Below are 57,671 nucleotides of genomic sequence, written 5' to 3'. Positions count from 1 at the left end.
GGTGTAACTATTAAGTTTACTGAATACTTCATGCAGCGAATAAAACGTATCGTGACGCACATGTCCTGGTATTTTTGTCGATGCCGAATAACCTTCCACCTGATCATCAACTGCACGATTGTTAAAACGCGCCGTGCGGCGGTTATATAAACGCACGGGGAAATCAGGGGAGGAGACAGGATATATCGTGCGGGTTTGCTCACCCAGCACATACCAGTAACGCGGCAAACGCCATGCCTGGTCAGCACCTGGCTCATCACCTGCTTTTAGCTGCAAAATAAAGTTTACCGTCTGTTCATCAAGGATTTCATCGCTATCCATACAGAGCACCCAGTCATGCGCAGCCAGGCTGGTTGCGTGATTCATCTGCGCGCCATGCATCGCATAGGGATGATAATGAACATGAAGATCATATTCCCGACAAATATCCAGCGTCTCGTCTGTACTACCGGAATCCAGAACCACAAAATCATCCGCGATTTTAAGCAGTGGCGGGAGAACGTCCCGTAATAAGCGAGCGGAATTGCAGGTTAACAGACACACCGAAAGTTTGAACATAATTAGCCGCACTGAAAAGGTTAAACGGATCGTCAACGAACTCTACTTTCTAATGTAGAACACTGTTACGGAAATTGTGCCTTTAGTGCGATGTAAGGTTGAAAACAGGAAAAGGATAAGAGAAAGACGCCCGCAGGCGTCTTTATTTTTAGTTCCAGCTAAGGATTACCTTACCTGACTGACCAGAACGCATAGCATCAAAACCTTTCTGGAAGTCATCAATGCCGAAACGGTGGGTGATAATAGGCGACAAATCCAGTCCGGACTGGATTAATGCCGCCATTTTGTACCAGGTTTCAAACATTTCACGGCCATAGATACCTTTAATAAAGAGGCCCTTGAAGATCACTTTATTCCAGTCGATAGCCATATCAGACGGCGGAATGCCCAGCATCGCAATACGACCGCCGTGGTTCATGGTATCAAGCATGGTACGGAAGGCTGGCGGCGCGCCGGACATTTCCAGACCGACATCAAAACCTTCGGTCATTCCCAGCTCTGCCATCACATCGGAGAGGTTCTCTTTCGCTACGTTGACCGCACGGGTAACACCCATTTTACGCGCCAGATCCAGACGGTATTCATTCACGTCAGTGATAACCACATGGCGCGCGCCAACGTGTTTTGCCACCGCTGCCGCCATAATACCAATCGGGCCAGCGCCGGAAACCAGCACATCTTCCCCAACCAGGTCGAAGGAGAGCGCGGTGTGGACCGCGTTGCCGAACGGATCGAAAATAGAGGCCAGGTCGTCGGAAATGTTGTCCGGGATTTTGAAAGCGTTAAAGGCAGGAATAACCAGGTATTCTGCAAAACAACCCGGACGATTGACGCCAACACCCACGGTGTTGCGGCATAAGTGCGTGCGGCCAGCACGGCAGTTACGGCAATGGCCGCAGGTAATGTGGCCTTCACCGGAAACGCGGTCGCCGATGTTAAAGCCTTTCACTTCCTGGCCGATGCCAACCACTTCACCCACGTACTCGTGCCCAACCACCATCGGTACCGGGATCGTTTTTTGCGACCATTCGTCCCAGTTATAGATATGCACATCGGTCCCGCAAATAGCCGTTTTGCGAATTTTAATCAGCAGGTCGTTATGTCCGACTTCCGGGGCCGGAACATCGTTCATCCAGATGCCTTCTTCCGCTTTCAGCTTAGATAGCGCTTTCATCTTACGTCCTCAGGCGATGACGCCCAGTTGTTTACCGATGCGGGTAAAGGCAGCCACCGCACGTTCGATTTGCTCAGGGGTATGAGCAGCAGACATTTGGGTACGAATACGCGCCTGGCCTTTTGGCACAACCGGGAAGAAGAAGCCCGTCACGTAAATCCCCTCTTTTTGCAGCTCGCGGGCAAAGTTCTGCGCCACTACCGCATCACCGAGCATTACCGGAATGATGGCGTGATCGGCGCCCGCCAGGGTAAAGCCTGCGGCACTCATCTTTTCACGGAACAGACGCGCGTTAGACCACAGACGGTCACGCAGCTCGCTTCCCGCTTCAACCATCTCCAGCACCTTAATGGAGGCAGCGACGATCGCCGGGGCCAGAGAGTTGGAGAACAGATACGGGCGTGAGCGCTGACGCAGCCACTCAACGACCTCTTTACGCGCAGCGGTATAACCGCCAGACGCGCCGCCGAGCGCTTTACCCAGCGTACCGGTGATAATGTCCACACGGCCCATGACGTCGCAGTACTCGTGCGAGCCACGACCGTTATCGCCGACAAACCCCACCGCGTGGGAGTCATCAACCATTACCAGCGCATCGTACTTATCTGCCAGGTCGCAGACACCTTTCAGGTTGGCAATCACGCCGTCCATCGAGAAGACGCCGTCGGTGGCAATCAGCACATGGCGGGCACCGGCTTCGCGGGCCTCTTTCAGACGCGCTTCCAGCTCCTGCATATCGTTGTTAGCGTAGCGGAAACGCTTCGCTTTACACAGACGAACGCCGTCGATGATCGAGGCATGGTTCAGGGCATCAGAGATAATGGCGTCTTCTGCGCCCAGCAGGGTTTCGAACAGACCGCCATTGGCATCGAAGCAGGAGGAATAGAGGATCGCATCTTCCATACCGAGGAACTCAGCGAGTTTCTTTTCAAGCTCTTTGTGGCTGTCCTGCGTACCGCAAATAAAACGTACTGAGGCCATGCCGAAGCCGTGGCTGTCCATCCCCGCTTTCGCGGCGGCAATCAATTCAGGATGGTTGGCCAGACCGAGGTAGTTGTTGGCGCAGAAGTTAATGACGTGGCTTCCATTCGCCACGGTGATATCAGCTTGCTGGGCCGACGTGATAATGCGTTCTTCTTTAAACAACCCTTCCGCACGTGCGGTCTCCAGGTCGCTCGTTAACTGCTTGTAAAAATCCCCACGCATCGCAATTCTCCAGACTGGGCAAATTTCGGCACATATTACCCAAAGCTATACGTTGATACGAGATGACGCATCACCTGTTGCGCATTTTGTAGCATAAATCACGTGTAAGATTATGGCCTGTCCGTGAATGGCTGTCGGGCTGGCAATGAGATGGTATGATAAGAATCATTAGTGTCTGAGATAGTCTCGGAGCTCCACAATTCAAAGGTCATAGTTATGATTATCGTTACCGGCGGCGCGGGTTTTATCGGCAGCAATATCGTTAAAGCCCTGAATGATAAAGGCATCACCGACATTCTGGTGGTGGACAATCTGAAAGACGGCACCAAGTTTGTGAACCTGGTGGATCTGGATATTGCCGACTACATGGACAAAGAAGACTTCCTTATCCAGATTATGGCGGGTGAAGAATTCGGCGATATCGAGGCTATTTTCCACGAAGGCGCCTGCTCCTCTACCACTGAGTGGGACGGTAAGTACATGATGGATAATAACTATCAGTACTCCAAAGAGGTTCTGCACTACTGTCTGGAACGTGAAATTCCGTTCCTGTACGCCTCTTCTGCGGCGACCTACGGCGGGCGCACCAGCGACTTTATCGAATCACGTGAATATGAAAAACCGCTGAATGTCTACGGTTACTCTAAATTCCTGTTCGATGAGTATGTGCGCCAGATCCTGACGGAAGCCAACTCTCCGGTTGTCGGTTTCCGCTATTTCAACGTTTATGGGCCGCGCGAAGGGCACAAAGGCAGCATGGCGAGCGTAGCGTTCCACCTCAACACCCAGTTGAATAATGGCGAAAGCCCGAAACTGTTTGAAGGCAGCGACAGCTTCAAACGCGACTTCGTCTATGTAGGCGACGTGGCTGCCGTCAACCTGTGGTTCTGGGAAAATGGCGTATCCGGTATTTTCAACCTCGGGACCGGCCGTGCGGAATCTTTCCAGGCCGTGGCCGATGCCACGCTGGCGTTCCACAAAAAAGGCAGCATCGAATACATTCCGTTCCCGGATAAACTGAAAGGCCGCTATCAGGCATTCACCCAGGCTGACTTAACCAACCTGCGTGCCGCGGGCTATGACAAGCCATTCAAAACCGTTGCCGAAGGCGTAACGGAATATATGGCCTGGCTGAACCGCGATAACGGCACCCATTCATAAAATCATTAAAGCGGTATCAAGACGGCAACTGAGTGAGTCCCCAGGAGCATAGAATAACGATGTGACTGGGGTGAACAAAGGCAGCCAACGCAGAGACAGCTTGAAGGATGAAGTGAATGAAAATATTGGTGATCGGCCCGTCCTGGGTGGGCGACATGATGATGTCGCAAAGTCTCTATCGCACGCTCAAAGCGCGCTACCCCCAGGCGATTATCGACGTGATGGCACCCGCATGGTGCCGTCCGCTGTTATCGCGGATGCCGGAAGTCAACGAGGCGATTCCGATGCCGCTGGGCCACGGCGCGCTGGAACTTGGCGAGCGCCGTAAGCTGGGTCACAGCCTGCGGGAAAAACGCTATGACCGGGCATACGTCCTGCCAAACTCCTTTAAATCGGCGCTGGTGCCGTTCTTTGCCAACGTGCCTCACCGTACCGGCTGGCGCGGCGAAATGCGCTACGGCTTACTGAACGATGTGCGTGTTTTGGACAAGCAGGCCTGGCCGCTAATGGTCGAACGCTATGTTGCATTGGCCTACGATAAAGGCGTGATGGCATCGGCGAAAGATTTGCCGCAACCGCTGTTGTGGCCGCAGTTACAGGTGACTGAAAGCGAAAAAGGCCAGACCTGTGCTGCCTTTAGCCTCTCAGCAGAACGTCCGCTGATCGGTTTTTGCCCCGGCGCTGAGTTTGGTCCGGCCAAGCGCTGGCCACACTATCACTATGCGGAACTGGCAAAACAGCTAATTGATGAAGGCTTCCAAATTGTGCTGTTTGGTTCGGCGAAAGATCATGAAGCAGGCAATCAGATTCTCGCGACGCTAAGCGTTGAACAGCAGGCCTGGTGCCGTAATCTGGCCGGAGAAACCCAACTGGAACAGGCGGTCATTCTGCTCGCGTCCTGTAAAGCGGTCGTCAGCAATGACTCTGGCCTGATGCATGTTGCCGCAGCACTCAATCGCCCGCTGGTCGCACTTTATGGGCCAAGCAGCCCGGATTTCACGCCACCGCTGTCGCACAAAGCGCGGGTGATTCGCCTGATTACCGGCTACCACAAAGTACGCAAAGGCGATGCCGCCGAAGGCTATCATCAGAGCCTGATCGACATTACCCCGCAGCAGGTATTGAGCGAGCTAAACACGCTGTTGCTGAATGAAGAAGGATAACGCATGCGGGTTCTTATCGTTAAAACCTCTTCAATGGGTGATGTACTGCATACCCTGCCTGCGTTAACTGACGCGGTGCGGGCCATTCCAGGTATTCGCTTTGACTGGGTGGTAGAAGAAAACTTTGCGCAAATCCCGTCGTGGCATGATGCGGTCGACAGGGTTATTCCCGTGGCGATTCGCCGCTGGCGTAAAGCGTGGTTTTCTGCGCCTGTAAAAGCAGAGCGTCGCGCATTTCGTCACGCCGTGCAGGCCGAATATTACGACGTTATCATCGATGCTCAAGGGCTGGTAAAAAGCGCCGCGCTGGTGACACGCCTGGCCCACGGCATCAAACATGGGATGGACTGGCAAACCGCGCGTGAACCGCTGGCGAGCCTGTTCTATAACCGCCGTCACCACATTGCAAAGCAGCAGCATGCGGTGGAACGCACCCGTGAACTGTTCGCCAAAAGCCTGGGATACGACAAACCGCAAACTCAGGGTGATTACGCCATTGCCCGCCATTTTCCCAATAGCAGCGGCCTGAAAGCGCCGTATGCTGTCTTTTTACATGCCACAACGCGTGATGATAAACACTGGCCTGAGAGCCACTGGCGCGAGCTGATTGGCCTGCTGGCTAACAGCGGTCTGCGTATTAAGCTCCCCTGGGGCGCGCCGCATGAAGAGGCACGAGCAAAACGCCTTGCCGAGGGCTATGATTTCGTTGATGTCCTGCCACGCATGAGCCTGGAGAATGTCGCTCAGGTACTGGCCGGGGCAAAGTTTGTGGTTTCCGTCGATACCGGTCTGAGTCATTTAACGGCGGCACTGGATCGCCCGAATTTGACGCTATACGGGCCAACAGACCCAGGGTTGATCGGCGGTTACGGTAAAAACCAGCGCGAGATGACTAGCGCAACACGAAGTATGGACACAATCACGGCAGATCGTATTTTTGAAATTCTAAAAAACGATCACTATATCGACTCCCTTTAGAAAAATACGCATGCTTATTCCTCTTTTATCACCACCTGCATCTGTGCATAAGATTGTCGTGGTCTGCTGGCCCGGTATCACATCAGACATCACAGTAAATCCTGCACCTAAGGAATATTGCTCAAATCCAGGAATACATAATGAAACCGCATAAGCAGAAAAAATTTGCGACCCTACGCGCATGGAACCGGAAACGTAACTATTTCATGAAAGCATTGCGCATGCGAATGGCGAAATGGATATGGGATGAACCGGTCAGAAGACCCTTTGATTTGCGGGCGATCAGTAAAGTACTGCTTCTGCGCAACGACGGTAAGATTGGCGATATGATTGTCTCAACATCGCTGATCAGAGAACTTAAGACCAACGGCTATACGGTTGATATTCTGGCAACGCGCAGTAATGTTGTGGTGATTGAGCACAATCCGCACATCCGAAAAATACACTTCGATGATAACCCAAACATCACGACTGAACTGGCGGCTGAGGATTACGATCTGGTGATCGATATGGGTGATAAGATATCGCCCGCCAGTTTCCATTTTTTAAAGAAAATTAAAGCGAAAAACGTTCTCGGTTTTAATAAAGAACAATATAACCTCTACAATAAAACCATCGCCTTTCTGGGTTATCAGGAACATATCACTCATCGCTATGCCTTGCTCATGGATGAGCTAAATTTTAGCCACTCCAGTACAGCTTACGAACTGTTCTATCCGGATGCTATCAATACCGAAACAACGGCTTTCCTACAAACCTTGCCTAATGCAAAAAATATTATCGTTAACCCTTTTGCTGCCGATGCTAAAAGAGAAATGTCTGTCACACAGGTGCGGCAACTTTTTTCTGAACTACGTCAAAAACACCCTGATTATAATATAGTCTACTTTGATCCTAATAAGCGATTTGATATCGAGTTACCCGATGGGGTTTACAAAAATCCACACCCGACTTTATACAGCGCAATGGCTCTGATTGCCCATGCTGATCTGATCATATCGCCGGATACCGCTATCGTACATATTGCTGCGACCTATAATAAACCGCTTGTTGCATTATATGGTAACGAGATGCATGGTAAATATCATAACAATGATATTTGGGGTCCGGGATATGATGCAGCCGTTCAGATCATGACTAAGGACAAATATCACCCCATTTCAACCATTAAAGTCAGTGACATTATCGATGCCGTTGGACATATGCTTCATAAGCATACGACGAATAGTCATGCATAATTAAGGGGGGATGGTTCCCCCTCATACTATCGTTGCTTGTTAAAAGAAATAGCGCATAACGTTAGCGAAATCAGGAAAAGCATAGCCGTCTGAGCATTAATCAATACGGAATCCGCCAGACCGCAGACAAACATAACGGATAGTGGGAGCGCCGCTGACGTAAATACTCTTTTGGTTATCGCAACTCGCAGATAGGAAAGATAAATCAAAGCAAAAAATAGCAACCCCAAAACACCCTGCAAGGTTAATATTTCAAGGAATTCATTGTGCATGTTGTATCTGACATTGGTATATCCCTCCAGATTACCTGGATGGTGTTCCTTAATATATGACTGCGCAAATGTCGTCCTTTGATATGGCGTACTGAAAAGAAAATGATGGCTGGCAAAGTGAATGCCACTGTCCCAAATTGCTACCCTTGCCCCCAACGATGTTGAGCTATTTGTTTGATAATCTTCAATATTTTTTATCCCTTCGGCCCAGCGCTGGTTTGTAACACCAATAATGAAGAGAGCTAAAACAAAGCTAGCAATAATAATTGTCCGACCCTTTACATACCTTTTTAAATCGCCATTCATTAAGAGATACAGTACTGTCACGACAATAAATGCCAGAACGGAAATCCGGGTTTCACAAAGTATTAATAACGCGAAAATGATCGCGGCATAAAACAGGTCAAAGAGATGCTCTAAGGCTTGTGATGTTTTCCTCGATAGCGCTAAATAAGAAGCATAAGCCATCAGAATCATATACGATGAACTGCTTGCTGCATCCGCTGTTAATTTTATCCGCTCATGAGTCACATAAAAATATTCGTAGCAGCCAACACCGGCAGTTATAACAATAGCCACAAAAAGAATGACTTTACAAATTGTAATGGTTTTTGCTGTAATGAACTTAGATAAAACCAATGCAGCACCGATCATAAACGCTGACAAAATAAAGCGTTTACCACTGAGATCATAATTCCTTAGATTATTAAGGTCATACTCACTAAAATTTGAGGTATCTGACTTAGAATAAACAAACCAGCAATATCGAATGACACCAGTTATCAGTAAGGCCAAAATCAAGGGAAATACTGGCGTAACGACTGCAAACAGTTCACGGCGTTTAAAATACGCATAGCAAACAATGAAAAAAGAGACATAACCTAACGTATAAAATATTTTTTGAGAAAAACCAATAGTAAAAAGGGTAGTAGATAATGACAGTACCAGCATGATAAAAAACAGATTAGTACTTAATTCTGGGTAATTCTTTCTTATTGATACATTCTTCATAATGTACCTTGCTTACGTTGCTGCAATATATTTTTGAAATTCGTCATATAGGCATCTTCATAAAAATCATGGATACTGTCTTTCACAATCTCCTGATCCGGCAGTGTTTTACAAAAATCAGGCGCATCAAGGATACTCACTAACTCATCGACATTGTACGTCTCATAGAGTTGCCCATTGATGCCGTCTTTAATGATATCCGAAGGACCACTGACACAATCAGAAGATACACAATAAATACCACGAGCAATGGCCTCTAACAGAACCAGTGGCAATCCTTCCATTGAGGAGGTCAGCACCAGGCAGGTAACCTCTTTAATATTTTTCTCAATGTAATCCCAACTGTTGTCCTGCCAGCCATGCCAGGTAATGTGCTGTGCAATTCCCAGGCTGTCGGCATAGGCCAGGCATCGAGCATAATCCTCACCGTCCCCCAGAATATCGAGAGACCAGGTGGTTGTTAATTTGCTCGCAGCATCAAGCAGGTCTTTAAGATTCTTTTGCCCGGTGAAATGGATGCGGCCGAGGTATAACATCTTCAAACTCTCGGGCCGCTTAATCACAGTCGCCACCTTTCTGACGGGGTTAAATACCACGTCGATAGACTCTGGCGCCGCCCCTAATGCGACCAGTTGATTTGCAATGTCCCTACTGATGGCGAAATGGTGGTCAGCACGCATCAGGTAACGAGGCCGATATCTGCCATTGGGCGGCAAATGCATCCAGGTGGATAAAACTGTCTTTACACGAGAAAGCGTAATTGCGCGCCTGGCAATGAGACATGGAATGGTGTTCATCGCAATGACATGATCTGGTTTATGTTTCGCAATAAATAACGCCAGCATGACAGCATGCATCAAGCGTGTAATTTTTGGGTTACGAGTGATCCTTTTGCTTTGTCCCCAAACAATACCTTCACGCCAGGACGAAGCGGAAAATTCGCAATCGCTATCAAGAAGAAAAAGACCTGCCGAATACTCAGGATCGGCATTTAATTGCAATATGACCTGCCGAGTAACATTTTCCATACCTCCTCTTCCTGCCAGCATTTCAGCGATAAAGAGGATTTTTTTCTTTTCGATCATGAGTATTCTTCTGAGTAATTACTATCATCATAAACATGGTGACTTAACGTAAATCAGTCAAATCCCATGAGTGTCCCACAACGCGGCAGTGGGGCATAAGTCTTATATTTTTGATGTTTTCTGCTGATAATAGTCCGCCAGAGTCATTCCCTGAACGCGCGGCTGCAGCCATGTAAAGAAGGACTCAAGGTCATCGTACAGACGCTCAATATCCTGTTCATTCTTAAACGTCGGGCTCCCGCCCGGCATATATTCAGACGAGTGCAGCATGTACTCAACGTAGTCGTTGCCCTGCGCCAGCGTCTGCTCCACAACCCGCTGCATCGTCTCAACATTGCCGCCCATCGGGCGTAGCCAATGGACAGAAGGCGAACGCAATTTACCGCGCAGTTTGTCGTAGCCCTGTTTGATACTGTTCATCAGCGCCGAGTGCTTGAACTGAATGCTCATTGGCACCTCAAGCAGCGGCGAATTGCCGGGCTTACTGATGTCGTTTTCATCAAGAAAATAGGCCTGCAACGGGAACTGGCGATAATCCGTGCCCCCGGTTCCCTGGGGTGCCCCTTTCGCGGTTTTCCAGTTCACTTTTGGTGTGACGGAACAGTCCACCTCGTAGCCATATTCGATCAGCAGACGCGCATAACGTTCATCAAAGGCCCAGCGACCGGCACGATGGCTGCGCATTTTGGTCTGGAAGGTGTCCTGCAGGAGTTTGGTCATAAAATCGACCTTTTCCCGCATCAGTGCGTCGGAATATTCAATGAGGTAGGGTTTGTAGCGCCAGTCGTTATCGGTCAGCGGCGTCTCTGGCGGGCTATTCCAGGCATGTAAATGCATGCCGATTTCTGCCGTCCCCCGGGCAATCACGTCCTGGCCAAACTCAATAAAAAACGGGTCGATGGCCATTTCGTAGTTAGTCAGATAGACCGGTTTAAAACCATACTTTTCGCACACAGCCTGAAAACGCGGCAAATATTTCGCATTTTCCGTAGTGATACTGTCATTTTTTTGCCAGAGGTTGTCACCCTCTGTATCGATCGTGATAAGAAATGCCGGTTTCTGCACGTCTTTGTCCTCAGGCTTAGTTATCCGGTCATGGTAGAGCAATACAACGCTTCTCTCAATGCATCTGATAACCTAGAATCAGAGGCTTGTGATCGGATTAAGAAGACCGTATGACGCCCGAAACCCGCCCTTTCGACAGCAAAATGCCTGCGCGCATTTTAGTGATAAAGCTACGCCATCATGGCGATATGCTGCTGATTACACCCGTGATTCAGACACTTCGCCAGCGCTATCCTGACGCTAAAATCGACGTTTTGCTGTATGAAGAGACACGGGATATGCTCGCCGCCAACACCGATATCCATCACATTTACGGCATTGACCGAAAATGGAAAAAACAGGGGCAGCGGCACCTGATCGCGATGGAATGGGGGCTTCTGCGCACTTTACGCAAGCAACATTACGGCCTGGTACTGAACCTGGCCGACCAATGGCGCAGCGCTATCGTCACCCGCTTTACCGGCGCCCCACAGCGCATCGGCTTTGATTTCCCGAAACGCCGTCACCCCATTTGGCGTTTTTGCCATACCGTTCTGGCTTCTACGCAGGCTCATAACAGCCTGCATACGGTCCAGCAAAATCTCTCCATTCTGGCGCCGCTGGGCATAGAGGTACAAAATGCCCCGGCCAAAATGGGCTATAGCGAGGCGGACTGGCAGACCTGCAAAGCATTGTTACCAGAAGGGTTAACCGGGGACTATATCGTCGTGCAACCCACCTCACGCTGGTTCTTTAAATGCTGGCGAGAGGATCGGATGAGTGCGGTGATTAACGCGCTCTCGGCTGACGGATACACCGTTGTGCTCACCTCTGGCCCGGACGCCAAAGAAAAACAGATGGTCGATACCATTATCGCAGGCTGCCCGGATGCACGCCTGGTCTCGCTGGCCGGTAAACTGACGCTGCGCCAGCTCGGTGCGCTGATTGACCACGCCCGCCTGTTTATTGGCGTCGATTCCGTACCGATGCACATGGCCGCCGCGCTGAATACGCCGCTGGTTGCCTTGTTTGGCCCCTCTAAACTGACCTTCTGGCGTCCCTGGCAGGCTCAGGGCGAAGTCATTTGGGCTGGCGATTACGGCCCGCTTCCCGATCCGGATGCGATTGATACCCGCACTGATGAACGCTACCTGGATTTAATTCCTGAGGAAGAGGTTATCGCCGCGGCAAGAAGGGTTTTAGCATGAGTAAATTTCGCCTGGCGCTGGTCAGACAGAAATACCGCCCTGATGGCGGCGCGGAACGTTTTGTCTCCCGCGCGCTGGAAGCGCTCGATAGTAGCAATCTCGAACTGAATGTCATCACCCGCGAGTGGCAGGGGCCGGTAAAACCGGACTGGCACATTCATATCTGTAACCCCAGAAAATGGGGACGCATCAGCCGCGAACGCGGGTTCGCCAACGCCGCCAGAGCGCTTTGGGAAAGCAAACAGTTCGATCTTGTGCAAAGCCATGAGCGCATCCCAGGGTGCGACCTGTATCGCGCTGGTGATGGCGTGCACCGCCGCTGGCTGGAGCAACGCGCGCGAATTCTCCCCGGCTGGAAACAAGCCTTGTTGTTCGCTGACCGCTATCACCGCTATGTGATGAATGCCGAACGCGAGATGTACCAGCATGACCATCTGCGTGGCGTCATTTGCAACGCTGAGATGATAAAGCAGGAGATCATTGCGGATTTCGGCCTGCCGGCAGAAAAAATCCACGTGATTTACAACGCTATCGATAATCAGCGTTTCATACCGCCGGATGAAGAGACGTTTGCAGCCCTGCGACAAGCGCGCGGGATCCCACTACAGGCAACCTGCCTGGTCTATGTCGGCTCGGGCTTTGAACGTAAGGGACTGGATGCGGCCATTCGCGCTATTGCCCCCACGGATCGCCACCTTTTCGTCGTTGGCAAAGATAAAGACCAGCGTCGCTACGAATCTCTGGCGGCATCGCTCAACTGCGCCAGTCGGGTGCATTTCTTTGGCATGCAAACAGAGACGCTACCGTTCTATCAAATGGCGGATGGTCTGCTGCTGCCAACCCTTTACGATCCGTTCCCCAATGTGATTCTGGAAGCAATGGCCTGCGGTTTACCGGTCATCACCACGACTGGCTGCGGCGGCCAGGAATTCATAGTGCAGGGGCAGAATGGCTACGTATGCGATGCGCTGGATATTCCCGCATTGCAGGACGCCGTTATGGCGCTCCCCGCACGCGCGTTAGGCTCCAGCGAAGGCCAGCATGCCCGGGAGCGTATTTTGTCCTGCACCGCCGGGCGTCTGTCGACGCAACTACTTGCCCTTTACCAGAAGCTGGTGAAATGACCATGCGCATACTGTTTATCATTGATGGATTACCGGGCGGCGGCGCCGAGAAAGTCGTTTTGACGCTCGCAGAGACTTTTTTACGCCAGGGCGATGAGGTATCACTCTTTTCCCTGCGCGACGTCTGCGAATACCCTCTGCCTGACGGGCTGGATTACCGGGTTATCGCCGATAAATGTCGTAAGCCCTGGCGTAAGCTGACGGAGATTTCACGTCGTGCGCGCCAGCTTGACGATGCGGTCGTTGATGCCGAACGGTCTGGTCGTTTCGACCTTGTGTTATCAAACCTGCATAAAACCGATCGTATTGTGTCGCGCAGTAAAACGCTGCGCTCGCATAACCTCTGGTTCTGTCTGCATGGCGTGTTTTCAACCTCTTATCTTGGCCACCGGACAGGCTTTAACCGCTGGCTGAAACAGCAGAAAATTAAACGCGTTTACCAGGGGCGTAATATCGTTAGCGTCTCCAGCGCCGTCGGGCAGGACCTGGTCGAACAATTCACCATTCAGCCTGCACAACTGAAAACCATCTATAACCCTTTTGATATTGCCGCGATCCGCGCAAGCGCCGAGGCTCCCTTTGAGATGGCCGGGCAGGATTACATTATCCACGTCGGGCGCCTGCATCCCGGAAAACGTCAGGACCGCCTGATTGAAGCCTATGCGCTGAGTCACATCACCGCGCCGTTAGTGATGCTCGGCCAGGGCAAACCAGAGCAAGAAGAGCGTTTGCGCGCCTTGGCTGAAAAGCTGGGTGTGGCGGACCGCGTGCTGTTTAAAGGTTTTCAGAGCAACCCACATTCATGGATGAAGCAGGCACGGATGCTGGTACTCAGCTCCGATAGCGAAGGCCTGGGCAATGTGGTCATAGAAGCGCTGATTCTGGGCACTCCCGTTGCCAGTACCCGTTGTCCGGGCGGCATCCCGGAGATCCTGACGGGCCCGCTGGCGCAAGGGCTTGCAGACCTCAATAGCCCTGCGCTGGCTCAGGCGATGCAAAGCATTTACACTAACCCGCCGATTATTGAGCAGGCTGCGCTGGAAAAATTCAGCGTGGAGACAATCTGTCAGCAATATCGCCAGTTGGGCAAAGAGTAACAGGCACCTTACCGATACCGGATCTTTTATGAGTCAAAACCCTTTACTGAGCATCGTGGTCGCGGTGTATAACGGCGGGAAATTTCTCGCACAGTTTTTTGAATGCATTGAACAACAGCAGCTTGAAAGCTATGAACTGATCCTGGTAAACGATGGTTCGACCGATGACAGCCTGGCCGTTATCGATGCCTGGCGCGACAGAATGCAAAACGTTACGCTAATTCAGCAGGAAAACCAGGGCGTTTCCGTCGCGCGAAATTCCGGCCTTGCCATTGCGAAAGGTAAATACCTGACCTTCCCGGATATTGACGACAAGCTCTACCCTGGGATGTTCCGCACGCTGCTGGACATGGCTGAAAAAGGCAATCTTGATGTTGCCACCTGTAATGGCCGCTATGTTTACGAAAAGAACCGTGAAAGCCACCCTATTTTCCCACCTGAGCGCTTATCTTCCACACCGGTATTGCCGGGCCACGTCTGGCTGAAAACCGCGCTCGACTCGCGCAAATTTCTGCACGTCACCTGGCTGAATATCTATCGCCGGGAATTTATTACCCGGCACAATTTTCATTTCGAACCGGGGCTGCGTCATCAGGATATTCCCTGGACCACGGAAGTGCTGCTGGCTGCAGAACGCGTGCAGTACACCAGTGAATCCTTTTATGACTACTACATTCATTCGGAATCGGTGTCGCACAAGCCGGACAATGACGATACGCTGATGCGCTCAGCGCGCCATTACATGAAAATTCTTGAGATGCTGGACGCCATCAATAAGCGTTACCCGGATAAGGCGCGTAACATCTCCGCCTGTCGCTGGCAAATCGCCAAAGAGGGACTTGGCATTATTCATACGTTCGATGAAATGAAAGATGAAGCGAAAAAACGTATTATCATCAGTGAGTTTTTCGATCGTGGAATCTGGCGGCTGATTTGGACCAATGCCAGCTCATTGCGTTTACGCTGGCGTCTGGGGCGCCGTTATTTTCGGATTAAAAAATACCGCGATGTCGCATAGCGTGTGCCGCGTCCCCGCTATAGCCCTGGCGCAGTATCAATGCGCCAAAGAGATAGCTTTAAGCGGGCTAAATGCTTAGAATTTGCCCGCCGAAACTCAAAAAACGGATAATCGCTTGGAATTGTTGTATACCATCCTGCTCTACTTAATTCAGCCTCTGGTGTGGCTGCGGCTTCTGCTTCGCAGCCGCAAGGCCCCGGCTTACCGTAAACGCTGGGCTGAACGCTATGGTTTTTGCCGTAATAAAGTGAAGCCGGACGGTATTTTGCTGCATTCCGTCTCCGTTGGCGAAACGCTGGCGGCCATTCCGCTGGTACGTGCATTACGCCACCGCTATCCCATGCTGCCCATTACCGTCACCACCATGACACCGACGGGCTCAGAGCGGGTGATGTCTGCCTTTGGCAAAGATGTTCATCATGTCTATCTCCCTTACGATCTGCCCGGCGCGATGGGCCGTTTTCTTGATACGGTCCGCCCAAAGCTGGTGATCGTTATGGAAACCGAACTGTGGCCCAATATGATTGCCGCGCTGAACCGTCGCAAAATTCCGTTGGTGATCGCCAATGCGCGCCTGTCGGACCGTTCGGCCAAAGGCTACGGCAAACTGGGGCGATTTATGCGTCGTCTGCTCAGCAGAATCACCTTAATTGCCGCGCAAACCCAGGAAGATGGCGATCGTTTTCTGCAATTGGGCCTGAAACGGGGCCAGCTTGCCGTTACCGGCAGCCTGAAATTTGATATCTCCGTCACCCCGGAATTAGCCGCCAAAGCCATAACATTGCGGCGTCAGTGGGCACCTCGCCGTAAAGTATGGATTGCTACCAGCACCCACGACGGCGAAGAGGCAATTATCCTGCAGGCACATCGCAAGTTGCTGGAGACGTTCCCTGATTTACTGCTGATCCTGGTGCCGCGTCACCCGGAGCGCTTTCCTGACGCCCGCGAAATGGTGCGCAAAGGCGGCTTTAGTTTCATCATGAGAAGCTCGGGTGAAATTCCTTCCGGCAGTACTCAGGTCGTTATTGGCGATACCATGGGTGAGCTGATGCTGCTTTACGGTATTGCTGATATGGCCTTTGTTGGCGGCAGCCTGGTCGAGCGCGGCGGTCATAACCCGCTGGAGCCGGCGGCACATGCCATTCCTGTGCTGATGGGCCCGCACACCTTCAACTTCAAAGATATCTGCGCGCGTCTGCAAGCCGCTGATGGCCTGATTACCGTCACCGATGCCGACTCGCTGGTCAAAGAGGTCTCGACCTTGCTGACCGACGAAGATTACCGTCTGTGGTGTGGTCGCCACGCCGTTGAAGTCCTGCATCAGAACCAGGGCGCGCTGACGCGTCTGCTGCAACTCCTGCAACCGTATTTGCCTCAGCGGAGCCATTAATGTCTCAACGCCTGTCGGTGGTCATGATCGCCAAAAACGCGGCAGACCTGCTGCCAGATTGCTTAGCGTCAGTCGCATGGGCCGATGAAATTATCCTGCTCGATTCCGGCAGCCAGGATGCAACGTCAGAGGTCGCGCGCGCGGCAGGAGTAAAGGTTTTCACTGATACCAACTGGCAGGGCTATGGTATTCAGCGCCAGAAGGCGCAACGCTTTGCCAGCGGTGACTATGTCCTGATGATTGACACCGATGAACGGGTCACACCGGAACTGGCGCAATCTATTCGCGCGATACTTGATGCCCCACAGCCGGATGCGGTTTACAGCATCGCCCGCCGTAACTTTTTCCTGGGACGTTTTATGCGTCACAGTGGCTGGTACCCTGACCGGGTGATACGGCTCTACCCACGCGAGCGCTACCAGTACAACGCCAGTCTCGTACATGAGTCACTGGACACCCAGGGCGCAAAAGTTATCGAACTGAAAGGCGACCTGCTGCATCTAACCTGCCGTGATTTCGCCAGCTTTCAGCGCAAACAGCTCAATTACGCCACAGCCTGGGCGCAAGAACGTCATCAGAAGGGCAAGAAGGCATCGCTGGCGGGTATTTTCACCCATACGCTGGGGGCATTCCTGAAAACGCTGCTGCTGCGCGGTGGCGTGCTGGATGGCAAACAAGGCTGGCTGCTCGCGGTGGTCAATGCGCAGTATACTTTCAACAAATACACCGAACTGTGGGCGCTAAACCACGGTTACAGCGAGAAAGCCTAAGCGATGAGCACAAAAGCAATTTATCCCGGTACGTTTGATCCCATCACTAACGGGCATATTGATATCGTGACCCGCGCCGCCACCATGTTCGATGAAGTGGTGATGGCGATTGCCGCCAGCCCAAGCAAAAAACCAATGTTTACGCTCGATGAGCGCGTGGCGCTGGCTCAGGAAGCAACCAAACAGATTCCGAACGTCACGGTGATGGGCTTTAGCGATCTGATGGCCAATTTTGCGCGCGCCCAGCAGGCGAACATTCTGATTCGTGGGCTGCGTGCGGTGGCGGATTTTGAATATGAGATGCAACTGGCGCATATGAATCGCCATCTGATGCCTGACCTGGAAAGCGTATTTCTGATGCCATCAAAAGAGTGGTCGTTTATTTCCTCCACCCTTGTAAAAGAGGTGGCGCGCCATGCCGGTGATGTCACTCATTTCCTGCCAGCGAATGTCCACCAGGCGCTGCTGAAAAAGCTGTAGGGCGTTCTTCCCGGAGGCGGCGCTTAACGCGCCTTGTCCGGGCTACCAGTCTGCAACCTATAGCCCGGTTAAGCGCAGCGCGAGCCGGGATAAACGCAACCACCTCACTTTACTTCTGGCACTGGCGGCAATAAAAGGTCGCCCGCTGCGCATGTTTTGACGCGATAATCGGCGTACCACACGCCCGGCACGGCTCTCCTTTACGTCCATAGACCTGCAATTCCTGCGCAAAATATCCGGGCTTACCGTCGCTTTGCAGAAAATCTTTCAGCGTGGTACCGCCCTGCTCAATCGAACGCAGCAGCACGGCTTTAATCACCCGCACCAGCAGCTCACACTCCTCGCGCGACAGTGACGAGGCCAGTCTGTCAGGATGGATCCCGGCGGCAAACAGCGACTCGCTGGCGTAGATATTGCCTACCCCCACCACCAGCTTGTTATCCATCAGCCAGGGTTTGATGGCGATTTTCTTCTTCGCGCATTTCTGTTGCAGGTAATCGACGTTAAACGCCTCGCTTAACGGTTCCGGCCCCAGATGCGCCAGCACATTGTGACCTTCCAGCTCTTTCGTCCACAACCAGGCGCCAAAGCGTCGTGGATCGGTGTAACGCAACACTTTACCATTGCTCATCACCAGATCGACATGGTCGTGTTTTTCCGCCGGGAGGTCTTCGGTGAGGATACGCAGGCTGCCGGACATCCCCAGATGGATGATTATCCAGCCGTCCGATAACTCCAGCAGCAGGTATTTGGCACGGCGCTGCACGCTGAGAACCGGTTTGTCGCTCAGGCTATGAATTTCATCCGAGACAGGCCACCGGAGGCGCCCGTTACGGACGACAGCATGAAGAATTTTGGCGCCGACCAGATGCGGTTCAATACCGCGGCGGCTGGTTTCTACCTCGGGTAACTCTGGCATGTTTATTTCTCCTTATTTCCCCAATGTAATTTGAGTCACAGGAAGGCGGCAAGAAGTGAATCCCGGGCGCTTACCTGAGTAGGGGACCAGGATGAGCGTACACAGCTAACGTATCTGCGGCTCAAACTACGAAGGGCAAAATGCAAAAAACCCCGCCGAAGCGAGGTTTTCGTACAAAGAAAGCGCAAATTATTTAATTTTTGCTTCTTTGTAAAGAACGTGCTGACGGACAACTGGATCGAATTTTTTCAGTTCCAGTTTTTCCGGCTTAGTACGTTTGTTCTTCGTGGTGGTATAGAAGTGACCAGTACCAGCAGAAGAAACCAGCTTGATTTTCTCACGAATACCTTTAGCCATGATTTATTTCCTCTAAGTACTTAGTACTTTTCGCCACGGGCACGCAGTTCAGACAGAACTGTATCGATGCCTTTCTTATCGATTACACGCATACCTTTAGCAGATACGCGCAGGGTGACAAAACGCTTCTCGCTCTCAACCCAGAAACGGTGAGAGTGCAGGTTCGGCAGGAAACGGCGTTTAGTCGCGTTCAGTGCGTGGGAACGGTTGTTACCGGTCACCGGACGCTTGCCAGTAACTTGGCAGACTCGGGACATGTCTATTCTCCAAAAATCAAATTAGCTCGAGCTTCGTATGGGGTATTGGCGCCTCGTCAGGCTTTCACAGCCTGGTCTGACGGTTCTAAGCGAACTCGTGTAGCCAGGCCCAATTGCCAAACCCGAGATTCTCAAAGGTGGCGTAGTATACGCTGAGTCGGCGATGTGCTCAAGTCCCGAACAGACAAAGATCCCGATGGATCGCCCAAAGAGGTCTAAATCCAGCCCCGTTCTGCGAACGAAACGTACTCTCCACGGCCTATCACCAGATGATCGAGCACACGAATATCCATAAACTGACAGCACTTCACCACCCTTTCGGTGATGATTCTATCCGCTTTACTGGGTTCAGCGCTACCCGAAGGATGATTATGCGCAAGGATCACGGCGGCGGCATTCACTTTAATCGCCTCGCGGACAATTTCGCGCGGATGCACTTCCACCTGATTAATGGTGCCGGAAAAAAGACGGCAATGCTTCAACACCCGATTTTGGTTGTCGAGAAAGATCGCCATGAAGATCTCGCGCTCTTCGCCCGTCAACTGGCTTTGCAGAAATTCCCGGGTCAGCTCCGGGCTTAACAATGATGTTTCTTCCAGTAGCCGAACGCTGTAGTAGCGCCGCGCCAGCTCGGCAATGCCTTTTAGTTGCGCGTATTTCGCCACCCCAATGCCATTAACGTTGGCAAAATCTTTATAGTCCGCCGAGAGCAGCCCGTAGAGTGAGCCGAAGTGCTGCAGCAAATCACGGGAAAGCGTCATCACTGATTTCCCCTGTGTGCCAGTGCGTAAAAACAGCGCCAGTAGCTCGACATCCGTCAGCGACTCAATGCCCGCACTCATCATTTTTTCTCTGGGCAATGGGGGTAAATAAACTATATCCATGTCGAATCCTCCCTTTTACGCACCATGCTGCCACAAGCGAAAAGGGCCATCGACACGGGATCGCCACACTTGCGTAATACCTCGCAAAGAGCACGACGGGCAAAAGCACGACAGCACCAGGATTGTGATAAAATGCCCGCCTTCTGGTGAAATCCAACAGGAAAGAGTCATGATGAGTCTGGCGGGTAAAAAAATCGTTCTCGGCATAAGCGGCGGCATCGCGGCTTATAAAGCGCCTGAACTGGTGCGTCGTCTGCGCGATCGCGGCGCCGATGTGCGCGTTGCGATGACCGAAGCAGCGAAAGCCTTTATTACGCCGCTGAGCCTGCAGGCGGTTTCCGGCTACCCGGTTTCCGACAGTCTGCTCGACCCGGCCGCCGAAGCCGCAATGGGCCATATTGAGCTTGGCAAATGGGCCGACCTGGTCATTCTCGCCCCCGCCACCGCCGATTTAATCGCGCGCGTCGCCGCCGGTATGGCTAATGACCTGGTGTCGACGATTTGCCTTGCCACGCCTTCTCCGGTTGCGGTTGTGCCTGCCATGAACCAGCAGATGTATCGCGCCGCCGCCACTCAGCATAATTTAGAGGTGCTGGCCTCGCGCGGCCTGTTATTGTGGGGCCCGGACAGCGGCAGCCAGGCCTGCGGCGACATTGGGCCGGGCCGGATGCTGGATCCGCTAACCATCGTTGATCTCGCCGCCGCATATTTCTCGCCTGTCAACGATCTGCAACATCTGAACATCATGATTACCGCCGGTCCGACCCGCGAGCCGCTGGACCCGGTGCGTTATATTACAAACCACAGCTCCGGCAAGATGGGCTTTGCCATCGCTGCGGCGGCTGCCCGTCGTGGCGCTAACGTGACGCTGGTGTCAGGCCCGGTGTCGTTGGCAACGCCAGCATGGGTCAAACGGATTGACGTGACCACCGCTCTGGAGATGGAGGCCGCGGTACAGGGTCTCGCTCAGCAGCAACACATTTTTATTGGCTGTGCCGCCGTCGCGGATTATCGCGCCGCCGCCATTGCCGACGAAAAAATCAAAAAGCAAGGCGATGAATTAACAATAAAAATGGTCAAAAACCCGGATATCGTCGCCGGTGTCGCCGCATTGACCGAGCATCGCCCCTATGTCGTTGGGTTTGCCGCCGAAACAAATAATGTGGAAGAATATGCCCGGCAAAAACGTGCCCGCAAAAACCTCGACCTGATCTGCGCTAACGACGTTTCGCAATCAAATCAAGGGTTTAATAGCGACAATAACGCTTTGCATCTTTTCTGGCAGGATGGCGATAAACATTTACCGCTAAAGAGCAAGGAACAGTTAGGCCACTTATTACTGGACGAGATCGTTACCCGTTATGATGAAAAAAATCGACGTTAAGATTCTGGACCCGCGTGTAGGCAAGCAATTCCCACTGCCGACCTACGCCACCGCCGGTTCTGCCGGCCTTGATCTGCGTGCCTGTCTCGACGACGCCGTAGAGCTGGCACCGGGCGCGACCACCCTGCTGCCGACCGGCCTGGCGATTCATATTGCCGATCCGTCGCTTGCCGCAGTGATTCTGCCGCGCTCTGGCCTCGGCCATAAGCATGGTATTGTGCTGGGTAACCTGGTGGGACTTATTGACTCTGACTATCAGGGGCAATTGATGGTGTCCGTCTGGAACCGTGGCCAGGACAGCTTTACCATTGAACCCGGTGAGCGCATCGCGCAAATGGTGTTTGTCCCGGTCGTTCAGGCTGAATTTAATCTGGTTGAAGAGTTTGACGCCACAGATCGTGGTGAAGGTGGCTTCGGTCACTCCGGGCGTAAATAAGCAGCCCATTTAACGCATCCTGCGGCGAAATAACGCCATAACATTTCCGCAAACATCGGTTTGCGGCCGCCGCGTGGATGTTCGCCTGATAAGCGCTTATTTCAGGGGTATTTTGCAACATGGCAGAAAAACAAACCGCGAAAAGGAATCGTCGCGAAGAAATACTTCAGTCTCTGGCACTGATGCTTGAATCCAGCGATGGAAGTCAACGCATCACGACGGCAAAACTGGCGGCGTCTGTTGGCGTCTCCGAGGCCGCTTTGTACCGTCATTTCCCTAGCAAGACACGCATGTTCGATAGCCTCATTGAGTTTATCGAAGATAGCCTGATTACCCGTATCAACCTGATCATGAAAGATGAAAAGGACACCACAGCGCGCCTGCGTCTGATTGTGCAACTGATTCTGGGGTTTGGTGAGCGTAATCCAGGGCTGACCCGCATTCTTACCGGTCATGCGCTGATGTTTGAACAGGATCGCTTACAAGGGCGTATCAATCAGCTTTTCGAGCGTATCGAATCCCAGATTCGCCAGGTGCTGCGCGAAAAGAAGATGCGTGAAGGCGAAGGCTACGTCACTGACGAAACGCTGCTGGCAAGTCAGTTGCTGTCGTTTTGTGAGGGGATGTTGTCGCGCTATGTGCGTAGCGAGTTCAAATACAGTCCGACCGATGAGTTTGAAGCACGCTGGCCCTTGCTGGCCGCGCAGTTGCAATAAGCGATAAGTTATCCCGGATGGCGGTTAACCGCCTTATCCGGGCAACTCTTTCGATCTATCCCAGGTACGCCGGGAATACTATTAAATCCCGTACTCTTCCCGATATGCCTTCACCGCGGCCAGATGGTCAGCCATTTCCGGCTTCTCTTCCAGATAAGCAATCAGCTCTTTCAGGGTGATAATTGAAATCACTTTGCAGCCGTAGTCGCGCTCCACTTCCTGGATCGCGGAAATATCCGCGCGTCCACGCTCCTGACGATCAAGGGAGATCAGCACGCCTGCCAGCGTCGCGCCGTTCGCCTGGATTATCTCCATGGATTCGCGAATTGCCGTACCGGCAGTGATCACATCATCCACCAGCATGACGCGGCCCTGCAATGCGCTGCCGACCAGCGTGCCGCCTTCACCGTGATCTTTGGCCTCTTTGCGGTTAAAGCAATACGGCACGTCACGCTCGTGGTGCTCAGCCAGCGCGACTGCTGTGGTGGTCGCGATAGGGATACCTTTGTAGGCCGGGCCAAACAACAGGTCGAAATCAATTTTCGAATCCACCAGCGCGGCGGCGTAAAAACGGCCCAGCAACGCCAGGTCGCGCCCGGTATTAAACAGGCCGGCGTTAAAGAAATAGGGGCTCTTACGCCCGGATTTCAGGGTGAACTCGCCAAACTTGAGTACCTGTTTGTTAAGCGCAAACTCAATAAACTCACGCTGATACTGTTTCATGGATTCGCTCCTCATCTAAGAATCTATCCCATCAGGCTATCTTACTTGCCAGTTTTAACCCGGGCAGTGCTCGAATCCTCATGTACGTCGTGTACGTTCCGGATTTTCCGCGCTGTCCGCGTTCAAACGGTCTTCGCCGATTACGCTGGCTGGGAAAGGATTTCACTTTTCTATGGACAAAAAAAAGGCGACTTCTCAGTCGCCTTAAAAACTAGTTTGCCAACACCGCTTTCTGCGTCGCAATAATCGATTCGATTCCCCCTCGGGCCAACGCCAGCAAGGTCAGGAGTTCTTCGTGGGTGAACGGTTCGCCCTCGGCGGTGCCCTGAACTTCAATGATGCGCCCATCTTCGGTCATCACTACGTTCATATCGGTTTCCGCTGCGGAGTCTTCCACGTATTCCAGATCACAAACCGCTTCGCCATTGACGATGCCGACTGAAACCGCCGCCACCAGCCCTTTCATCGGGTTCGCTTTCAGTTTGCCTGCGCTTACCAACGCGTTCAGCGCATCGGCCAGCGCAACGCATGCTCCGGTGATGGAGGCAGTACGGGTACCGCCATCGGCCTGAATCACGTCGCAGTCCAGGGTGATGGTGTATTCACCCAGCGCCGTTAAGTCTACCGCCGCACGCAGCGCACGGGCGATAAGACGCTGAATTTCCATGGTCCGCCCGCCCTGTTTGCCCTTCGCCGCTTCGCGCGCGTTACGGGTGTGGGTGGAACGCGGCAGCATGCCATATTCGGCGGTGATCCAGCCCTGGCCCTGGCCTTTGAGGAAACGCGGCACACCCTCTTCAAGGGTGGCGGTGCACAGCACTTTGGTATCACCAAATTCAACCAGCACGGAGCCTTCTGCGTGTTTTGTGTAATTACGGGTCAGGGTGACGGGACGCACCTCGGTGGTGCTACGGCCTGATGGACGCATGATGATTTCTCCGGCTGTTACGAATGTGGCTGCGCATTATACTGGCTTACCAAGGTTATTCCTATCCTGATAAGCCCATGAAAGCTATAATCCCCGCATCTCTCCTTAAAAAACGGGAACGTCTATGATCCGCAGTATGACCGCCTACGCCCGGCGTGAAATCAAGGGTAGCTGGGGCTCTGCCTCATGGGAACTGCGCTCGGTAAACCAGCGTTATCTTGAAACTTACTTCCGTCTGCCGGAACAATTTCGTAGCCTGGAACCTGTGGTTCGCGAGCGCATCCGTACGCGTCTGACTCGCGGGAAAATCGAATGTAATCTGCGTTTTGAACCTGACGCCAGCGCCCAAAGCGAACTGATTCTCAACGAGAAACTGGCAAAACAGCTGGTGAACGCCGCCAACTGGGTCAAAATGCAGAGCGATGAAGGCGAAATCAACCCGGTGGATATTCTGCGTTGGCCGGGCGTTATGGCCGCTCAGGAACAGGATCTGGACGCGATTGCCGCTGAAATTCTGTCTGCCCTTGATGGCGCGCTGGACGATTTTATCGTCGCCCGCGAGACCGAAGGCCAGGCGCTGAAAGCCTTAATTGAGCAGCGTCTGGAAGGCGTCAGCACTGAAGTGAAAAACGTGCGTGCACAGATGCCGGAAATCCTGCAATGGCAGCGCGACCGCCTGGTAGCAAAACTGGAAGAAGCGCAGGTCCAGTTGGAAAATAACCGACTGGAACAAGAGCTGGTGCTGATGGCACAGCGTATCGACGTTGCCGAAGAGCTTGACCGTCTGGAAGCGCACGTTAAAGAAACCTACAACATCCTCAAGAAGAAAGAGGCTGTGGGCCGCCGTCTCGACTTTATGATGCAGGAGTTCAACCGTGAGTCGAACACCCTGGCGTCTAAATCTATCAATGCCGATGTCACCAATTCAGCCATTGAGCTGAAAGTGTTGATTGAGCAGATGCGCGAGCAGATTCAGAACATCGAATAATCCTGCGCCCGCGCCCTGAAAGCCCGCAACGCTGCGGGCTTTTTTATTTTCTGCTCTCCGCTCCCGGCCATCGCTTTACAGGTTCGTACCGCCCCCGGTATTGTGACTTTCAGGTTTCCACCTGTCCGGACTTTTTATGTCTTCACCCTCGCGACCGCTTCATGTTCGTACGCTAACGGCCATACTGATGCTCTGTGCCGCAGGGGCACAGGCAGGAGATACGCGCACCGTCACCCAACCCGTCACACCGCCGCCTTGTCAGATCCTTTATGCCAGCGGAACAGACGATGCAACGCAGGCAATCCAGACGGCGCTCAATACCTGCGCTCGCGGAAAAACAGTGCATCTGGCCGCAGCAGAAAACACGGATACCTTCTACAGTGGCCCACTCAGCCTGCCATCGGGGGTTAGCCTTGCGATTGATAAAGGAGCAACGCTGAGTGCTGTTGCCGACCCGACCCGCTTCGACACAGGCAAACAGACCTGCGGCACGCTGGATGATTCAGGGAAGGGCTGTAAACCGTTTATCTGGATTAAGGACGCGGTTGGCAGCGGGATTTATGGACAGGGGACAATTGATGGCCAGGGTGGCACGGTCATGGCCGGGCGAAACCAGACATGGTGGCAACTGGCAAAAGAGGCGCAAAAAAGCGACAGCAAGCAGAATGCGCCTCGCTTAATCCAGATTAATAGCTCCTCAGATATCACGCTGTATCAGATAACCCTCAAAAACGCGCCGAATTTCCACGTAGTGGGCAACCGCAGCAACGGGCTGACCCTGTGGGGGATCACTATCGACACCCCCGCTTTCGCACGTAATACGGATGGTTTTGATCCTATGGGCTCGACAAACGTGACGCTCACCCACAGCGTGATCGACACCGGGGACGATAATGTCGCCATTAAAGCCGGGAATGCCAGCGCATCCCATATCTCCATTGTGGATAACCGCTTTGGCTCCGGGCACGGCATGTCCATTGGTAGCGAGGTCAATAAAGGTGTGAGTGATGTGGACGTCAACCAGCTCACCCTGAACAGCACAACTAACGGGCTGCGCATTAAAAGCGACCGTTCGCGCGGTGGTCTGGTCACCGGAGTCACCTATCGCAATATCTGCATGGAAAACGTGAAAAACCCGATTGTTCTGGACACGCGCTACGAACCTAAAGAAGGGCATCTGCTCCCCATCTTTCGCGATATCACGTTTGATCATGTGAAAGTGCTTACGGCAGGTATGCTGACATTTCAGGGAGACAGCGACAGCAATCCGATTGTAACCACCCTGAAAAATGTGACGCTTGCCAGGGGTTCGGAAATGCACAAAAAATACGCCATTATCCAGGGCACAATCGCGCCAGGCCCCACGGGATCATGCCCTTGAGATAAATACGTGGGAACATCGCAAAGCGAAATATGGCCGTCATAGCGAAAGACCTCATCGCTGCTGCAAAAGTGACGGCGCTAAAAGCCAGCAATTCCGTGCTCACCCAGCCAGGCCACCAGCGTCTTGACCACCGGCTCCTGAATAAAAGTCATGATGTGGCGGGCTTTCCGGGCACCGATGCCCGGCAGGCGCTGCCACGCCTGGTCGCCTCGGTCCTGCATCTGCTGCCAGTGGGTATCCCCGGCGGCCCGAATTGCCGACGTCGTTAACGGCAGACCAAGGGCATAAACCCAGCGCACAAAGGGCCGCTCCCGGGCAAGTTCGAAGCGATGCCAAAGCTGCCGTCCGCGAGCAGGTGTTATCCCGGCTGTTTCCTGTAGCTGCGTTTCGGTTAACGCCAGCCAGGAAAAGAGATGTTCAAACCGATGCGCCTGATGCAATACACGCCAACCCGCCTCCCCCAGCCCCTCAATATCCAGCGCCTGCTTTGAACTCAGCCACGTCAGCCGGGCCAGAAATTGCTCCTGACATTCTGGCGAGGCATAAAAACAGGTGAGCGGCGTGAAAACCGGGGCAGGCGGCTGCGGTTTAACGCGAACTTGCCCGCGCCAGACCACATCATCAATGCGTGGGATCCCTTGCCCTGCCAGGCTTACCACTACCCGATCGCCAGGCGCAATATCCAGTTCCTGCCAACGCCGCACGGAACCAACATTGACCCGCTGCACACGTTTATCGTCCAGTTGTACCGGCTCCAGATGAGCAACGACGGCAATTTTCCCGGTACGCCCGACGGTAAAGCGGATATTTTTCACCTCGGCGACCTGTTCGACTGGCGGATATTTCCATGCCGCGACCCAGACACCCTGCCCCGGGAGCCACTGTTTTCCTTGCGGCTCTTGAGCACTTCGTACCACCACGCCATCTGTCACAAAGGGCAGCGCGGTAGTGAACCAGCGCTCGCGAAGGACCGCAACCTCATTGATATTGCTGACGGGCACACTGTAGCGTTCCACCCAGTCAAACCCTGCCTGCGTTAATAATTGCAGGCGATGCGCTAACGCTTGCGGCCCGTCCGGCCAGCTCCAGACAAAGACGGCAATGTCGCTTAACACATCCGACCCGCCTCGTCTCATCATGGCGCCCGCCACTTTGGCCCGGGCGTTCATGCCACCCATCTGTTTTTGAATATGACCATCGCGCTTTAAAAACAGCTCGCCTTGTAAGACGCTGTTTGCCAGTGCGCCGGTAACAGTTTGCGGCAGTGCGGGAATACGGCGGGCATTCTCCGTCCAGTCTTCGCCTGCCAGTCCATTCCCCCGGCTGATGACCCGCTCCAGTTTGCCGTGGCGATAGACCAGTGTGACCGCCACGCCGTCCACTTTCGGCTGTGCCCAAAGCGCTGCTTTACCCGCCATCCATTTACGCAGCGCGTCTTTATTACGCAGTTTATCAACCCCCGTATGGGCAATCGGGTGCCTTACCGTACCGCCCGCTACGGCTGGCGCATCACGGACCATCTCCTGCCCAAAACAGCGCCGCCAGTTCGCAAGCTGGGCATTGAGATTGTCGTAAACATCGTCGCTCACGGCGCTCGCGCCCTGCAACCAGTAATCCTCATTCCACTGCGCAATCTGTTTTTCCAGTTGTGCAATCTCTTGTTCTGCTCGCGCTGGCGCCCACACCGGGCAGGCCGCGTTACTGCATACGCTCCAGACCACCGCGCCGATCATCATAAATATCCTTATCCACATTTCGCCGTCTCCTTAGCTGAATGCAGCGGGTATATCGCGACGGAAATAGGTTTTCGAGACAGTAAAACAGAGTTTGCGAGGTGGGTTCCGGCGTTTTTCACCGTTTGCAGAAAAAGGGTGGCAAATCAGGGAAAAGGCGCGCAAAACACCATTATCCACAGTAAAAAGTGTGACGAGGGCTACGTCACGTTGCGCCGTTGTGTATAATAGGCACGTATGTAAGTTTCCTTTCGCAATTCACATACAAAAGACTCTCATGGCTCAAGGCACGCTTTATATTGTTTCCGCCCCCAGTGGCGCGGGTAAATCAAGCCTCATTCAGGCTTTATTAAAAACCCAACCGTTGTATGACACCCAGGTTTCTGTTTCACACACCACGCGCGCGCCGCGTCCGGGTGAAGTGCACGGTGAACACTATTTCTTCGTTAATCATGCCGAATTTAAAGCGATGATTGATGATGACGCCTTCCTTGAACACGCCGAGGTATTTGGCAATTATTACGGCACATCGCGCGCTACGATTGAGCAAGTTCTTAAAACCGGCGTAGATGTATTCCTGGATATTGACTGGCAGGGCGCGCAGCAAATCCGCATGAGAATGCCGCAGGCGCGCAGCATCTTTATTTTGCCGCCGTCGAAAATCGAGCTGGACAGACGTCTGCGTGGTCGCGGTCAGGACAGCGAAGATGTTATCGCAAAGCGCATGGCGCAAGCAGTTGCGGAAATGAGCCATTACGCAGAGTATGATTACCTTATTGTGAACGATGATTTCGATACCGCCCTGGGCGACCTCAAAACCATCATTCGCGCCGAACGTCTGCGTATGGGCCGCCAGATGCAGCGACATGACGCTTTAATCAGCAAACTGTTGGCAGACTGAACTCACATTCAGTATCATGCCCAGTCCATCACCATCTGTGGAGCATTTTAAATATGGCACGCGTAACTGTTCAGGACGCTGTAGAGAAAATTGGTAACCGTTTTGACCTGGTACTGGTCGCCGCGCGTCGCGCTCGTCAGATGCAGGTAGGCGGAAAGGATCCGCTGGTACCGGAAGAAAACGATAAAACCACCGTTATCGCGCTGCGCGAAATCGAAGAAGGTCTGATCAACAACCAGATCCTCGACGTACGTGAGCGCCAGGAACAGCAAGAGCAGGAAGCCGCTGAATTACAAGCCGTTACCGCTATTGCTGAAGGTCGTCGTTAATCAATAAGCGGGTCGCCCTTGTATCTGTTTGAAAGTCTGAATCAACTGATTCAAAACTACCTGCCGGAAGACCAGATCAAGCGTCTTCGGCAGGCGTATCTCGTTGCACGTGACGCTCACGAGGGCCAGACACGTTCAAGTGGTGAACCCTATATCACGCACCCGGTTGCCGTAGCCTGTATCCTGGCCGAGATGAAACTCGACTACGAAACGCTGATGGCCGCGCTGCTGCATGACGTGATTGAAGACACCCCCGCAACCTACCAGGACATGGAACAGCTATTTGGCAAAAGCGTTGCCGAACTGGTAGAAGGGGTGTCAAAGCTTGATAAGCTCAAGTTCCGCGATAAGAAAGAGGCGCAGGCCGAAAACTTTCGCAAGATGATTATGGCAATGGTGCAGGATATCCGCGTCATTCTCATCAAACTCGCCGACCGTACCCACAACATGCGCACGCTGGGCTCTCTTCGCCCGGATAAACGTCGCCGCATCGCCCGTGAAACTCTCGAAATTTACAGCCCGCTGGCGCACCGTTTAGGTATTCATCACATCAAAACCGAGCTTGAAGAGCTGGGCTTTGAAGCGTTGTATCCGAACCGTTATCGCGTCATTAAAGAAGTGGTAAAAGCTGCGCGCGGTAACCGTAAAGAGATGATTCAGAAGATCCTTTCTGAAATTGAAGGGCGTCTGCAGGAAGCGGGAATTCCGTGTCGCGTCAGCGGTCGCGAAAAACACCTGTACTCCATCTACTGCAAGATGGTGCTCAAAGAGCAGCGTTTTCACTCGATTATGGATATCTACGCCTTCCGCGTTATCGTCCATGATTCCGACACCTGCTATCGCGTGCTGGGCCAGATGCACAGCCTCTACAAACCGCGTCCGGGTCGCGTTAAAGACTATATCGCCATTCCAAAAGCGAACGGCTATCAGTCTCTGCACACCTCGATGATCGGTCCTCACGGCGTCCCGGTTGAAGTGCAAATTCGCACCGAAGACATGGACCAGATGGCGGAAATGGGGGTCGCGGCGCACTGGGCCTATAAAGAGCACGGCGAAACCAGCACCACCGCGCAAATCCGCGCCCAGCGCTGGATGCAAAGCCTGCTCGAGCTGCAACAGAGCGCAGGCAGCTCGTTTGAATTTATTGAGAGCGTTAAATCTGATCTCTTCCCGGATGAGATTTATGTTTTCACCCCGGAAGGCCGCATTGTGGAACTGCCAGCAGGCGCGACCCCGGTCGACTTCGCCTATGCGGTTCACACCGACATCGGCCATGCCTGTGTGGGCGCACGTGTCGACAGGCAGCCGTATCCTCTGTCGCAGTCGCTTTCGAGCGGGCAAACCGTAGAAATCATTACCGCGCCGGGCGCTCGTCCGAACGCGGCATGGCTTAACTTTGTCGTGAGCTCAAAAGCGCGCGCCAAAATTCGCCAGTTGCTGAAAAACCTCAAGCGTGATGATTCGGTGAGCCTTGGCCGCCGTCTGCTCAACCACGCACTGGGTGGAAGCCGTAAGCTGGCGGAAATTCCGCAAGAACATATTCAGCGCGAACTGGACCGCATGAAGCTCGCCTCGCTTGACGATCTGCTGGCGGAAATCGGCCTCGGCAACGCCATGAGCGTGGTAGTGGCGAAGAACCTGCAGCAGGGCGAAGCGACGGCGACAGCGCAAAGCACCGGTACCACCACGAGTGTCAGTGCAAGTGGCGGACATTTGCCGATCAAAGGTGCGGATGGTGTGCTGATCACCTTCGCGAAGTGCTGTCGTCCGATTCCCGGCGACCCGATTGTAGCGCATGTTAGCCCCGGCAAGGGGCTGGTCATCCACCATGAATCTTGCCGTAACATCCGTGGCTACCAGAAAGAGCCAGAGAAGTTTATGGCCGTTGAGTGGGACAAGGACACCGCGCAGGAATTTATCACCGAAATCAAGGTGGATATGTTCAACCATCAGGGCGCACTGGCGAATCTGACCGCGGCAATCAACACCGCGTCTTCCAATATTCAAAGCCTGAATACGGAAGAAAAAGACGGCCGCGTTTACAGTGCCTTTATCCGTCTGACGTCTCGCGATCGTGTCCATCTGGCGAACATCATGCGCAAAATCCGCGTCATGCCGGATGTGATTAAAGTCACTCGTAACCGAAACTAGTATGTCCTACACCAAAGCATTCGAATTGCATCGAGGCAGCAAGCGAATGAAACCCCAGGCGCGAACAGAAGTACGTAACTGGGGCGAGAGAGTGCAGCTAACGCTGAGGCAATTTGAAGGATGAAGTGTATATGAATGCACAACGTTATGCGCGAATCCGCGAGATGCTAGCCAGACGTCAACCGGACCTGACCGTCTGCATGGAGCAGGTCCACAAACCGCATAACGTTTCTGCCATTATCCGCACCGCAGACGCCGTTGGCGTACATGAAGTTCACGCCGTCTGGCCGAGTCGTCGCATGCATACCATGTTGTCATCCGCTGCGGGCAGCAACAGTTGGGTGGAAGTGAAAACGCACCCGACCATCGGTGATGCCGTTTCCCAACTGAAAGCAGCGGGCATGCAGATCCTGGCGACACACCTCTCAGACAAAGCCGTAGATTTTCGCGAGATCGACTACACCCGTCCCACCTGTATTTTGATGGGGCAGGAGAAAACCGGGATCAGCCAGGAAGCATTAGATCTGGCGGATCAGGACATTATCATCCCGATGATCGGTATGGTGCAGTCGCTGAACGTCTCCGTCGCCTCGGCGCTTATCCTCTACGAAGCCCAGCGCCAACGGCAAAATGCTGGCATGTACCTGCGCGAAAACAGCATGCTGCCGGATGAAGAACAACAGCGTCGGCTGTTTGAAGGTGGTTACCCGGTACTGGCGCGCGTGGCAAAACGCAAAGGTCTGCCTTATCCCCGCGTCAACGAGCATGGCGAAGTGGACGCCGACGACGCCTGGTGGGCCACCATGCAGGCTGCGAGATAACGCCTATGCAAGGTCGCCTGTTGGATGCCGTTCCCCTCAATACCCTTACCGGCGTTGGTGCGGCGCAGGCCAGCAAACTTGCAAAAATCGGCCTGCACACGGTGCAGGATTTACTGCTGCACCTGCCTCTACGCTACGAAGATCGCACCCAACTCTACCCCATTGCCGACCTGCTGCCGGGCATTTATGCCACGGTGGAAGGCGAAGTGCTGAACTGCAACATTACCTTTGGCGGACGTCGGATGATGACCTGCCAGATAAGCGACGGTTCCGGCATTCTGACTATGCGTTTTTTCAACTTCAACGCGGCGATGAAAAACAGCCTCGCGACCGGGCGTCGCGTGCTGGCCTACGGTGAAGCAAAACGCGGGAAGTTCGGCGCAGAGATGATCCACCCGGAATACCGTGTTCAGGGCGATCTCAGTACCCCGGAATTACAGGAAACCTTAACGCCTGTTTATCCGACGACCGAGGGGATAAAACAGGCGACGTTGCGCAAGCTCACCGACCAGGCGCTGGACCTGCTTGCCACTTGCGCGATTGCTGAACTGCTACCGCCAGAGCTGGCACAGGGGCTGATGACACTGCCGGAAGCCTTGCGCACTCTGCATCGTCCGCCGCCGACACTGCAGCTTGCTGAGCTGGAAACCGGGCAACACCCGGCGCAAAGACGTTTAATTCTCGAAGAGTTACTGGCACACAATCTCAGTATGCTGGCGTTGCGTGCCGGGGCGCAGCGTTATCACGCAAAGCCGCTGAATCCTCAGGATAGGCTGAAAAATGCCCTGCTGGCCTCGCTGCCGTTCAAACCTACCGGCGCGCAGGCGCGCGTGGTGGCAGAAATTGAACGCGATATGGCGCTCGATGTGCCGATGATGCGCCTTGTACAGGGCGACGTGGGTTCCGGGAAAACGCTGGTGGCGGCGCTGGCGGCATTGCGGGCGATTGCCAACGGCAATCAGGTGGCCCTGATGGCGCCGACCGAGCTGCTGGCTGAACAACACGCCAACAATTTCCGCAACTGGTTCGCGCCGCTCGGCGTGGAAGTGGGCTGGCTGGCGGGTAAGCAGAAAGGCAAAGCACGCCAGGCGCAGCAAGAGGCCATTGCCAGCGGCCAGGTACAAATGATCGTCGGCACGCACGCCATCTTCCAGGAACAGGTGCAGTTTAACGGCCTTGCGCTGGTGATCATCGACGAACAGCATCGGTTTGGCGTACATCAGCGCCTGGCGCTGTGGGAGAAAGGCCAGCAACAGGGCTTCCATCCCCACCAGTTGATCATGACTGCAACACCCATTCCGCGCACCCTGGCGATGACCGCCTATGCCGATCTCGACACCTCGGTTATCGACGAACTCCCACCGGGCCGAACGCCTGTGACCACCGTTGCCATTCCGGATACCCGACGCAGCGATATTATCGATCGCGTACGCAACGCCTGTACCGGGGAAGGTCGCCAGGCCTACTGGGTCTGTACGTTGATTGAAGAGTCCGATCTGCTGGAAGCCCAGGCAGCGGAAGCCACGTGGGAAGAGTTAAAGCTGTCCCTGCCGGAGCTAAATATCGGCCTGGTCCACGGACGCATGAAGCCTGCGGAAAAACAGGCGGTGATGCAGGCCTTCAAACAGGGCGAGATGCATCTTCTGGTGGCGACCACCGTGATCGAAGTGGGCGTGGACGTGCCCAACGCCAGCCTGATGATTATCGAAAACCCGGAGCGTCTGGGTCTTGCGCAACTCCACCAGCTACGCGGCCGTGTCGGACGCGGCGCGGTAGCCTCACACTGCGTGCTGCTCTACAAATCACCGCTGTCGAAAACCGCGCAAAAACGCCTGCAGGTACTGCGCGACAGTAACGACGGCTTTGTGATTGCGCAAAAAGATCTGGAGATTCGCGGCCCCGGCGAACTGCTCGGCACCCGTCAGACCGGGAATGCCGAGTTCAAAGTGGCTGATTTGCTGCGCGACCAGGCGATGATCCCGGAAGTGCAGCGCATTGCCCGTCATATTCACGAACGCTATCCCCGGCAGGCCGAAGCCCTTATCGAGCGCTGGATGCCGGAAACAGAGCGCTATTCAAACGCCTGATTACTGTTTGTGATAGACGTTATCAAAACTGACGTTCATGCCGCCGCAATAGCCGCTATCACGAACGATTAAGTTGCCATTAACCAGTTGTGCCGCCCCGCTGCAAGTGTATTCCTCTTTCGGGTTTCCCCAGTGCAGCGCATTCCCTTGTGGCGTTATTGTCTCATCGAGATCGCCGGTATGGACAATGTCATATCCTTGCGAATCTTTTCCGCCATACCAGGTCGCCTGTCCCTCGATGTTAATCTGCCCTTTCCCCACAGACGTAATATGAATTTCATTGTCACCCAATTCGGCATGCCATTTACCGGTCCATTCGGCGAGCGTCGCGTTGTGAATCGGCTGCTTTTCTAAGGACTTAGTGGGCATCCAGCCGACAAATTCATGCTTTTTCCCTGAGTACCAGACGCAGCTCCAGCCCGGCACTTCTTGCGCTACCAGTACCGTGTCACCCGCCACCAGATACGGTTTTGTTGCGCACACTTCACCCTGCCCCGGGCAGCCGTCATCATCGCGGTAAAAATGCACGTTGGCATTGGCATCGGTTTTCACTTTCGCCTGGTTGAAGACGCCTGGCCAGGTGGGGAAACTGCCATTACGACAGGTATGCAGATCGTATTCGTCAGCGAGACATCCGGCGGAGAAAAAGGCCAGGGCGAGCAGTATTTTTCCTTTCATATCAATCCCTAATTTTTAATTATCATGCGCGATTGCCGATGATTTTAGCATTGCGCAAATTCTGCGGAACGATAAAAGCGCGAACCACCTAAAATCGGGGGGCCTTAGAACCCAACTTGCCACTCTCAACATTCTTTATAAAAGTACGTTTTATTGTTTAGCAACCGTTTGCTTTTACCAAACAGTCCGATAGAATCTCCGCTTTTCCATCAGGGGATTGTTTGCGATGTCTGTCAACACCATCGAGTCCGAAAATGCGCAAACGGTTGCGCATACCCAGCCCAGTGAGCTGATCTACCGCCTTGAAGACCGCCCACCGCTGGCGCAAACCATTTTTGCCGCGCTACAGCACCTGCTGGCGATGTTTGTTGGTGTTATCACGCCAGGCCTGCTGATTTGCCAGGCGCTGGGTTTACCGGCTCAGGATACGCAGCACATCATCAGCATGTCGCTGTTCGCCTCCGGCGTCGCATCCATCATCCAGATTAAAGCCTGGGGCCCGGTCGGGTCCGGCCTGCTGTCTATTCAGGGCACCAGCTTTAACTTCGTTGCGCCATTAATTATGGGCGGAACCGCACTGAAAACCGGCGGCGCCGATGTGCCGACGATGATGGCCGCCTTGTTCGGCTCCCTGATGTTGGCAAGCTGTACCGAGATGGTCATCTCCCGCATTCTGCCGTTTGCCCGCCGCATCATTACCCCGCTGGTCTCCGGTGTGGTGGTGATGATCATCGGCCTGTCGCTGATTCAGGTCGGCCTGACGTCTGTGGGCGGTGGCTTCGGCGCGATGGCAAACCATACCTTTGGCGCGCCGAAGAACCTGCTGCTGGCAGGTATCGTTCTTGCCATCATCATTCTGCTGAACCGCCAGCGTAACCCGTACCTGCGTATCGCCTCCCTGGTCATTGCGATGGCGGTCGGCTACCTCGTCGCCATGATGATGGGTATGCTCCCGGCTTACAACGCGCCGGGCAGCACCTTTATGATCCCTACGCCGCTGTATTATGGCCTGAGCATCGACTGGAACCTGCTGCTGCCGCTGATGCTGGTATTTATGATCACCTCGCTGGAAACCATCGGTGATATCACCGCAACCTCTGACGTTTCTGAGCAGCCGGTTTCCGGCCCGGCTTATATGAATCGCCTGAAAGGCGGCGTACTGGCAAACGGTCTGAACTCCTTTGTTTCTGCGGTGTTCAATACCTTCCCGAACTCCTGTTTCGGGCAGAACAACGGCGTGATTCAGCTCACCGGCGTCGCCAGCCGTTATGTGGGTTTCTTCGTTGCCGTCATGCTGATGGTGATGGGTCTGTTCCCGGCCGTTGCCGCCTTCGTTCAGCAACTGCCTGAGCCGGTGCTCGGCGGTGCAACGCTGGTGATGTTTGGTACCATTGCCGCATCTGGCGTACGTATCGTTTCCCGCGAGCCGCTGAACCGCCGCGCAATCATGATCATCGCCCTGTCGCTGGCCGTTGGCCTGGGCGTCTCCCAGCAGCCAATGATTCTGCAATTCGCCCCTGACTGGCTGAAAAACCTGCTCTCTTCCGGCATCGCTGCCGGTGGCATCACCGCTATCGTACTGAACCTGGTTTTCCCTACCGATAAGCAGTAATCCCAACAGAGGCAGCGGATGTTTTCCGTTGCCTCTGTAACGCTCTTTCACCATTCGTGCCTTGAGGAATGCGCATAAATCGTGCATAACTCCTGTACAGGCTTACGAGGGTGGAAGATCATGAAATTTATTGGAAAGCTGCTAATTTTCGTCATTATCGTCCTTCTGCTGGCGATGGTGGCCGGTTATTTCCTGCTGCAGACCCGCTGGGGTGCAACGCAGGTTACTAACTGGGTAAACGAAAAGAGTCAATATCACCTCACCGTTGAGGCCATTGACCACCAGCTTTCCTCGCCTTCCCATGTGCTGTTACGCAACGTCAATTTTGGCCGTAAAGGGCAGCCCGCTACTCTGGTCGCCAAAACCGTTGATATCGGCCTGAGTAGCCGCCAGTTCACCGACCCTCTCCACACCGACACCATTTTGCTGCAGGACGGCACGCTGAATCTTTCCCCGGCCACCGCGCCACTCCCCTTCCAGGCTGACCGTCTGCAACTGAGCAATATGGCCTTTAACAGCCCGGCGACCGGTTGGGATCTGAGTGCGCAACGCGTCACCGGCGGCGTAAGCCCCTGGCAGCCTGTCGAGGGCAATGTGCTCGGCACGCAGGCGCAAATTCAAATGAGCGCAGGTTCGATGACGCTTAACGGCGTGCCCGCCAGCAATGTGTTGATTCAGGGCAGCATTGATAAAGGCACGGTCACATTAACCACCATCGGTGCGGATATGGCGCGGGGTTCGCTGACCGGGAATGCACGACGCGACGCGGATGGCGGCTGGGTGGTGGATAACCTGCGGCTGACTGATATTCGCCTGCAGAGCGACAAATCACTGAAAGATTTCTTTGCACCGCTCACGACTCTGCCGTCGTTGCAAATCGGGCGGCTGGATGTGACCGATGCCCGTCTGCAGGGGCCAGAATGGGCAATTGCCGATCTGGACCTGACGCTGCGTAACCTGACGCTAACCAAAGGCGACTGGCATACGGATGACGGCCAGTTGTCGATGAATGCCAATGAGTTTATCTACGGTTCGCTGCATTTGTTCGACCCGATTATAAACGCGGAATTTACCCCGGCGGGCATCGCGATGCAGCAGTTCACCACCCGCTGGGAAAACGGAATGGTGCGCACATCCGGCTACTGGACGCGCAGCGGAAAAGCGCTGGTGCTGAACGATGCGGCCATCGTCGGGCTGGAATATACGCTGCCTGCCAACTGGAAGCAGTTGTGGATGGACACCCTGCCCGACTGGCTGAATAGCGTCACGCTGACCAGGTTCAGCGCCAGTCGCAACCTGGTGATTGATATCGACCCGGCTTTCCCGTGGCAGTTGACGTCACTGGATGGCTACGGCACCAACGTGCAACTGGCGCGCGACCACAAGTGGGGCGTGTGGAATGGCGATGTGAAGATAAATGCCGCCGCCGCGACCTTTAACCGGGTGGATGTGCGCAGGCCGTCGCTGGCGTTAAGCGCCAACGGCAGTTCGGTGAACATTACCGAGCTGAGCGCCTTTGTCGAGAAAGGGATGCTGGAAGCCACTGCCGTGGTCGGTCAAACGCCGGACCGCACCGTGCGGGTGAGCCTGAACGGGCGTGGCGTGCCGATGAATGTATTGCAGCAGTGGGGATGGCCCACGTTGCCGATCGGTGGCGACGGTAATCTGCAGTTGAGCGCCACGGGCCGTATTCAGGCCGATGCGCCGTTAAAACCAACGGTTGATGGTGAACTTTCCGCCGTGAATGCCCAGCAACAACAGGTGAAACAGACGATGCGCGGCGGCGTGGTGTCAGGTGGTGAAGCGGCTGCGCCCGCGCCGGCACCTGTGCCAGCGCCGGCTGAGACACAGCCCACGCCATAACCCTTTTCCCCGGTGGCGCTTCGCTTACCGGGGCTACCGTTGAGGAGGGACGCGTTGTTTACGCCGCCATCCGGGAAGCTGGCAACCGTGCCGCCAATGCCCCCTCACCCCTGCCCTCTCCCTCAAAGGGAGAGGGAGAAAGGCAAGCCGCATCCGGGAAAATCACGTCACATTCAAACGCCCATACTCATGGCATAACAACCACTTCACGGGTACATCCTCGTCGATGGTTGGGAAACGCCCGCCGGGCTCGAGGAAATGGTTATCGCGCTTATCGTCATTCACCATCGAAATCTCCCAACCGAGCACAAACGCTTTCTCGGCCCAGAAACGGTGATACAGACGCGGCGGCAGACACACCCCCTGCCCCGGTTTTAACACCAGCGTCTCACCGGGCTTAAACGTACGCCGCCGCCCGTCCACACGCACCTCCACCGAACGCCGCTCGTCAAACAGCGCCTCATCCGTCGCCCAGCCGAACTGCATACACAAATCGCCACCGCCCCGGTTCAGAATGTCTTCCATTTTATGGCGATGAAAATGCCACGGCGTCTGCTGCTCCTGCTGGATTTGCAGCATCTTTTCGGCATACGGCTTCGGGTAGGCGGCTGAATTCAGCGCACCATTACGCAACGTCAGCAGCGTCAGGCCGGTTTTGCTAAAATCGCCGCGGCCAAAATCGGTGATATCCCAGCCCAGTTGCAGATCCAGCACCTCACTCCATTCATCCAGCGGCTGTTTTCGCCAGGCATCGACGGTGAAAAAGGCAAACTCCGGCAGGCACACCCGGAACGTCTCGGCGATGGCGTGCGCTTTATCAATGGCATAGTTAATCTGTGAACGTTTCATTCTGTTCTCCCGGTTCGAATGGCAAGCCAGGCAGCGCCGCGCATTCCGCTGCTGTCGCCGTGATGGGCTTTCACGATAGGGGTAGAGAAATGATCGGTAAAAACGAAAGGGGCAACGTCGGCTTCAAGATTCGCGATAAGCGGCTCTGCATTCGATAACCCACCGCCAATCACAATCACGCCAGGGTCGAGAAGATTCACCACCGTTGCCAGGGTGCGGGCAAGCTGTTGGCGAAACCGCGCCACCTGCCGCACGGCGTTGGGTTCACCCTGCTGCGCCAGCGCCACAATCGCATCACCTGTAAGATGTTGCCCACTGAACAACCGGTAGCGCTCGCTCAACCCCGTCCCGGAGACAAACGACTCCACGCAGTTATCCTTACCGCAATAACAACGCACCGGCGGGCCATCGTGCTGCTCGCGGTATCCCGGCAGGGTAATGTGACCACACTCGGCGGCATTTCCCCACGCGCCAACAAATGGCTGGCGGTGAATGGCTATCCCGCCGCCGCAGCCGGTACCGAGCGTGATACCAAACACCACTTCATGCCGCTGCCCCGCACCGTCACAGGCTTCCGACAAGGCGAAACAGTTGCCGTCGTTCGCCATCACCACTGTCTGCCCCAGTAACTGCTGGAGATCCGCCTGCAACGCGCGGCCATTAATGACCTGAATATTGGAATTTTTAATCAGCCCGCTCAGCGGCGAGACGCTCCCCGGCAGGGCAATCCCCGTCATCATCGGTTGCTGCATGTCATGGCGAATCTGGTCAATAAAGGCGACCACCGACTCAACGAACTGCGGATAGCTCGCTTTTTGCGTCGGGCAGCGGTAACGCGCCTTTTCCTGCCCTTGTGCATCCATCACCACTGCCGCGATTTTGGTGCCGCCGATGTCCAGCCCCAGGTAGTACATATCCCTTTCCTTATTGCGAAAGAGGCGGGCGAACCCGCCTCCATGGCTTTAGTAGAGTGACGCTTTCCCGGTTGATCCAAACAGCTTCATTTTGTAGCGGATCACCTCCCGAGCGGCGTTGATCGCGTCCGGGTAGATCACGTTCGGATCCCACCAGGTTTCGCGGGCGAGGATCTCACGCACTTTCTGGAAGTAGGCGTATTTCATGTCGCTGGAGATGTTGATTTTGCCCACTCCCAGGGTCACGGACTCGGCGATTTCCGCATCCGGGTTCGCCGAACCGCCATGCAGCACCAGAGGAATATCCAGACGCCCGGCAATGTCGCGCAGAATGTTCATTTGCAACTTCGGCTGCATGCCTTTCGGGTAGATACCATGCGCCGTACCGATCGCCACCGCCAGAGTGTCTGCCCCGGTGCGGGCAATAAAATCCTCTGCCTGTGCCGGGTCGGTATAGGTGACTTCCGACACACCGCCTTCCACGGACGTGCCCGTCTGCCCGATGGTGCCCAGTTCCCCTTCCACCGAAACGCCCACCGCATGCGCCAGGCGCACCACTTCTTTGGTCAGCGCCACGTTCTCCTCATAGGGCAGTAGCGAGCCGTCAATCATCACCGAGGTGAATCCACACTGGATCGCCCGCAGCACATGTTCGACCGACGCGCCGTGATCCAGATGCAGGGTGAACGGCACCGGGCTGCGCATGGTGATATCGCGGACATAGCCGAAAAAGCTATCCCCGACAAAATCGTGTTCGCTGGGGTGGATGGAGATAATCGCAGGCGTGTTGGTGGCTTCCGCTTCTTCCACCACCGCGCGGATGAAGCAGCTATCCGCCACGTTGAACGCACCAATGGCGAAACCGTGTTGGCGGGTGGGTTTCAGTAACTCTTTCATCGAAATTAACATGTTAATTCTCCAGTTTCGGGGTGTAGCAAGCCCTGCCGGTGCGTCGTTGCAGAGGCATAGAAGGCGTAACAGAAAAAAGAATCAGGCTTTGCCGATAGCGCCGCTGGCCTGTAGATACGGGATAATGGCTTCTTCGCTGGCCTGCTCCATGGCGATCAGCACATCCACCAGTTCGCGGGAACTGTCATGACACAGGGTATGCAGCAGCGCGGCCTTTCCAGCTTCGAACACCGCCGCGCCGACATTGATCTTGGCGACGCCAAAGGATGGGCAACGCTGCATCTGGTCAAACGGAGTGCCGCTGCCGCCGTGCAATGCCAGCGGGACCGTCGATTTGCGGGCAACCTCTTCCAGGCGCTGAAAATCGATAGCTGGCGTGATGCCGGGGGCGTACATGCCGTGCGCGGTGCCAACGGAAACCGCCAGCAGATCAATCCCGGTCTGCGCAATAAACGGTTCAACGTCGGCGGCCTGCGTCATGAGATCCGCATTGGTGGCGTGGTCATAGCGCGGCGCATCGGCCAGATGGCCCAACTCCCCTTCCACACACAGCCCGGCGCTGGCGGCCAGCTCAACAACCGCGCGGGTCTGGCGGATGTTCTCTTCCAGCGGGAAGGCAGAGGCGTCAATCATCAGGCCGCTAAACCCGGCGCGAAACGCCTGACGAATGCGCACCGGATCTTTCCCGTGGTCAAGGGCCAGCGTGACCGGCACCGTGGCCTCGTCGGCCAGCGCTTTCACCACCGCCACGGCAACCGGTGGCGGGAAATGCGCCAGATGTCCCTGATACAGGTTCAGGATAATCGGCGCGCGATGTTTCTCGGCAACCCGCACCGCCGCGCGGGCGCTTTCGAGGTTCATACAGTTGATGGCCAGAAGCGCATAGTGTTCACGCCAGGCTTTGGTCACCATACTTTTCATGTCGGCAAACATACGGTCTCCGTTTATTCCAGGGTGAAGGTGATCTCTTCGTCTTTCAGTTTCTTATCGCTAAGCTCGTCAAACTCTTCGTCACGTTCGGTCACTGGTTTCTTCCACAGCGAGAGCATCACGCCGCAGATAACCGTGCCTATCCCCAACGCCAGGCAGAACAGCAGCGGATGGGTAAACAGCGGAACCACAAACATGCCACCGTGTGGAACCGGGCTTTCCACGCCCCACACCATGATCAGGCCACCCGCAATCGCCGAGGCCACCACACAGGAGCCGACCACGCGCAGCAGGTCACGCGCCGCAATCGGGATAACCCCTTCGGTAATCATGCAGATCCCCATCGGGAAGGCGGCTTTCAGCGCTTCACGTTCGGCGCGGGTGTATTTGTGGCGCGTCAGCAGGAAAGAGAGGGTGATACCGAACGGCGGAATAATGGAGCCGACAAATTTCACCGCTTCCGGCCCGTATACACCGCTGACCAGCAGACCATCGGCAAACAGCGACATGGTTTTGTTCACCGGGCCGCCGAAGTCAAACGTTGCCATCGCGCCAAGGATCGCCCCCATCAGGAAGCGAGAACCGCCCTGCATCGACTCCAGCATGTGGATCAGCGCTTCCTGCAGCCAGGCGATGGGTTTGCCAATCAGGGTCATCATCAACAGGCCGCCGATAATGGTGCTCAGGACGGGCAGTACCATGATGGGCATCAGCCCCTGCATGGATTTCGGCAGACGGATGTAGTGTTTAAGCAACAGGACGGTGTAGCCCACCAGGAACCCACCCAGCATCCCGCCGATAAACCCGGTATGAATTTGCCCACAGACAAAGCCGACAATCAGGCCCGGTGCGAATCCGGGACGGTCAGCAATGGAGTAGGCAATGGCGGCGCTGATCAGGGGGACAATCAACCCCATTCCCCAGCCGCCAATCTGATTGAGCATCCAGGGGATGGTGCCCGTTTTTTCTCCAACGTTTGTGCCGCCGAGTACCTGGCCGAGGGCAATACAGATGCCCGCCGCCACAATTAACGGAATCATCCACGAGATGCCCGTCAAAAGATGTCTTTTTATTTCCTGCGAAACAGGAACTTTATTTTCACTCATGTGACCTCCAGATAAGGATCACGCATTAGCTAATGATTTCTCGACCTTTTCAAGAAACTGAACGGGTGATTTAATGACAATTTCGGTTTTAACTCGCACGATGCGCTTATTAATGAAACGTTCTTCTCCTTTTATTTTGACATCGACCGCAAGAATAACGACGTCGGCTGCGGAAATATCTTCCGCCAATAACTCATTTTCAGTACCGATAGTGCCCTGAGTTTCAACTTTAATATTATGCCCAAGCGCTTTTGCGCCTTTAATTAACTTCTCGCGGGCAATATACGTATGTGCAATACCTGCTGTACAGGCAGCGACACAAACAATATTCATAAGATGCTCCACTTTTTATTTAGCAAACATCGGATTCGGCATATTGACTAAACAAGTCAATAATCTTTTGTGGACTACGTTCGACCAGTAATTGCTCAATGATCTCTTCATCCGCCAGTGCACCCGCCACCTGAGAAAGCAGGCGAATATGCGTCGTATTTTGATCTTCAAGCCGTACAGCAAATAAAATAATGCAGCGCACATTACTGCCATCCAGGGTTTCCCAGGGAATATCCTGCCGTGTGCGTCCAATCGCCAGAGTGGTATTGACCACCGCTGAAGATTTACCATGGGGTATCGCGATATGATTTTCGAAGCCGGTCGACCCTTCTGATTCACGTTGCCAGACATCCTGAATAAACGTTTCCCGGCAGCTAATAGCGCCATCTTTTTGCAACAGGTCGGTTAATTCCTCAATCGCCTCCGTTTTATTCGTAGCTTTCATATCTAAAATAACGCGATTCGTATTCAGGATTTTTGTTATGTCCATTAAACATACCTCATGGATTCAGATATTAATGTTCGACGACCAGAGACGTCGCACGATGCAATTTTTCCGTAATAACCGTTTCCGTCACACGCTTAATATCGGCATCATTAAAAAAGGCGGTGACGTATACCACCGGCAGAGCAATGGCCGGCAGATTGATCGTCGAGACAACCAGTTCAATATCGTCCGTCAGTACGGACGGCAGGCTTCCCGCAGAGACCACGCCAACGATGGTCCAGTCCGGGAAGGCGCGTAGAATGCGGCTTTTCAACAGATGTGAGGTTCCGATACCCGTCGAGCAGACCAGCAATACGCGCTTGCGGGCGATCTGTCGCTCCATCGCAGCCTGAAAATGGACGGTCAGATAACCGATTTCATCCTCCGACACCGCCTGTTCCCCCCAGCCGCTGAACACCCGATTCACCGCGCACTGGGTCAAGCGCCAGACGTCCTGCAATTCGCCTTTGATATCATCAAGCAGCGGGTTACGAATGCGAATCTGGTAATTCAGGCGGTTAATCAATGGTTTAATATGAATCAACAGCCCGTCATAGAGCGCGACATCCTGGCTAAAGTCGCTATCGACCATATCGGCGAAGGTCGCGATGAGCCGGTGAGTAATCAGCCGGGCTTCGTCGCTGGAGTGCATATGGCCAATCACGCTGACGTCGTTATGCTCTTCAATCACCACGCCGGACGAGATAATGTACTGATAAATAAACCAGACTTCGTCTTCCGGCAACGGGTGGGCGATGCGCTGTTCAATCCGCTGGATCATACGACTGGCAACGGCAAAGATGTTTTCATCAAAGGTACTGGCGTTGTCGTCTTTTTTTGGCAGCGCATTGCCGCGGGTAATGCGGTACATCATGATTAAAATATGGGTGAAAATATTGACGTAATAGGGTTCACCCAAAGACCAGCAAAGATCGTTTTCCATCTCCTGCAATAATGACTGAACGAATAAAACATCTTCTTCACCAAAGTAATGGACCAGCGCGTTATAACTGCCCGGATCGAGGCGGGAATAGATTACGCTTCCCGGTTCGTTATGGTTAATAACACCATTGATCAGCGAAGCCATTGCCTGACGCACGCTACTTTCGCTGCCTTCGATATGCGTTCCGCTCTGGCTGCGAATTAACGTCAATCCCAGCGGGGCAATCCAGGACTCAATCACTTTTAGATCATTCACAATTGAGGCGCTACTGATAAAATAGCGTTCCGATAATTTGCTGATGGACGTTTCATGTGGCGTTTCGCTTAATAATTGCGACGCTATTTTCACGCGCCGGGAATTGTTCATCATGCCGTCTGCGTCATCACCTTCAGTGCCAAGCAACTGATCGAGGTGCAACAGGTCAGTGACATTGTCTGCGCTGAGCATGACCCCGGCACCGGCACGCTTATTAATGCCGATATTCCATTCTGCCAGCCACGGTTCAAGGATGCGTAAATCCCGCTGAATAGTTTTTTCCGATACATTTAAGTATTCAGCGATTTTCAACAATGTAATAAATTCCCTTCGCGGAAGAAGGAATTTCAATAATCTGTTTTGTCGCGAGGTAATCATTTGCATCATTTACCCTTACACAGATTAAAAATAATGATGAAGCTCTAAAAAAGATAAGCTCCGCTTGCAATCCGTGATGATAAATATAAAAGGGCATTGAAATAACGACAATACTAAATCGTGTCCTGCCTTCCGGACAAAAAATAAGACAACAAGCGGGATCTCAGAGATATTTACAGCGCAGATCACACTTTTCGCGCTAATTAACGTGATAGCGCTCGCAAATATGGAGGAATAAAAAATTTTAAATAAGGTGATTTTTTTCGGGATGTCTGGAAAGACGTGGCGGGGTACGGGAGAAATGCCAGTGATTGTGCTGCTCCCGCCCCGGATGCGGTGTAAACGCCTTCTCCGGGCTATGACCGGTTTTCTCCCTCTCCCTCAGGGAGAGGGTTGGGGTGAGGGGAATATGCGGCTGTGGCGGCGGGTTCCGTTCACCGTATATTTATGGCGACATGCCACGTCCGAAAATGTGAACGGGTAAAGGGGAACACTGCGTTCCCCTTTACAATCCCCGCAGCCCCGCAAAGAAATCGGTGCTTCGCACTGCGTTCGCCTCCCGCCCCGCTGCCTGCGGTCGGTTTGACTCTACGGTTTGTGCGTGGTATGCACGAATTTAGCTACCGAATTGCGCTTGTTGTTTACTATGACGGCGATTGTGCCGTAAGAGAAAATTTTAGTAACCACATGAATAAGTTAGCATTTAACTTAAACGTATGGAAAAGCGGACAGCAGACCGAGAAAAAAGTGTGATGGGGGATGTGGTAAATGGTTGAAAGTGGCTATAATGCGCCCCGCCTCCATGTAGCAATCGAGGCGCGGAAGATCGTCGTCTCCGGTGAGGCGGCTGGACTTCAAATCCAGATGGGGCCGCCAGCGGTCCCGGGCAGGTTCGACTCCTGTGATCTTCCGCCAAAGTTCCTCATATATATCCCCCCATACGTTAATTTTAAAGAAAAGACGGTAACTCATTTTCTTTTAAACTTAGCGCATGATTTATCATCAGAATCACAATCAAAATGTATAAATAAAGCATTTGAGTTGATAGCTACATCAGAAAAATAGCGATGTGAATCGTTCTTTTGATTCTATTAAAGGTGTGATCTCGAATAACCCGGATGCGGCGCAACGCCTTATCTGGGCTACCGTTCGTAGCCCCGGTAAGCGCAGCGCCACCGGGGTTTTGGTGCCCACAAATACGCTAAAATCATGTTCTATTTTTTTGAACGTTATCGGCAAATAGTTTAGATTTTCATCACCCGATGGTCGGTCTATTATCTATCACATCAGGGCAACGCGCCCTATCCCGAACAAATAATTTAAGGAATACGACCATGAAATCCATCAAAACTTTCGTTGCAGTTGCCGCTCTTTCCGTAATGTCTTTCGGTGCTTTCGCACAAAGCGTAACCGCAAGCTCCTCCACCATCGACGGTGCAGAAGCCAAAATCGCCGCTCAGGCACAGCAGGAAGGGGCTTCTTACAAAATTACCGAAGCGACCGTGAACAACGTTGTTCACATGACCGCTGAACTGAGTAAATAAGACCGGATGGTCGCAGAGGGAACTGCCGGACAGGTCGCCGCAAGGCGGCCAGGTTCGCCCTCAAAGAAAACCCTTCAGGCCCCTTCGGGGGCTTTTTTGCGTTTGTGGTTCGGTAAATATTGCTCTGGTGGATCCCCGGATGGCGGCGCAGGTATCTTGTCGGCCAATAGGTGTTATGCCTATATCAGTTGTTCACCTAATGAACCGCAGGCTGTGTTTCTGGCATACTTGATAGATTCGGCTCGCGATTCGGAGGTGGCATGACAAATGGAGAATTAACCCAATCGCCCGCAGGTGAATTCTTAATGTTCGCCAGCGGCGACGGGAAAGTGCGTATTGAATGTCGCTTCGAGAACGATACTCTTTGGCTTTCTCAGGCAATGATTTGCGACCTGTATGGCAAAGCCAAATCCACTATCAGTGGGCATATAAAGAATATCTTCGAAGACGCAGAGCTGGACGAAGATTCAGTTGTTCGGTTTTACCGAACAACTGCCGTCGATGGAAAAACATACAATGTTCAATTCTTTAGTTTGCCGCTAATTCTCGCCATCGGCTACCGCGTCCGTTCCATACGAGGCACGCAGTTCCGCCAGTGGGCAACACAAACGCTTCAGGAATACCTTGTTAAAGGTTTCGTGATGGATGATGAGCGTTTGAAAAATCCACCCGTGGGTTCTTCAGCTGTTCCCGATTATTTCGATGAGATGCTCGAACGCATCCGCGATATCCGTGCCAGTGAACGTAGGGTTTATTTACGGGTTCGTGAGATCTTTGCCCTTGCCGCTGACTATCAACCTTCGCTCAAAGAAACCACGCTTTTTTTTCAAACCATCCAGAACAAACTGCATTTTGCCTGCACCGGCCATACTGCGGCGGAGCTCATCAACCAACGCGCTGACGCCAGTAAACAGCATATGGGGTTGACCAGTTACAAAAGTGAAGAAGTGCGCAAAAGCGATGTCACGGTAGCCAAAAATTATCTCAATCCTGAAGAGATCGGCGAACTCAATCGCGTGGTCAATATGTGGCTGGACTTTGCCGAAGACCAGGCCCGCCGACGCAAACAGGTTTTCCTGCATGACTGGCAGATAAAATTGGATCAGTTTCTGCAATTTAATGACCGTGAGGTGTTAAAGGATGCGGGTTCAGTGAGTAAGAAGGCCGCTGACGAAAAAGCACAGGCTGAATATGTTCAATTTGCCGAGCAGCAACGTCGCCTGAAGGAAGCTGAGGGTGAAAAAGATATCGCGGGATTGGTCAAATGGGAAACAAAGGCCGGGAAATAGCATTTAACCCGGCAAGTATCGCGCCGCCGGGATCCTTCCCGGATGCGGCGTAAAAACCTTATTCGGGCTACGCCTGCTTTTTACGACTGCGATCCGGCAACGCTCAATATGTGGACATCTTACGACGTAAGTAGAGTAACCTTATTAACTCTGGTTGGGTGACAACAGGCACCCATCGTTTACGTGTTAAAAGGTCGCCTCAAGATGAAAACTATTGCCGCCCTCGTGACATCTTTATTATTTACACTCTCTTTCTCGTCATTCGCCGCTGAGAAAAAGTCTGCCGAAACCTGTAAGACACAGGCAATTTCAGAAGCAAAAAAACTCCTGGCCTTCTATAGTGATAATGATGACAGGGCGGGAATTGATGGCCATATCACCCCGCTGGCAAAAATCCAAAACCCGGAAAACAAATCACAATATTTCGATGTATTGCAGGTATGGGGAAATATCTATAAAGGCAAATATAGGATGCGGTTTATTTTCCTTAATGATTGCACGCTGATGGGTGAAGAAATCATCGAATACGCTAATCCATAATATAGACTGCGCATCTGCGAGTAAAAGAACAACACGTAGCGCAGCAATCACCGCGCTGCGGGTTCGCTTCCCGGATGCGGCGCAAGCACCTTATCCGGGCTACGCCTGCTGTGAACGTCTTTAATCCCTTTGAGCCACTGCTAACCACTTTTCCAACAGAACAACTACAGCGACATCTTTGTAACCTGTTAACGCAGAGCGTGCAGCAAGGAGGTTGAGTCCCCGCTGAAATCGGTGAGACGAAGCACCGATTTCAGCGGGGCCGCGGGGATTGTAAAGGGGAACGCGGTGTTCCCCTTTACCCGTTCACGTGTCCGAAGGTGACATTTCGCCATGAACATAAGGTGAACGGAACCCGCCTCCCGAGCCGCATTTTCCCCCTCATCCTGGCCCTCTTCCACAAGGGAGAGGAAGAAAACCAGTCATAGCTCCGGTAAGCAAACACGCTAAAAGCATGTTCTATTTTTTTGAACGTTATCGGCAAATAGTTTAGATTTTCATCACCCGATGGTCGGTCTATTATCTATCACATCAGGGTAACACGCCCTATCCAGAACAAATAACTTAAGGAATACGACCATGAAATCCATCAAAACTTTCGTTGCAGTTGCTGCTCTTTCCGTAATGTCTTTCGGTGCTTTCGCACAAAGCGTAACCGCAAGCTCCTCCACCATCGACGGTGCAGAAGCCAAAATCGCCGCCCAGGCACACCAGGCCGGTGCGTCTTACAAAATTACCGAAGCGACTGTGAACAATGTTGTTCACATGACCGCTGAACTGAGCAAATAAGACCGAATGGTCGCAGAGGGAACTGCCGGACAGGTCGCCGCAAGGTGGCCGGTTTCGCCCTCAACCAGACAACCCTTCTGGCCCCTTCGGGGGCTTTTTTGCGTTTTCGTTTTACCATCCCGGATGGCAAGATAGCTCTTTGGAATACCTCAATAAATCATCACTTTCCCACCCTACCTTATTTCGTAGTTTTTGTAATTTCACAAATTTAAAAACCATAAAAAAAACATCAAACAGCATTATAATTTGCAAATAACTACCCGTATCACCTGCTTCCAGTCAAAAAAACTCGTATTTAACAACGAACTGACTTAGCGGAAATTTTCCCCCTAAAGAAAACAAGGAGATGCCGATAACGGATACCAGGGAAGATTTTGTGAGCCAGGTAATGATTAGCCTAAAAACGAATGTCTCAGCACTAAATGTCCAAAAGCAGTCCGTCAAAAGCGCATCCGCACTGGAAACAGCTATTCGTCGTCTTTCTTCGGGGATGCGCATTAACAGCGCCAGCGACAATGCCGCCGGACAGGCTATCTCCAACCGCTTAACCAGCCAGCAAAACGGGCTTGAGCAAGCGCAGCGTAATGCAGGTGATGGCTTATCGATGATTGATACGGCGGAAAGCGCGCTGGACGAGGTGAACAGCCGCTTACAGCGCATTCGCGAATTAACAGTCCAGGGGCTGAACGGCACTTACTCGCAAACGGATTCCGACGCGATTCAGGCTGAAATTAACCTCAACCTGAAAGCCATCGACCAAATTAATAGCTCCTCGCAATTTAACGGTATCTCGCTTTTGAACGGCAGCGCCGGGAAGATCGGTTTTCAGGTGGGCGCGAACGACAACCAAAAAGTCGATCTTGATTTATCCGCGCCAGGCTTTAGCGTCGATGAAATTGGATTAAAAGACCTGGTAATTAGCGGCATCAGCAATAATGTCGTCGATACCAATGGCTACAACAGCACGGCCTACAATATTTCCCTGAATAGCAGTGCGGTTACAGTCAGTTATGCAGCGTCAGGGTTAACGTCTCCACAGCTCGTCAGAAGCACGGCCAACGGTCAGTATTATATTCAAGGCACAGATACCAACGGTAACGCGGCTTTTCTACCAGCCCTCTATCACGCTGACTGGTATACCCAAGCCGGGAACGGTACGGTCTCGATTTCGGCAACCAGCGCGACCAAACTCTACAGCGATGCTGGTCAAATACCCTCCCGCACTATTACCACACTCAATGCGCTCGATACCAACGGTGCGACCCTAAGCGGCGCTACGCTGGCCCAATCAAACGGTCAGTATTACATCGAGCAGGATGATTTTTATTATCCCGCCACGCTGAGTTTTGGCACATCCGGCGCGGTAACCGCCACCATAACCAGCAACAGCGGATTACTGGATACCCAACTGCCTACCCTGCCGATCAATGTCATGACCACACCGGCTATTGATAGCAGTACCACGACCACCACCTTTACTGATGCCAGTGGTAATACTGTTGCGGGCAGGTTAGTGAAATCGGGTAGCCAGTACATGATGGAAGTCAGCGATGGTAGCGGAAGTTACAAGTATTACCCGGCAACGCTGAGCACGACGACAGACGGTACGACAACGTCATTAAGCGTAACGGCCACCAGCAGCGCCAGTCAGAATGGATTTACCGCAGTGACCAGCGTTAGCGGGACGTCGCACGTTACCCTGGACCCTGCGCATGTTGAAGTGAATTATACCGATTCTGATGGCAATGTTTTCAATGACGTGCTCCGTCTGGATAGTGACGGCAACTATTATATGAACCTACCCGCCAGCACGACATATGGCGCAAAGACCGCTACGCTGGCCGTGCAAAACGATCTCACCAACACCTTTTATCTGAAAACACTTAACGGTATCGGTGCAGTGCAGATCTATTACACGGCAGCCATGGGTTCCAGTACGGATGCATCGAGTAATTACACCACCCTGAATATCCGGGAAGTAGGGCCTGAAATTCGCTTACGTAATCCGCAGAACCCGCTGGCCGCCATCGATAACGCCATTAGCAAGGTAGATACGCGCCGCACCGAGCTGGGTGCCATCGCCAACCGATTGACATCCGTGCAAAATGCGCAGGGTAATGCCGCAGCCAACACAGCGGCGACCCGTTCCAGGATTGAAGATGCCGATTACGCCAGTGAGGTTTCCGCAATGACGAGAGCGCAAATTTTGCAGCAGTCCAGCATGCAGGTACTGATCAAGGCGAATATGACACCAGAGATTGTGTTGTCACTGCTTAAGCAATGACTTATCCGCGCCATGAAAAAGCATATAAGGTCATTTTTAAAAGGAATGGCTTTGTCTTTCTTCCTCCCTAACTTTCTCACTTTCCGCTTTAATCTCCATCAATAGAAAAAAATATATTCCTACAGCGGATTGGGTTAAGTCTAAAAATAAGCACCAAATTTCTTACCCAGGCAATTCCTCCATTATTCAAAACCTCGCTATAGATCACGTTTCCCCGCCCTAACTCGGTTCAGCCTGTTGAACCACATGTATTCTCCCTTACACAGGATGGATAAACTTTTACTCAATCAATAGAGGAGCCGTTATGGGCGGTAAAGGGTGTAATTCACTTATTCGGGCTGAGAAAATACTGACCTACATTGCCTATGTTGGCGCGGCAAGTTTTATGGAGCTGCTACGGGAATTTCAGTATCCGAAGAGCAGCCTGCTGAATTTATTAAATGTCATGGTTGATTGTGGATTTCTAACGAAAAGCGATCGCAATCAATATTCCCTTGGCATTAAAAATTATGAGCTTGGCTGTCAGGCATTACACCGCAAAAATATTTTTGAGGTGACCAAACGCCCGATGCAGGAACTCTCGCAAAAAAGCGGCCTGGTCTGTCATTTAGGGGCCATTGAAGACTGCTACGCCATTTACCTCGATAAAGTGGAAAGTCCCGGTTCCGTACCCACGAAAAAAAGCTGGATTGGTAAGAAATTAGAATTACACATCACGGCGCTCGGCAAAGCGTTACTCGCCTGGAAGCCCCGTGAAGAGATGGATTATTTTCTGGATGCGTTAGCGCTCACCAAACATACCGAAAATACCTTTACAGATAAGAAGTTATTTCGGGAAGAGTTGCAAAAAACGCGTCTACGCGGATGGGCCATAGACAATGAAGAATCAACCTATGGCGCTGTATGTCTGAGTATGCCGGTATTCAATATGTATAACCGGGTTAATTATGCGATCTCACTGTCGGGCGATCCGGTGGTGTATTCAGGAAATAAGATCGATGGTTATCTCGAATTGCTCCGCCAGTGCGCCGGGCAAATATCATATGGGCTGGGATACCGGAGTGAAAGTGAAAACCTAAGAAAAGGAAACTGATGTAATGAAAAAGTTCAGGGGAATTATTCCGCCGGTCTCCAGCACCTTTGATAACGACGGAAATATCGATAAAACCGCCATGAAAGCGGTCGCAGATTTCCTGATTGAGAAAGGGGTCGACGGACTGTTTTATCTGGGGACCGGCGGGGAATTCAGCCAGATGAACACCAGCCAACGGATGGCGCTCGCTGAAGCGGCGGTCGCCACAGCGGATAAACGCGTTCCTGTGCTGATTGGCGTGGGCTCTCCCTCCACCGACGAAGCGGTAAAACTGGCGCAGCACGCTGAGGTTTGTGGCGCGGATGGCATTGTTGCCATCAACCCCTATTACTGGAAAGTCGCCCCGCGCAACCTCGACGATTATTACCACCGCATCGCGCAAAGCGTAAGGCTGCCGGTGATCATCTATAACTTCCCCGACCTGACCGGCCAGGACTTAACGCCGGAGACCGTCAAACGCCTGGTTTTGCAAAACGACAACATCGTTGGCATTAAAGATACCATCGACAGCGTCGGTCACCTGCGCACAATGATTAACACTGTTAAAGCAGTGCGCCCGGATTTCTCCGTTTTCTGCGGCTATGACGACCACTTACTCAACACGTTGCTGCTGGGCGGTGATGGGTCGATTACCGCCAGCGCCAACTTCGCGCCGGAGTTATCCATCGGCATCTATCGTGCCTGGCAGGAAAACGACCTCGCCACGGCCGCCACGCTCAATAAAAAATTGCTCCAGTTGCCGTCGATTTATGCGCTGGAAACCCCGTTTGTCTCGCTCATCAAATATGCCATGCAGTGCGTGGGGCTCCCGGTGAACACGTATTGCCTGCCGCCGATTCTGGAAGCGTCGGCGGAAGGAAAAGAAAAAGTGAAGGCGATCCTGGCCTCTCAGGGAATTTTAAAACAATAAGGGGAACACCATGTCTGTTCGCGAAATATTTGATAACGACAACCGGGAGATTTACCGCGTCAGGACGCATGCCGCTGGCCCGCAAGGCGAGCTGCCTCTGACCCCGGATATGCTGATCAACCGACCCAGCGGCGATATTTTTGGTATGACGATGAATGCCGGGATGGGCTGGTCGCCAGACGAGCTTAACCGTGATGGCATTCTGCTACTGAGCACGCTGGGCGGGCTTCGCGGGCCAGACGGGAAACCTGTCGCGCTGGCGCTTCACCAGGGCCACTACGAGCTGGATATCCAGATGAAAGCGGCGGCAGACGTTATCAAACATAATAACGCCCTGCCTTACGCGGTCTATGTCTCCGACCCGTGCGATGGCCGCACGCAGGGCACGACCGGGATGTTCGACTCGCTGCCCTACCGCAACGACGCCTCAATGGTGATGCGCCGCCTGATTCGCTCCCTGCCGGATGCCAAAGCGGTGATTGGCGTGGCGACCTGTGACAAAGGGCTGCCCGCCACCATGATGGCGCTCGCCTCTCAGCATGACAAAGCCACGGTGCTGATCCCTGGCGGCGCGACGCTGCCTGCGTTGCACGGCGAAGATAACGGCAAAGTGCAGACCATTGGCGCGCGTTTTGCCAATGGCGAATTGTCATTGCAGGGCGCTCGTCGGGCGGGATGCCAGGCCTGCGCATCATCCGGCGGCGGCTGTCAGTTCCTGGGCACGGCGGGCACCTCGCAGGTGGTGGCCGAAGGGTTAGGGCTGGCAATCCCCCACTCCGCTCTGGCGCCATCAGGCGAACCGGTGTGGCAGGAAATCGCCCGCGCTTCCGCCCGTGCAGCGCTGCAACTGACCCGGAAAGGCATCACTACAAAGGATATTCTCACCGATAAAGCCTTTGAAAACGCCATGATGGTTCACGCGGCCTTTGGCGGTTCCACCAACCTGCTGCTGCACATCCCGGCGATTGCTCATCAGGCGGGTTGTCATATCCCAACCGTGGAAGACTGGATCCGCATTAACAAGCAGGTGCCGCGCTTAGTGAGCGTGCTGCCGAACGGCCCGGTCTATCACCCGACGGTGAATGCCTTTATGGCAGGCGGCGTGCCGGAAGTGATGCTGCATCTGCGCAGCCTGGGTTTACTGCATGAAGATGTCATGACCGTCACCGGCAACACGCTCAAGGAAAACCTCGACTGGTGGGAGCAGTCTGAACGTCGGCAGATTTTCAAAGAGCTGTTATTTAAGCAAGAACAGGTTGCAGCGGACGATGTGATTATGTCGCCGCAACAGGCCGCTAAACGTGGGCTGACGTCTACTATTACTTTCCCGGTGGGCAATATCGCACCGGAAGGATCGGTGATTAAGTCCACGGCTATTGATGCGTCGGTGATTAATGAAGAGGGCGTCTATTACCATAAAGGCGCGGCGAAAGTGTACCTCTCGGAAAAAGCCGCCATTTACGATATCAAACACGACAAAATTAAAGCGGGCGATATTCTGGTGATTATTGGCGCAGGCCCCTCCGGTACGGGAATGGAGGAGACCTATCAGGTCACCAGCGCGCTGAAACATTTGTCATACGGTAAACATGTCTCGTTAATTACCGATGCCCGTTTCTCCGGCGTCTCAACCGGGGCCTGTATTGGTCACGTCGGGCCAGAAGCTCTGGCGGGTGGGCCGATTGGTAAGCTACGTACCGGAGATATTATTGAAATTAAAATCGACTGCAAACAACTTCATGGGGAGGTGAATTTCTTAGGAACCGATGTCGATACTATTTTGCCATCGTGTGAGGAAGCAGCCGCAATATTAAATGCCCGCAATACGCATCCGGATTTAATACCTGACCCGGAATTACCGGATGATACACGTCTCTGGGCAATGCTGCAGGCCGTGAGCGGCGGGACATGGCGCGGCTGTATTTATGACGTTAATAAAATTAGTGAAGCGCTACAGGACTATATTAATAAGCCCTGAGTTAAGACAGACCCATTATTAAATTATTTATTATTCGGCTGCCTGATTTAGGCAGTCTGGTAGATCATATCTGTATCCTGGAAAGAGAGGACGTTATGCCACTATTTATCGTCGTGGCAGGTATTGCTGTACTCCTGCTTTTAACTATAAGAATAAAATTAAACACCTTTGTTTCGTTAATTATCGTCTCAATCGGGGTCGCCATCGCCAGTGGAATGAACCTGAATAAAGTTGTCACCTCTGTCGAATCTGGCCTTGGCGGTACGCTGGGCCATATTGGGTTGATATTTGGTTTCGGTGTGATGCTTGGGCGTCTGTTGTCTGACGCGGGTGGCGCACAGCGTATCGCGCTGACCATGCTGAAATATTTCGGTGCGAAGAAACTCGACTGGGCGGTGGTCTGTTCGGCGTTTATCGTCGGGATTGCGCTCTTTTTCGAAGTCGGCCTGATTCTGCTGGTGCCGATTATCTTCGCCATCGCCCGGGAAGCGAAAATATCACCGATGTATATGTGCGTACCGATGCTCTCCGGTTTGCTGGTTGCTCATGGCTTTCTGCCGCCGCACCCAGGCCCTACCGTGATCGCCCGTGAATATGGCGCAGATGTCGGGATGGTGCTGATTTACGGCATTATCGTGGGTATTCCGACCTTTATTCTCTGCGGTCCGCTGCAGAATAAAGTGTGCCAGCGTTTAATTCCGGATGCCTTTAAAAAAGAGGGCAATATTGCCTCTCTCGGCGCGACGAAAAGTTTTAGCGAGAGCGAAATGCCAGGCTTTGGCATCAGCTTTTTAACCGCCATGCTGCCAGTGATTTTGATGGCGCTGGTGACCATTATGCAAATGGCCCGCCCGAAAGACGCAGGCGATCCTGGCACGCTCTATAACATCTTTCTGTTTTTGGGGAACTCCACTATCGCCATGCTGATTTCGCTGTTGTTCGCGATTTACACCATGGGTGTGGGGCGTGGAAAAACCATTTCGGAACTGATGGATTCTTGTAGCAAAGCGAT

54 protein-coding genes and 1 tRNA gene (2 of these 55 cut by a window edge) are annotated in these 57,671 nt (G+C 53.3%); 33 read left to right on the top strand and 22 right to left on the bottom strand.

The features are described from left to right. From ABIB59_RS18320 to kbl, 3 genes are all read right to left on the bottom strand, one after another. Window positions 1–558, bottom strand: partial view of a glycosyltransferase family 2 protein gene (locus ABIB59_RS18320; RefSeq protein WP_354036503.1) — the 5' portion only. 249 nt of this gene lie to the left of the window's left edge; 558 of the gene's 807 nt are visible here — the first part of the coding sequence; it begins with the start codon at window positions 556–558; its stop codon lies beyond the left edge, outside the window. A gap of 148 nt (window positions 559–706) precedes the next feature. After that, window positions 707–1,732, bottom strand: a complete 1,026-nt coding sequence (tdh, locus tag ABIB59_RS18315) for an L-threonine 3-dehydrogenase (RefSeq protein ID WP_039080130.1) — start codon at window positions 1,730–1,732, stop codon at window positions 707–709. A gap of 9 nt (window positions 1,733–1,741) precedes the next feature. Beyond that, window positions 1,742–2,938, bottom strand: a complete 1,197-nt coding sequence (gene kbl, locus ABIB59_RS18310; RefSeq protein WP_039080129.1) for a glycine C-acetyltransferase — start codon at window positions 2,936–2,938, stop codon at window positions 1,742–1,744. A 216-nt stretch (window positions 2,939–3,154) separates the two neighbouring features. Here kbl and rfaD point away from each other — a divergent pair, with 216 nt between their 5' ends. The 4 genes from rfaD to ABIB59_RS18290 all read left to right on the top strand — a co-directional run bounded on the left by rfaD (window position 3,155) and on the right by ABIB59_RS18290 (window position 7,478). Further along, window positions 3,155–4,099 carry an ADP-glyceromanno-heptose 6-epimerase gene (gene rfaD / locus ABIB59_RS18305; protein ID WP_354036501.1) on the top strand — a complete coding sequence of 315 codons (945 nt, stop codon included), beginning with the start codon at window positions 3,155–3,157 and terminating at the stop codon, window positions 4,097–4,099. Window positions 4,100–4,215: 116 nt separating this feature from the next. Next, window positions 4,216–5,262 (top strand): ADP-heptose--LPS heptosyltransferase RfaF, encoded by a 1,047-nt coding sequence (gene rfaF, locus ABIB59_RS18300; protein ID WP_071195066.1) that lies wholly within the window; start codon window positions 4,216–4,218, stop codon window positions 5,260–5,262. A gap of 3 nt (window positions 5,263–5,265) precedes the next feature. Beyond that, the gene (rfaC, locus tag ABIB59_RS18295) at window positions 5,266–6,240 is read left to right on the top strand and encodes a lipopolysaccharide heptosyltransferase RfaC (protein WP_071195067.1); all 975 of its coding nucleotides are present in this window, start codon (window positions 5,266–5,268) and stop codon (window positions 6,238–6,240) included. A gap of 140 nt (window positions 6,241–6,380) precedes the next feature. After that, the gene (locus tag ABIB59_RS18290; RefSeq protein ID WP_039080125.1) at window positions 6,381–7,478 is read left to right on the top strand and encodes a glycosyltransferase family 9 protein; all 1,098 of its coding nucleotides are present in this window, start codon (window positions 6,381–6,383) and stop codon (window positions 7,476–7,478) included. Between the two features lie 26 nt (window positions 7,479–7,504). On the opposite strand, the gene ABIB59_RS18285 is transcribed toward ABIB59_RS18290, so the two are convergent. The 3 genes from ABIB59_RS18285 to ABIB59_RS18275 all read right to left on the bottom strand — a co-directional run bounded on the left by ABIB59_RS18285 (window position 7,505) and on the right by ABIB59_RS18275 (window position 10,911). Next, window positions 7,505–8,761: an O-antigen ligase family protein gene (locus ABIB59_RS18285; RefSeq protein ID WP_317077928.1), complete on the bottom strand. Its 1,257-nt coding sequence runs from the start codon at window positions 8,759–8,761 to the stop codon at window positions 7,505–7,507. Next, on the bottom strand, window positions 8,758–9,846 hold the full coding sequence (locus ABIB59_RS18280) for a glycosyltransferase (RefSeq protein ID WP_039080124.1): 1,089 nt from the start codon (window positions 9,844–9,846) through the stop codon (window positions 8,758–8,760). Before ABIB59_RS18280 ends, ABIB59_RS18285 begins: the two co-directional genes overlap by 4 nt. Window positions 9,847–9,948: 102 nt before the next feature. After that, complete coding sequence (locus ABIB59_RS18275; RefSeq protein WP_039080123.1) at window positions 9,949–10,911, bottom strand: polysaccharide deacetylase family protein; 963 nt, start codon at window positions 10,909–10,911, stop codon at window positions 9,949–9,951. A 110-nt stretch (window positions 10,912–11,021) separates the two neighbouring features. On the opposite strand from ABIB59_RS18275, the gene rfaQ reads away from it, so the two are divergent. The 7 genes from rfaQ (at window position 11,022) to coaD (ending at window position 17,977) form a co-directional block, all read left to right on the top strand. Further along, complete coding sequence (gene rfaQ, locus ABIB59_RS18270) at window positions 11,022–12,098, top strand: putative lipopolysaccharide heptosyltransferase III (RefSeq protein WP_354036498.1); 1,077 nt, start codon at window positions 11,022–11,024, stop codon at window positions 12,096–12,098. After that, the gene (locus ABIB59_RS18265) at window positions 12,095–13,222 is read left to right on the top strand and encodes a glycosyltransferase family 4 protein (RefSeq protein ID WP_354036496.1); all 1,128 of its coding nucleotides are present in this window, start codon (window positions 12,095–12,097) and stop codon (window positions 13,220–13,222) included. Before rfaQ ends, ABIB59_RS18265 begins: the two co-directional genes overlap by 4 nt. Before the next feature lie 2 nt (window positions 13,223–13,224). Beyond that, the gene (locus ABIB59_RS18260; RefSeq protein ID WP_354036647.1) at window positions 13,225–14,319 is read left to right on the top strand and encodes a glycosyltransferase; all 1,095 of its coding nucleotides are present in this window, start codon (window positions 13,225–13,227) and stop codon (window positions 14,317–14,319) included. 28 nt (window positions 14,320–14,347) lie between these two features. Further along, window positions 14,348–15,337, top strand: coding sequence for a glycosyltransferase (locus ABIB59_RS18255; protein WP_079496895.1), 990 nt, complete (start codon window positions 14,348–14,350; stop codon window positions 15,335–15,337). A gap of 115 nt (window positions 15,338–15,452) precedes the next feature. Beyond that, a complete protein-coding gene (gene waaA, locus ABIB59_RS18250) occupies window positions 15,453–16,727 on the top strand; it encodes a lipid IV(A) 3-deoxy-D-manno-octulosonic acid transferase (protein ID WP_335254511.1) in 1,275 nt (424 codons plus the stop codon). Further along, on the top strand, window positions 16,727–17,497 hold the full coding sequence (locus ABIB59_RS18245) for a glycosyltransferase family 2 protein (RefSeq protein ID WP_354036493.1): 771 nt from the start codon (window positions 16,727–16,729) through the stop codon (window positions 17,495–17,497). Before waaA ends, ABIB59_RS18245 begins: the two co-directional genes overlap by 1 nt. Before the next feature lie 3 nt (window positions 17,498–17,500). Continuing rightward, window positions 17,501–17,977, top strand: coding sequence for a pantetheine-phosphate adenylyltransferase (gene coaD, locus ABIB59_RS18240; RefSeq protein WP_071195076.1), 477 nt, complete (start codon window positions 17,501–17,503; stop codon window positions 17,975–17,977). Window positions 17,978–18,086: 109 nt separating this feature from the next. Here coaD and mutM read toward each other — a convergent pair whose 3' ends face one another. From mutM to radC, 4 genes are all read right to left on the bottom strand, one after another. Next, window positions 18,087–18,896: a bifunctional DNA-formamidopyrimidine glycosylase/DNA-(apurinic or apyrimidinic site) lyase gene (gene mutM / locus ABIB59_RS18235; RefSeq protein ID WP_354036491.1), complete on the bottom strand. Its 810-nt coding sequence runs from the start codon at window positions 18,894–18,896 to the stop codon at window positions 18,087–18,089. 189 nt (window positions 18,897–19,085) lie between these two features. Then, window positions 19,086–19,253: a 50S ribosomal protein L33 gene (rpmG, locus tag ABIB59_RS18230; protein WP_003024094.1), complete on the bottom strand. Its 168-nt coding sequence runs from the start codon at window positions 19,251–19,253 to the stop codon at window positions 19,086–19,088. Between the two features lie 20 nt (window positions 19,254–19,273). Further along, window positions 19,274–19,510, bottom strand: a complete 237-nt coding sequence (gene rpmB / locus ABIB59_RS18225) for a 50S ribosomal protein L28 (RefSeq protein ID WP_002436699.1) — start codon at window positions 19,508–19,510, stop codon at window positions 19,274–19,276. A 215-nt stretch (window positions 19,511–19,725) separates the two neighbouring features. Further along, window positions 19,726–20,394, bottom strand: coding sequence for a RadC family protein (radC, locus tag ABIB59_RS18220; protein WP_039080115.1), 669 nt, complete (start codon window positions 20,392–20,394; stop codon window positions 19,726–19,728). 172 nt (window positions 20,395–20,566) lie between these two features. Between radC and coaBC the strand changes: the two genes are divergently transcribed. From coaBC to slmA, 3 genes are all read left to right on the top strand, one after another. Next, on the top strand, window positions 20,567–21,778 hold the full coding sequence (coaBC, locus tag ABIB59_RS18215; protein ID WP_354036645.1) for a bifunctional phosphopantothenoylcysteine decarboxylase/phosphopantothenate--cysteine ligase CoaBC: 1,212 nt from the start codon (window positions 20,567–20,569) through the stop codon (window positions 21,776–21,778). Then, window positions 21,756–22,214, top strand: a complete 459-nt coding sequence (dut, locus tag ABIB59_RS18210; RefSeq protein WP_039080113.1) for a dUTP diphosphatase — start codon at window positions 21,756–21,758, stop codon at window positions 22,212–22,214. Before coaBC ends, dut begins: the two co-directional genes overlap by 23 nt. 119 nt (window positions 22,215–22,333) lie before the next feature. After that, on the top strand, window positions 22,334–22,930 hold the full coding sequence (slmA, locus tag ABIB59_RS18205) for a nucleoid occlusion factor SlmA (RefSeq protein ID WP_039080112.1): 597 nt from the start codon (window positions 22,334–22,336) through the stop codon (window positions 22,928–22,930). 81 nt (window positions 22,931–23,011) lie between these two features. Here the strand turns inward: slmA and pyrE are convergent, their stop codons facing one another. Together pyrE and rph are read right to left on the bottom strand one after the other, a co-directional pair. Beyond that, window positions 23,012–23,653 carry an orotate phosphoribosyltransferase gene (gene pyrE / locus ABIB59_RS18200; protein ID WP_039080111.1) on the bottom strand — a complete coding sequence of 214 codons (642 nt, stop codon included), beginning with the start codon at window positions 23,651–23,653 and terminating at the stop codon, window positions 23,012–23,014. Between the two features lie 211 nt (window positions 23,654–23,864). Further along, entirely contained in the window at window positions 23,865–24,581 is a 717-nt protein-coding gene (gene rph, locus ABIB59_RS18195; protein ID WP_354036483.1) for a ribonuclease PH, read from the bottom strand. A 124-nt stretch (window positions 24,582–24,705) separates the two neighbouring features. Between rph and ABIB59_RS18190 the strand changes: the two genes are divergently transcribed. Together ABIB59_RS18190 and ABIB59_RS18185 are read left to right on the top strand one after the other, a co-directional pair. Next, window positions 24,706–25,569 carry a YicC/YloC family endoribonuclease gene (locus ABIB59_RS18190; RefSeq protein WP_039080109.1) on the top strand — a complete coding sequence of 288 codons (864 nt, stop codon included), beginning with the start codon at window positions 24,706–24,708 and terminating at the stop codon, window positions 25,567–25,569. A gap of 136 nt (window positions 25,570–25,705) precedes the next feature. Further along, window positions 25,706–26,950 (top strand): glycoside hydrolase family 28 protein, encoded by a 1,245-nt coding sequence (locus tag ABIB59_RS18185; protein WP_354036481.1) that lies wholly within the window; start codon window positions 25,706–25,708, stop codon window positions 26,948–26,950. An 80-nt stretch (window positions 26,951–27,030) separates the two neighbouring features. On the opposite strand, the gene ligB is transcribed toward ABIB59_RS18185, so the two are convergent. Then, window positions 27,031–28,707, bottom strand: a complete 1,677-nt coding sequence (gene ligB / locus ABIB59_RS18180) for an NAD-dependent DNA ligase LigB (RefSeq protein WP_071195080.1) — start codon at window positions 28,705–28,707, stop codon at window positions 27,031–27,033. 256 nt (window positions 28,708–28,963) lie between these two features. On the opposite strand from ligB, the gene gmk reads away from it, so the two are divergent. The 5 genes from gmk (at window position 28,964) to recG (ending at window position 34,975) form a co-directional block, all read left to right on the top strand. Then, window positions 28,964–29,587, top strand: coding sequence for a guanylate kinase (gmk, locus tag ABIB59_RS18175; RefSeq protein WP_039080107.1), 624 nt, complete (start codon window positions 28,964–28,966; stop codon window positions 29,585–29,587). Window positions 29,588–29,640: 53 nt separating this feature from the next. Then, entirely contained in the window at window positions 29,641–29,916 is a 276-nt protein-coding gene (rpoZ, locus tag ABIB59_RS18170; RefSeq protein WP_000135058.1) for a DNA-directed RNA polymerase subunit omega, read from the top strand. An 18-nt stretch (window positions 29,917–29,934) separates the two neighbouring features. Then, entirely contained in the window at window positions 29,935–32,067 is a 2,133-nt protein-coding gene (spoT, locus tag ABIB59_RS18165) for a bifunctional GTP diphosphokinase/guanosine-3',5'-bis pyrophosphate 3'-pyrophosphohydrolase (RefSeq protein ID WP_071195081.1), read from the top strand. A gap of 131 nt (window positions 32,068–32,198) precedes the next feature. Continuing rightward, window positions 32,199–32,888 carry a tRNA (guanosine(18)-2'-O)-methyltransferase TrmH gene (gene trmH, locus ABIB59_RS18160; protein WP_039080105.1) on the top strand — a complete coding sequence of 230 codons (690 nt, stop codon included), beginning with the start codon at window positions 32,199–32,201 and terminating at the stop codon, window positions 32,886–32,888. 5 nt (window positions 32,889–32,893) lie between these two features. Continuing rightward, window positions 32,894–34,975 carry an ATP-dependent DNA helicase RecG gene (recG, locus tag ABIB59_RS18155; protein ID WP_071195082.1) on the top strand — a complete coding sequence of 694 codons (2,082 nt, stop codon included), beginning with the start codon at window positions 32,894–32,896 and terminating at the stop codon, window positions 34,973–34,975. Here recG and ABIB59_RS18150 read toward each other — a convergent pair whose 3' ends face one another. Further along, the gene (locus ABIB59_RS18150; RefSeq protein ID WP_107222649.1) at window positions 34,976–35,653 is read right to left on the bottom strand and encodes a hypothetical protein; all 678 of its coding nucleotides are present in this window, start codon (window positions 35,651–35,653) and stop codon (window positions 34,976–34,978) included. It abuts the gene before it with no gap. Between the two features lie 226 nt (window positions 35,654–35,879). Between ABIB59_RS18150 and ABIB59_RS18145 the strand changes: the two genes are divergently transcribed. Beyond that, window positions 35,880–37,265 carry a uracil-xanthine permease family protein gene (locus ABIB59_RS18145; RefSeq protein WP_039080103.1) on the top strand — a complete coding sequence of 462 codons (1,386 nt, stop codon included), beginning with the start codon at window positions 35,880–35,882 and terminating at the stop codon, window positions 37,263–37,265. A 120-nt stretch (window positions 37,266–37,385) separates the two neighbouring features. Then, window positions 37,386–39,128, top strand: coding sequence for an AsmA family protein (locus tag ABIB59_RS18140; protein ID WP_354036464.1), 1,743 nt, complete (start codon window positions 37,386–37,388; stop codon window positions 39,126–39,128). 162 nt (window positions 39,129–39,290) lie between these two features. On the opposite strand, the gene ABIB59_RS18135 is transcribed toward ABIB59_RS18140, so the two are convergent. From ABIB59_RS18135 to ABIB59_RS18100, 8 genes are all read right to left on the bottom strand, one after another. Further along, on the bottom strand, window positions 39,291–39,977 hold the full coding sequence (locus tag ABIB59_RS18135) for a D-lyxose/D-mannose family sugar isomerase (RefSeq protein ID WP_222556646.1): 687 nt from the start codon (window positions 39,975–39,977) through the stop codon (window positions 39,291–39,293). Next, a complete protein-coding gene (locus ABIB59_RS18130) occupies window positions 39,974–40,891 on the bottom strand; it encodes an ROK family protein (protein WP_354036461.1) in 918 nt (305 codons plus the stop codon). The genes ABIB59_RS18135 and ABIB59_RS18130 overlap by 4 nt, the downstream gene beginning before the upstream one ends. 48 nt (window positions 40,892–40,939) lie before the next feature. Then, window positions 40,940–41,800, bottom strand: a complete 861-nt coding sequence (locus tag ABIB59_RS18125) for a ketose-bisphosphate aldolase (protein ID WP_039080099.1) — start codon at window positions 41,798–41,800, stop codon at window positions 40,940–40,942. Between the two features lie 81 nt (window positions 41,801–41,881). Next, window positions 41,882–42,733, bottom strand: coding sequence for a class II fructose-bisphosphate aldolase (locus tag ABIB59_RS18120; protein WP_039080098.1), 852 nt, complete (start codon window positions 42,731–42,733; stop codon window positions 41,882–41,884). Window positions 42,734–42,744: 11 nt separating this feature from the next. After that, entirely contained in the window at window positions 42,745–43,836 is a 1,092-nt protein-coding gene (locus ABIB59_RS18115; protein ID WP_039080097.1) for a PTS fructose transporter subunit IIC, read from the bottom strand. Window positions 43,837–43,854: 18 nt separating this feature from the next. Next, on the bottom strand, window positions 43,855–44,169 hold the full coding sequence (locus tag ABIB59_RS18110; RefSeq protein WP_039080096.1) for a PTS fructose transporter subunit IIB: 315 nt from the start codon (window positions 44,167–44,169) through the stop codon (window positions 43,855–43,857). Between the two features lie 19 nt (window positions 44,170–44,188). Next, window positions 44,189–44,659 (bottom strand): PTS sugar transporter subunit IIA, encoded by a 471-nt coding sequence (locus ABIB59_RS18105; RefSeq protein WP_039080095.1) that lies wholly within the window; start codon window positions 44,657–44,659, stop codon window positions 44,189–44,191. A 25-nt stretch (window positions 44,660–44,684) separates the two neighbouring features. After that, window positions 44,685–46,238: a BglG family transcription antiterminator gene (locus ABIB59_RS18100; RefSeq protein WP_039080094.1), complete on the bottom strand. Its 1,554-nt coding sequence runs from the start codon at window positions 46,236–46,238 to the stop codon at window positions 44,685–44,687. Between the two features lie 814 nt (window positions 46,239–47,052). Between ABIB59_RS18100 and ABIB59_RS18095 the strand changes: the two genes are divergently transcribed. From ABIB59_RS18095 to ABIB59_RS18050, 10 genes are all read left to right on the top strand, one after another. Then, window positions 47,053–47,147, top strand: a tRNA-Sec gene (locus tag ABIB59_RS18095). 419 nt (window positions 47,148–47,566) lie between these two features. Further along, a complete protein-coding gene (locus ABIB59_RS18090) occupies window positions 47,567–47,776 on the top strand; it encodes a YdgH/BhsA/McbA family protein (protein ID WP_039080090.1) in 210 nt (69 codons plus the stop codon). Between the two features lie 260 nt (window positions 47,777–48,036). After that, window positions 48,037–49,065 (top strand): virulence RhuM family protein, encoded by a 1,029-nt coding sequence (locus ABIB59_RS18085; protein WP_354036458.1) that lies wholly within the window; start codon window positions 48,037–48,039, stop codon window positions 49,063–49,065. 204 nt (window positions 49,066–49,269) lie between these two features. Next, window positions 49,270–49,605, top strand: coding sequence for a hypothetical protein (locus ABIB59_RS18080; RefSeq protein ID WP_107222657.1), 336 nt, complete (start codon window positions 49,270–49,272; stop codon window positions 49,603–49,605). A 579-nt stretch (window positions 49,606–50,184) separates the two neighbouring features. Next, on the top strand, window positions 50,185–50,394 hold the full coding sequence (locus ABIB59_RS18075) for a YdgH/BhsA/McbA family protein (protein ID WP_039080088.1): 210 nt from the start codon (window positions 50,185–50,187) through the stop codon (window positions 50,392–50,394). A 376-nt stretch (window positions 50,395–50,770) separates the two neighbouring features. Further along, a complete protein-coding gene (locus ABIB59_RS18070) occupies window positions 50,771–52,678 on the top strand; it encodes a flagellin N-terminal helical domain-containing protein (protein ID WP_354036455.1) in 1,908 nt (635 codons plus the stop codon). Window positions 52,679–52,982: 304 nt separating this feature from the next. After that, entirely contained in the window at window positions 52,983–53,771 is a 789-nt protein-coding gene (locus ABIB59_RS18065) for an IclR family transcriptional regulator (protein WP_071195098.1), read from the top strand. A gap of 4 nt (window positions 53,772–53,775) precedes the next feature. Continuing rightward, on the top strand, window positions 53,776–54,681 hold the full coding sequence (locus ABIB59_RS18060; RefSeq protein ID WP_354036453.1) for a dihydrodipicolinate synthase family protein: 906 nt from the start codon (window positions 53,776–53,778) through the stop codon (window positions 54,679–54,681). Between the two features lie 10 nt (window positions 54,682–54,691). Further along, the gene (locus ABIB59_RS18055) at window positions 54,692–56,659 is read left to right on the top strand and encodes a YjhG/YagF family D-xylonate dehydratase (protein WP_354036451.1); all 1,968 of its coding nucleotides are present in this window, start codon (window positions 54,692–54,694) and stop codon (window positions 56,657–56,659) included. Window positions 56,660–56,754: 95 nt separating this feature from the next. After that, window positions 56,755–57,671, top strand: partial view of a GntP family permease gene (locus ABIB59_RS18050; protein WP_354036449.1) — the 5' portion only. Its footprint extends 433 nt past the window's final position; 917 of the gene's 1,350 nt are visible here — the first part of the coding sequence; its start codon is at window positions 56,755–56,757; its stop codon lies beyond the right edge, outside the window.

The organism is Citrobacter sp. UYEF32 (assembly GCF_040546205.1).
Classification (GTDB): domain Bacteria; phylum Pseudomonadota; class Gammaproteobacteria; order Enterobacterales; family Enterobacteriaceae; genus Phytobacter; species Phytobacter diazotrophicus.
This window is presented reverse-complemented; position numbering and strand designations above follow the sequence as displayed.

Excerpts from the sequence above, each read along its gene's own strand:
- tdh (WP_039080130.1), bottom strand. The coding sequence starts at position 1,732 with ATGAAAGCGCTATCTAAGCTGAAAGCGGAAGAAGGCATCTGGATGAAC.
- kbl (WP_039080129.1), bottom strand. The coding sequence starts at position 2,938 with ATGCGTGGGGATTTTTACAAGCAGTTAACGAGCGACCTGGAGACCGCA.
- rfaD (WP_354036501.1), top strand. The coding sequence starts at position 3,155 with ATGATTATCGTTACCGGCGGCGCGGGTTTTATCGGCAGCAATATCGTT.
- rfaF (WP_071195066.1), top strand. The coding sequence starts at position 4,216 with ATGAAAATATTGGTGATCGGCCCGTCCTGGGTGGGCGACATGATGATG.
- rfaC (WP_071195067.1), top strand. The coding sequence starts at position 5,266 with ATGCGGGTTCTTATCGTTAAAACCTCTTCAATGGGTGATGTACTGCAT.
- ABIB59_RS18290 (WP_039080125.1), top strand. The coding sequence starts at position 6,381 with ATGAAACCGCATAAGCAGAAAAAATTTGCGACCCTACGCGCATGGAAC.
- ABIB59_RS18285 (WP_317077928.1), bottom strand. The coding sequence starts at position 8,761 with ATGAAGAATGTATCAATAAGAAAGAATTACCCAGAATTAAGTACTAAT.
- ABIB59_RS18280 (WP_039080124.1), bottom strand. The coding sequence starts at position 9,846 with ATGATCGAAAAGAAAAAAATCCTCTTTATCGCTGAAATGCTGGCAGGA.
- rfaQ (WP_354036498.1), top strand. The coding sequence starts at position 11,022 with ATGACGCCCGAAACCCGCCCTTTCGACAGCAAAATGCCTGCGCGCATT.
- ABIB59_RS18265 (WP_354036496.1), top strand. The coding sequence starts at position 12,095 with ATGAGTAAATTTCGCCTGGCGCTGGTCAGACAGAAATACCGCCCTGAT.
- ABIB59_RS18260 (WP_354036647.1), top strand. The coding sequence starts at position 13,225 with ATGCGCATACTGTTTATCATTGATGGATTACCGGGCGGCGGCGCCGAG.
- ABIB59_RS18255 (WP_079496895.1), top strand. The coding sequence starts at position 14,348 with ATGAGTCAAAACCCTTTACTGAGCATCGTGGTCGCGGTGTATAACGGC.
- ABIB59_RS18245 (WP_354036493.1), top strand. The coding sequence starts at position 16,727 with ATGTCTCAACGCCTGTCGGTGGTCATGATCGCCAAAAACGCGGCAGAC.
- coaD (WP_071195076.1), top strand. The coding sequence starts at position 17,501 with ATGAGCACAAAAGCAATTTATCCCGGTACGTTTGATCCCATCACTAAC.
- mutM (WP_354036491.1), bottom strand. The coding sequence starts at position 18,896 with ATGCCAGAGTTACCCGAGGTAGAAACCAGCCGCCGCGGTATTGAACCG.
- rpmG (WP_003024094.1), bottom strand. The coding sequence starts at position 19,253 with ATGGCTAAAGGTATTCGTGAGAAAATCAAGCTGGTTTCTTCTGCTGGT.
- rpmB (WP_002436699.1), bottom strand. The coding sequence starts at position 19,510 with ATGTCCCGAGTCTGCCAAGTTACTGGCAAGCGTCCGGTGACCGGTAAC.
- radC (WP_039080115.1), bottom strand. The coding sequence starts at position 20,394 with ATGGATATAGTTTATTTACCCCCATTGCCCAGAGAAAAAATGATGAGT.
- coaBC (WP_354036645.1), top strand. The coding sequence starts at position 20,567 with ATGAGTCTGGCGGGTAAAAAAATCGTTCTCGGCATAAGCGGCGGCATC.
- dut (WP_039080113.1), top strand. The coding sequence starts at position 21,756 with ATGATGAAAAAAATCGACGTTAAGATTCTGGACCCGCGTGTAGGCAAG.
- slmA (WP_039080112.1), top strand. The coding sequence starts at position 22,334 with ATGGCAGAAAAACAAACCGCGAAAAGGAATCGTCGCGAAGAAATACTT.
- pyrE (WP_039080111.1), bottom strand. The coding sequence starts at position 23,653 with ATGAAACAGTATCAGCGTGAGTTTATTGAGTTTGCGCTTAACAAACAG.
- rph (WP_354036483.1), bottom strand. The coding sequence starts at position 24,581 with ATGCGTCCATCAGGCCGTAGCACCACCGAGGTGCGTCCCGTCACCCTG.
- ABIB59_RS18190 (WP_039080109.1), top strand. The coding sequence starts at position 24,706 with ATGATCCGCAGTATGACCGCCTACGCCCGGCGTGAAATCAAGGGTAGC.
- ABIB59_RS18185 (WP_354036481.1), top strand. The coding sequence starts at position 25,706 with ATGTCTTCACCCTCGCGACCGCTTCATGTTCGTACGCTAACGGCCATA.
- ligB (WP_071195080.1), bottom strand. The coding sequence starts at position 28,707 with ATGTGGATAAGGATATTTATGATGATCGGCGCGGTGGTCTGGAGCGTA.
- gmk (WP_039080107.1), top strand. The coding sequence starts at position 28,964 with ATGGCTCAAGGCACGCTTTATATTGTTTCCGCCCCCAGTGGCGCGGGT.
- rpoZ (WP_000135058.1), top strand. The coding sequence starts at position 29,641 with ATGGCACGCGTAACTGTTCAGGACGCTGTAGAGAAAATTGGTAACCGT.
- trmH (WP_039080105.1), top strand. The coding sequence starts at position 32,199 with ATGAATGCACAACGTTATGCGCGAATCCGCGAGATGCTAGCCAGACGT.
- recG (WP_071195082.1), top strand. The coding sequence starts at position 32,894 with ATGCAAGGTCGCCTGTTGGATGCCGTTCCCCTCAATACCCTTACCGGC.
- ABIB59_RS18150 (WP_107222649.1), bottom strand. The coding sequence starts at position 35,653 with ATGAAAGGAAAAATACTGCTCGCCCTGGCCTTTTTCTCCGCCGGATGT.
- ABIB59_RS18145 (WP_039080103.1), top strand. The coding sequence starts at position 35,880 with ATGTCTGTCAACACCATCGAGTCCGAAAATGCGCAAACGGTTGCGCAT.
- ABIB59_RS18140 (WP_354036464.1), top strand. The coding sequence starts at position 37,386 with ATGAAATTTATTGGAAAGCTGCTAATTTTCGTCATTATCGTCCTTCTG.
- ABIB59_RS18135 (WP_222556646.1), bottom strand. The coding sequence starts at position 39,977 with ATGAAACGTTCACAGATTAACTATGCCATTGATAAAGCGCACGCCATC.
- ABIB59_RS18130 (WP_354036461.1), bottom strand. The coding sequence starts at position 40,891 with ATGTACTACCTGGGGCTGGACATCGGCGGCACCAAAATCGCGGCAGTG.
- ABIB59_RS18125 (WP_039080099.1), bottom strand. The coding sequence starts at position 41,800 with ATGTTAATTTCGATGAAAGAGTTACTGAAACCCACCCGCCAACACGGT.
- ABIB59_RS18120 (WP_039080098.1), bottom strand. The coding sequence starts at position 42,733 with ATGTTTGCCGACATGAAAAGTATGGTGACCAAAGCCTGGCGTGAACAC.
- ABIB59_RS18115 (WP_039080097.1), bottom strand. The coding sequence starts at position 43,836 with ATGAGTGAAAATAAAGTTCCTGTTTCGCAGGAAATAAAAAGACATCTT.
- ABIB59_RS18110 (WP_039080096.1), bottom strand. The coding sequence starts at position 44,169 with ATGAATATTGTTTGTGTCGCTGCCTGTACAGCAGGTATTGCACATACG.
- ABIB59_RS18105 (WP_039080095.1), bottom strand. The coding sequence starts at position 44,659 with ATGGACATAACAAAAATCCTGAATACGAATCGCGTTATTTTAGATATG.
- ABIB59_RS18100 (WP_039080094.1), bottom strand. The coding sequence starts at position 46,238 with ATGCAAATGATTACCTCGCGACAAAACAGATTATTGAAATTCCTTCTT.
- ABIB59_RS18090 (WP_039080090.1), top strand. The coding sequence starts at position 47,567 with ATGAAATCCATCAAAACTTTCGTTGCAGTTGCCGCTCTTTCCGTAATG.
- ABIB59_RS18085 (WP_354036458.1), top strand. The coding sequence starts at position 48,037 with ATGACAAATGGAGAATTAACCCAATCGCCCGCAGGTGAATTCTTAATG.
- ABIB59_RS18080 (WP_107222657.1), top strand. The coding sequence starts at position 49,270 with ATGAAAACTATTGCCGCCCTCGTGACATCTTTATTATTTACACTCTCT.
- ABIB59_RS18075 (WP_039080088.1), top strand. The coding sequence starts at position 50,185 with ATGAAATCCATCAAAACTTTCGTTGCAGTTGCTGCTCTTTCCGTAATG.
- ABIB59_RS18065 (WP_071195098.1), top strand. The coding sequence starts at position 52,983 with ATGGGCGGTAAAGGGTGTAATTCACTTATTCGGGCTGAGAAAATACTG.
- ABIB59_RS18060 (WP_354036453.1), top strand. The coding sequence starts at position 53,776 with ATGAAAAAGTTCAGGGGAATTATTCCGCCGGTCTCCAGCACCTTTGAT.
- ABIB59_RS18055 (WP_354036451.1), top strand. The coding sequence starts at position 54,692 with ATGTCTGTTCGCGAAATATTTGATAACGACAACCGGGAGATTTACCGC.